Annotated in this window: 57 protein-coding genes (1 of these 57 only partly in view); 12 read left to right on the top strand and 45 right to left on the bottom strand. The window is 67.8% G+C overall.

Annotated features, from left to right (window positions below):
* The 8 genes from hisF to ACZK4S_RS07305 form a co-directional block, all read right to left on the bottom strand.
* A protein-coding gene (gene hisF / locus ACZK4S_RS07340; RefSeq protein WP_463643862.1) for an imidazole glycerol phosphate synthase subunit HisF crosses the window boundary here: on the bottom strand, positions 1–361 show its 5' portion. The gene continues 401 nt to the left of window position 1, outside the view; only the first 361 of its 762 coding nucleotides appear in the window; the start codon lies at positions 359–361; the stop codon falls past the left edge of the window.
* A gap of 63 nt (positions 362–424) precedes the next feature.
* Positions 425–3,181, bottom strand: a complete 2,757-nt coding sequence (locus tag ACZK4S_RS07335; protein ID WP_463643861.1) for a DEAD/DEAH box helicase — start codon at positions 3,179–3,181, stop codon at positions 425–427.
* 59 nt (positions 3,182–3,240) lie between these two features.
* Positions 3,241–4,164, bottom strand: coding sequence for a diacylglycerol/lipid kinase family protein (locus ACZK4S_RS07330; RefSeq protein WP_463643860.1), 924 nt, complete (start codon positions 4,162–4,164; stop codon positions 3,241–3,243).
* Positions 4,161–5,030 carry a twin-arginine translocase subunit TatC gene (gene tatC, locus ACZK4S_RS07325; RefSeq protein ID WP_076058442.1) on the bottom strand — a complete coding sequence of 290 codons (870 nt, stop codon included), beginning with the start codon at positions 5,028–5,030 and terminating at the stop codon, positions 4,161–4,163. Before tatC ends, ACZK4S_RS07330 begins: the two co-directional genes overlap by 4 nt.
* 2 nt (positions 5,031–5,032) lie before the next feature.
* The gene (locus tag ACZK4S_RS07320) at positions 5,033–5,257 is read right to left on the bottom strand and encodes a twin-arginine translocase TatA/TatE family subunit (RefSeq protein WP_255362881.1); all 225 of its coding nucleotides are present in this window, start codon (positions 5,255–5,257) and stop codon (positions 5,033–5,035) included.
* Between the two features lie 68 nt (positions 5,258–5,325).
* Positions 5,326–5,511: a hypothetical protein gene (locus ACZK4S_RS07315; protein WP_076058440.1), complete on the bottom strand. Its 186-nt coding sequence runs from the start codon at positions 5,509–5,511 to the stop codon at positions 5,326–5,328.
* 10 nt (positions 5,512–5,521) lie between these two features.
* The gene (locus ACZK4S_RS07310) at positions 5,522–6,454 is read right to left on the bottom strand and encodes a helix-turn-helix transcriptional regulator (RefSeq protein WP_463643859.1); all 933 of its coding nucleotides are present in this window, start codon (positions 6,452–6,454) and stop codon (positions 5,522–5,524) included.
* On the bottom strand, positions 6,451–7,383 hold the full coding sequence (locus ACZK4S_RS07305; RefSeq protein WP_463643858.1) for a helix-turn-helix transcriptional regulator: 933 nt from the start codon (positions 7,381–7,383) through the stop codon (positions 6,451–6,453). The genes ACZK4S_RS07310 and ACZK4S_RS07305 overlap by 4 nt, the downstream gene beginning before the upstream one ends.
* 42 nt (positions 7,384–7,425) lie before the next feature.
* Between ACZK4S_RS07305 and gluQRS the strand changes: the two genes are divergently transcribed.
* Entirely contained in the window at positions 7,426–8,340 is a 915-nt protein-coding gene (gene gluQRS, locus ACZK4S_RS07300; RefSeq protein ID WP_463643857.1) for a tRNA glutamyl-Q(34) synthetase GluQRS, read from the top strand.
* On the opposite strand, the gene ACZK4S_RS07295 is transcribed toward gluQRS, so the two are convergent.
* Positions 8,337–9,374, bottom strand: a complete 1,038-nt coding sequence (locus tag ACZK4S_RS07295) for an FKBP-type peptidyl-prolyl cis-trans isomerase (protein ID WP_463643856.1) — start codon at positions 9,372–9,374, stop codon at positions 8,337–8,339. The two genes, gluQRS and ACZK4S_RS07295, sit on opposite strands and share 4 nt — an antisense overlap.
* 69 nt (positions 9,375–9,443) lie before the next feature.
* Here ACZK4S_RS07295 and ACZK4S_RS07290 point away from each other — a divergent pair, with 69 nt between their 5' ends.
* Genes ACZK4S_RS07290 through ACZK4S_RS07280 form a run of 3 tightly spaced genes read left to right on the top strand, consistent with a single transcriptional unit; the run spans position 9,444 to position 11,929 of the window.
* Positions 9,444–10,355: an AEC family transporter gene (locus ACZK4S_RS07290; RefSeq protein WP_459397842.1), complete on the top strand. Its 912-nt coding sequence runs from the start codon at positions 9,444–9,446 to the stop codon at positions 10,353–10,355.
* Between the two features lie 48 nt (positions 10,356–10,403).
* Positions 10,404–10,886: a DedA family protein gene (locus tag ACZK4S_RS07285; protein ID WP_233120658.1), complete on the top strand. Its 483-nt coding sequence runs from the start codon at positions 10,404–10,406 to the stop codon at positions 10,884–10,886.
* Between the two features lie 5 nt (positions 10,887–10,891).
* Entirely contained in the window at positions 10,892–11,929 is a 1,038-nt protein-coding gene (locus ACZK4S_RS07280; RefSeq protein ID WP_076058434.1) for a magnesium and cobalt transport protein CorA, read from the top strand.
* Here ACZK4S_RS07280 and ilvD read toward each other — a convergent pair.
* The 7 genes from ilvD to ACZK4S_RS07245 form a co-directional block, all read right to left on the bottom strand.
* The gene (ilvD, locus tag ACZK4S_RS07275) at positions 11,924–13,777 is read right to left on the bottom strand and encodes a dihydroxy-acid dehydratase (protein WP_076058433.1); all 1,854 of its coding nucleotides are present in this window, start codon (positions 13,775–13,777) and stop codon (positions 11,924–11,926) included. The two genes, ACZK4S_RS07280 and ilvD, sit on opposite strands and share 6 nt — an antisense overlap.
* A gap of 165 nt (positions 13,778–13,942) precedes the next feature.
* Positions 13,943–16,150: a 1,3-beta-galactosyl-N-acetylhexosamine phosphorylase gene (gene gnpA, locus ACZK4S_RS07270; protein ID WP_076058432.1), complete on the bottom strand. Its 2,208-nt coding sequence runs from the start codon at positions 16,148–16,150 to the stop codon at positions 13,943–13,945.
* Between the two features lie 115 nt (positions 16,151–16,265).
* Positions 16,266–17,063 (bottom strand): sulfurtransferase, encoded by a 798-nt coding sequence (locus tag ACZK4S_RS07265; RefSeq protein WP_463643855.1) that lies wholly within the window; start codon positions 17,061–17,063, stop codon positions 16,266–16,268.
* Positions 17,060–17,725 (bottom strand): response regulator transcription factor, encoded by a 666-nt coding sequence (locus ACZK4S_RS07260; protein ID WP_076058430.1) that lies wholly within the window; start codon positions 17,723–17,725, stop codon positions 17,060–17,062. The genes ACZK4S_RS07265 and ACZK4S_RS07260 overlap by 4 nt, the downstream gene beginning before the upstream one ends.
* Positions 17,726–17,924: 199 nt before the next feature.
* Positions 17,925–20,759, bottom strand: coding sequence for a vitamin B12-dependent ribonucleotide reductase (locus tag ACZK4S_RS07255; protein WP_463643854.1), 2,835 nt, complete (start codon positions 20,757–20,759; stop codon positions 17,925–17,927).
* Between the two features lie 59 nt (positions 20,760–20,818).
* Positions 20,819–21,337 carry a transcriptional regulator NrdR gene (gene nrdR / locus ACZK4S_RS07250; RefSeq protein WP_076058428.1) on the bottom strand — a complete coding sequence of 173 codons (519 nt, stop codon included), beginning with the start codon at positions 21,335–21,337 and terminating at the stop codon, positions 20,819–20,821.
* 206 nt (positions 21,338–21,543) lie between these two features.
* Positions 21,544–21,882, bottom strand: coding sequence for a hypothetical protein (locus tag ACZK4S_RS07245; RefSeq protein WP_076058427.1), 339 nt, complete (start codon positions 21,880–21,882; stop codon positions 21,544–21,546).
* A 209-nt stretch (positions 21,883–22,091) separates the two neighbouring features.
* Here ACZK4S_RS07245 and lexA point away from each other — a divergent pair, with 209 nt between their 5' ends.
* Positions 22,092–22,829: a transcriptional repressor LexA gene (gene lexA / locus ACZK4S_RS07240; protein ID WP_463643853.1), complete on the top strand. Its 738-nt coding sequence runs from the start codon at positions 22,092–22,094 to the stop codon at positions 22,827–22,829.
* A 12-nt stretch (positions 22,830–22,841) separates the two neighbouring features.
* On the opposite strand, the gene ACZK4S_RS07235 is transcribed toward lexA, so the two are convergent.
* The 4 genes from ACZK4S_RS07235 to miaA form a co-directional block, all read right to left on the bottom strand.
* Positions 22,842–24,761: an ATP-dependent DNA helicase gene (locus tag ACZK4S_RS07235; protein ID WP_463644131.1), complete on the bottom strand. Its 1,920-nt coding sequence runs from the start codon at positions 24,759–24,761 to the stop codon at positions 22,842–22,844.
* A 67-nt stretch (positions 24,762–24,828) separates the two neighbouring features.
* Positions 24,829–26,253, bottom strand: a complete 1,425-nt coding sequence (hflX, locus tag ACZK4S_RS07230; protein ID WP_463643852.1) for a GTPase HflX — start codon at positions 26,251–26,253, stop codon at positions 24,829–24,831.
* A gap of 63 nt (positions 26,254–26,316) precedes the next feature.
* Complete coding sequence (gene dapF / locus ACZK4S_RS07225) at positions 26,317–27,132, bottom strand: diaminopimelate epimerase (protein ID WP_076058424.1); 816 nt, start codon at positions 27,130–27,132, stop codon at positions 26,317–26,319.
* 16 nt (positions 27,133–27,148) lie between these two features.
* A complete protein-coding gene (gene miaA, locus ACZK4S_RS07220; RefSeq protein WP_459397854.1) occupies positions 27,149–28,066 on the bottom strand; it encodes a tRNA (adenosine(37)-N6)-dimethylallyltransferase MiaA in 918 nt (305 codons plus the stop codon).
* Between the two features lie 84 nt (positions 28,067–28,150).
* Here miaA and ACZK4S_RS07215 point away from each other — a divergent pair, with 84 nt between their 5' ends.
* A complete protein-coding gene (locus ACZK4S_RS07215; protein ID WP_076058423.1) occupies positions 28,151–28,375 on the top strand; it encodes an antitoxin in 225 nt (74 codons plus the stop codon).
* On the opposite strand, the gene miaB is transcribed toward ACZK4S_RS07215, so the two are convergent.
* On the bottom strand, positions 28,376–29,869 hold the full coding sequence (gene miaB, locus ACZK4S_RS07210; protein ID WP_076058422.1) for a tRNA (N6-isopentenyl adenosine(37)-C2)-methylthiotransferase MiaB: 1,494 nt from the start codon (positions 29,867–29,869) through the stop codon (positions 28,376–28,378). It lies immediately after the preceding gene.
* A gap of 33 nt (positions 29,870–29,902) precedes the next feature.
* On the opposite strand from miaB, the gene ACZK4S_RS07205 reads away from it, so the two are divergent.
* Positions 29,903–30,787 carry an aldose 1-epimerase family protein gene (locus tag ACZK4S_RS07205; RefSeq protein ID WP_158069021.1) on the top strand — a complete coding sequence of 295 codons (885 nt, stop codon included), beginning with the start codon at positions 29,903–29,905 and terminating at the stop codon, positions 30,785–30,787.
* Here ACZK4S_RS07205 and rny read toward each other — a convergent pair whose 3' ends face one another.
* From rny to ACZK4S_RS07185, 4 genes are all read right to left on the bottom strand, one after another.
* Positions 30,788–32,362: a ribonuclease Y gene (rny, locus tag ACZK4S_RS07200; RefSeq protein ID WP_076058420.1), complete on the bottom strand. Its 1,575-nt coding sequence runs from the start codon at positions 32,360–32,362 to the stop codon at positions 30,788–30,790. It lies immediately after the preceding gene.
* 212 nt (positions 32,363–32,574) lie between these two features.
* A complete protein-coding gene (locus ACZK4S_RS07195) occupies positions 32,575–33,108 on the bottom strand; it encodes a regulatory protein RecX (protein WP_459397858.1) in 534 nt (177 codons plus the stop codon).
* A complete protein-coding gene (gene recA, locus ACZK4S_RS07190; RefSeq protein ID WP_076059417.1) occupies positions 33,098–34,144 on the bottom strand; it encodes a recombinase RecA in 1,047 nt (348 codons plus the stop codon). Before recA ends, ACZK4S_RS07195 begins: the two co-directional genes overlap by 11 nt.
* Before the next feature lie 159 nt (positions 34,145–34,303).
* Positions 34,304–34,498: a DUF3046 domain-containing protein gene (locus ACZK4S_RS07185; protein WP_463643851.1), complete on the bottom strand. Its 195-nt coding sequence runs from the start codon at positions 34,496–34,498 to the stop codon at positions 34,304–34,306.
* Positions 34,499–34,700: 202 nt separating this feature from the next.
* Between ACZK4S_RS07185 and ACZK4S_RS07180 the strand changes: the two genes are divergently transcribed.
* Entirely contained in the window at positions 34,701–35,462 is a 762-nt protein-coding gene (locus ACZK4S_RS07180) for a DeoR/GlpR family DNA-binding transcription regulator (RefSeq protein ID WP_076058418.1), read from the top strand.
* A 4-nt stretch (positions 35,463–35,466) separates the two neighbouring features.
* Here the strand turns inward: ACZK4S_RS07180 and ACZK4S_RS07175 are convergent, their stop codons facing one another.
* From ACZK4S_RS07175 to ACZK4S_RS07080, 20 genes are all read right to left on the bottom strand, one after another.
* Complete coding sequence (locus ACZK4S_RS07175) at positions 35,467–35,742, bottom strand: helix-turn-helix domain-containing protein (RefSeq protein WP_076058417.1); 276 nt, start codon at positions 35,740–35,742, stop codon at positions 35,467–35,469.
* A 105-nt stretch (positions 35,743–35,847) separates the two neighbouring features.
* The gene (locus ACZK4S_RS07170) at positions 35,848–36,327 is read right to left on the bottom strand and encodes a CinA family protein (RefSeq protein WP_076058416.1); all 480 of its coding nucleotides are present in this window, start codon (positions 36,325–36,327) and stop codon (positions 35,848–35,850) included.
* Between the two features lie 18 nt (positions 36,328–36,345).
* Entirely contained in the window at positions 36,346–36,963 is a 618-nt protein-coding gene (gene pgsA, locus ACZK4S_RS07165) for a CDP-diacylglycerol--glycerol-3-phosphate 3-phosphatidyltransferase (protein WP_233120656.1), read from the bottom strand.
* Positions 36,960–38,345: a 30S ribosomal protein S12 methylthiotransferase RimO gene (gene rimO, locus ACZK4S_RS07160; RefSeq protein WP_076058415.1), complete on the bottom strand. Its 1,386-nt coding sequence runs from the start codon at positions 38,343–38,345 to the stop codon at positions 36,960–36,962. The genes pgsA and rimO overlap by 4 nt, the downstream gene beginning before the upstream one ends.
* 21 nt (positions 38,346–38,366) lie before the next feature.
* Positions 38,367–40,658, bottom strand: coding sequence for an FtsK/SpoIIIE family DNA translocase (locus ACZK4S_RS07155; protein WP_463644130.1), 2,292 nt, complete (start codon positions 40,656–40,658; stop codon positions 38,367–38,369).
* A gap of 340 nt (positions 40,659–40,998) precedes the next feature.
* Positions 40,999–41,922, bottom strand: coding sequence for a thiamine-phosphate kinase (locus ACZK4S_RS07150; protein WP_076058414.1), 924 nt, complete (start codon positions 41,920–41,922; stop codon positions 40,999–41,001).
* A complete protein-coding gene (locus ACZK4S_RS07145; protein WP_076058413.1) occupies positions 41,919–43,031 on the bottom strand; it encodes a D-alanine--D-alanine ligase family protein in 1,113 nt (370 codons plus the stop codon). Before ACZK4S_RS07145 ends, ACZK4S_RS07150 begins: the two co-directional genes overlap by 4 nt.
* 8 nt (positions 43,032–43,039) lie before the next feature.
* Positions 43,040–43,843 carry a lysophospholipid acyltransferase family protein gene (locus ACZK4S_RS07140; protein WP_463643850.1) on the bottom strand — a complete coding sequence of 268 codons (804 nt, stop codon included), beginning with the start codon at positions 43,841–43,843 and terminating at the stop codon, positions 43,040–43,042.
* Positions 43,840–44,151 carry a hypothetical protein gene (locus ACZK4S_RS07135; protein WP_463643849.1) on the bottom strand — a complete coding sequence of 104 codons (312 nt, stop codon included), beginning with the start codon at positions 44,149–44,151 and terminating at the stop codon, positions 43,840–43,842. The genes ACZK4S_RS07140 and ACZK4S_RS07135 overlap by 4 nt, the downstream gene beginning before the upstream one ends.
* A 28-nt stretch (positions 44,152–44,179) precedes the next feature.
* Positions 44,180–45,067, bottom strand: coding sequence for an EamA family transporter RarD (gene rarD / locus ACZK4S_RS07130; RefSeq protein ID WP_463643848.1), 888 nt, complete (start codon positions 45,065–45,067; stop codon positions 44,180–44,182).
* Between the two features lie 64 nt (positions 45,068–45,131).
* Positions 45,132–45,962: an alpha/beta fold hydrolase gene (locus ACZK4S_RS07125; RefSeq protein WP_463643847.1), complete on the bottom strand. Its 831-nt coding sequence runs from the start codon at positions 45,960–45,962 to the stop codon at positions 45,132–45,134.
* A gap of 67 nt (positions 45,963–46,029) precedes the next feature.
* A complete protein-coding gene (locus tag ACZK4S_RS07120; protein ID WP_076058409.1) occupies positions 46,030–46,524 on the bottom strand; it encodes a bifunctional nuclease family protein in 495 nt (164 codons plus the stop codon).
* Between the two features lie 58 nt (positions 46,525–46,582).
* Positions 46,583–46,972 carry a metal-sulfur cluster assembly factor gene (locus ACZK4S_RS07115; RefSeq protein WP_076058408.1) on the bottom strand — a complete coding sequence of 130 codons (390 nt, stop codon included), beginning with the start codon at positions 46,970–46,972 and terminating at the stop codon, positions 46,583–46,585.
* Between the two features lie 26 nt (positions 46,973–46,998).
* A complete protein-coding gene (sufU, locus tag ACZK4S_RS07110; RefSeq protein ID WP_459397868.1) occupies positions 46,999–47,433 on the bottom strand; it encodes a Fe-S cluster assembly sulfur transfer protein SufU in 435 nt (144 codons plus the stop codon).
* Between the two features lie 3 nt (positions 47,434–47,436).
* Entirely contained in the window at positions 47,437–48,681 is a 1,245-nt protein-coding gene (locus tag ACZK4S_RS07105) for a cysteine desulfurase (RefSeq protein ID WP_463644129.1), read from the bottom strand.
* A complete protein-coding gene (gene sufC / locus ACZK4S_RS07100) occupies positions 48,678–49,442 on the bottom strand; it encodes a Fe-S cluster assembly ATPase SufC (RefSeq protein ID WP_076058405.1) in 765 nt (254 codons plus the stop codon). The genes ACZK4S_RS07105 and sufC overlap by 4 nt, the downstream gene beginning before the upstream one ends.
* A 61-nt stretch (positions 49,443–49,503) precedes the next feature.
* A complete protein-coding gene (locus tag ACZK4S_RS07095) occupies positions 49,504–49,833 on the bottom strand; it encodes a non-heme iron oxygenase ferredoxin subunit (protein ID WP_463643846.1) in 330 nt (109 codons plus the stop codon).
* On the bottom strand, positions 49,830–51,011 hold the full coding sequence (gene sufD, locus ACZK4S_RS07090; protein WP_076058401.1) for a Fe-S cluster assembly protein SufD: 1,182 nt from the start codon (positions 51,009–51,011) through the stop codon (positions 49,830–49,832). The genes ACZK4S_RS07095 and sufD overlap by 4 nt, the downstream gene beginning before the upstream one ends.
* Positions 51,012–51,055: 44 nt before the next feature.
* A complete protein-coding gene (sufB, locus tag ACZK4S_RS07085; protein ID WP_076058398.1) occupies positions 51,056–52,498 on the bottom strand; it encodes a Fe-S cluster assembly protein SufB in 1,443 nt (480 codons plus the stop codon).
* Between the two features lie 14 nt (positions 52,499–52,512).
* Positions 52,513–53,184 (bottom strand): helix-turn-helix transcriptional regulator, encoded by a 672-nt coding sequence (locus ACZK4S_RS07080; protein ID WP_463644128.1) that lies wholly within the window; start codon positions 53,182–53,184, stop codon positions 52,513–52,515.
* Between the two features lie 165 nt (positions 53,185–53,349).
* Between ACZK4S_RS07080 and ACZK4S_RS07075 the strand changes: the two genes are divergently transcribed.
* The 4 genes from ACZK4S_RS07075 to ACZK4S_RS07060 all read left to right on the top strand — a co-directional run bounded on the left by ACZK4S_RS07075 (position 53,350) and on the right by ACZK4S_RS07060 (position 56,670).
* A complete protein-coding gene (locus ACZK4S_RS07075; RefSeq protein WP_369819249.1) occupies positions 53,350–54,060 on the top strand; it encodes an ABC transporter ATP-binding protein in 711 nt (236 codons plus the stop codon).
* The gene (locus ACZK4S_RS07070) at positions 54,057–54,818 is read left to right on the top strand and encodes an ABC transporter permease (protein WP_463643845.1); all 762 of its coding nucleotides are present in this window, start codon (positions 54,057–54,059) and stop codon (positions 54,816–54,818) included. Before ACZK4S_RS07075 ends, ACZK4S_RS07070 begins: the two co-directional genes overlap by 4 nt.
* Complete coding sequence (locus ACZK4S_RS07065) at positions 54,806–55,693, top strand: COX15/CtaA family protein (protein WP_463643844.1); 888 nt, start codon at positions 54,806–54,808, stop codon at positions 55,691–55,693. The genes ACZK4S_RS07070 and ACZK4S_RS07065 overlap by 13 nt, the downstream gene beginning before the upstream one ends.
* Positions 55,694–55,766: 73 nt before the next feature.
* Positions 55,767–56,670 (top strand): IS5 family transposase gene (locus ACZK4S_RS07060; RefSeq protein ID WP_463643408.1). Its coding sequence is split into 2 segments (ribosomal slippage): positions 55,767–56,089 and positions 56,088–56,670, totalling 906 coding nucleotides; the frame shifts between segments, so codons are not numbered across the junction.

Raw genomic sequence — 56,670 nt, 5'->3', positions numbered from 1 at the left:
AGGTTTTGGCGATCTCGTCGATCACCCCGGGGCGGGCCAGCGCACCGGTGTTGATGCCCACCTTGTCGGCACCTGAGCGCAACAACGCGTCGACGTCGGCGACCGAGCGCACTCCCCCGCCCACCGTCAGCGGGATGAACACCGTCTCGGCGCAGCGGGCGACCATCTCACGGGTGGTCGCCCGGCCCTCGACAGAGGCGGAGATGTCCAGGAAGGTGAGTTCGTCCGCCCCCTGCGCGGAATACTTCGCAGCCAGTTCGACGGGGTCGCCCGCGTCGCGGAGGTTCTGGAAGTTGACCCCCTTGACCACGCGTCCGTCGTGAACGTCGAGGCAGGGAATGACACGCAGGGCTACTGACACGGGGGAATCCTACTGGTCTCTCGATGGACGCACGCTCACTCCGTACCGACGCCGGGGACGCAATCAGTCCTCTGTCAGGTCCGTGGCCACGACGCCGCGGCGCATCGAATCCGCCACGGCGTGGCAGGTACGACGCAGGTCACCGGGACCGACGGCGGTGGCCAGCTGGCCCGCAAGATCCACCACCTGCCGCACCCAGCGCACGAAGTCGCCGGCCGAGAGACTGGTGGTGGCGAGCACCTTCGACAGGTCCTGGCCGGAAGACCAACGCCACGCGGCCTCGGCGAACCCGATGTCGGGCTCCCTGCCCCGGTCACGCTTGTGCTGGCGCTCCAACCTGCCAACCTCACGCCACACGTCACGCAGCGCGGACTGCGCGCGCTCCGACTCTGCGTCCGGCATGCGCGGCAGCACGGCGTCGCGCGTGGGGCGCGACTCGTAGACCAACGTCGACAGCACCGCTGCCAACTGGGGAGGGGTGAGCCCGGCGAAGACGTCGCGGCGGATGCATTCCGCTGCGACGAGATCGAGTTCGTTGTAGATGCGGCGCAGCATCCGTCCGGCATCCGTCAGCGTGTCGTCGTCCAGGTAACCCAGTTCGTCGAGCACCGCCAGCACGCGCTCGAACTGCACGGCCAGAGAATTGGCTCTGCCGGTGATCTGAGACTCGATCCGCTCCGCCTCACGCTCCAGCCGGATGACGCGCGCGGCCTCGACCGCGTGGATCTCCCGGTCAGGGCACTCGTGGCAGGGGTGGGCCTTGAGTTCGCCGCGCAACTGCCGGATCTCGCGCTGCACCTGGTCGTCGGACGGCGGCGCGGTGTCCGGGATCTGGGGGTCTGCGGAAGCGATCTTGCTGCTCATGGCCGACAGCAGCGAACGCCTGTCCGCCCGGTCCCGCACCGAGAAATTACGTGGCACCCGCACCCGGCCGATCGGTTCGATGGGCCCCCGGAGGTCGTGGGCCTGCAGCTTGAGCACCGTGTGGTCGCCGGAGATGATCTGCGCCCAGGGCTCGGCCTGCCGCCCCTGCTGGCCCACACGCAGCACTACGGCCCACCCCTGGCGCGGTACGTGCACGATATCGCCGGGCATCAGCGTGGTCAGGGAGTGCCCGACGAGTTCTGACTGCTCAGCCTTGCGGGCCTTCGAGGACACCGCCTCCAACCTGGAGATCTCGTCGCGCAGCCGCGCATAGCTCATGAAGTCGCCCAGGTGGCACTCCACCGCTTCGCGTGCGACGGCGAGATCGGCGCGCGTCGAGCGGGAGGTGCGGGTGGCCTTCACCACCGACTTGTCAGTCTGGAACTGCGCGAACGACTGGTTGAGCAGGTCGCTGGCCCGCTCGCGGCCCAGCGTGGCCATCAGGTTGACGGCCATGTTGTAGGTGGGGGCGAAGCTGGACACCAGTGGATACGTGCGCCTCGAGGCGAGGCCGGCGACCGCACGGGGATCCATACCTGACTGCCACAGCACGACGGCGTGCCCCTCGACGTCGATGCCGCGTCGGCCGGCACGCCCGGTCAGCTGGGTGTACTCCCCCGGCGTGATGTCGACGTGCGACTCGCCGTTGTACTTGACCAACTTCTCAATGATGACGGTGCGCGCCGGCATGTTGATGCCCAGCGCGAGCGTCTCCGTGGCGAAGACCAGCTTGAGGGCACCCGTGGCGAAACCCTCTTCGACGATCGCCTTGTAGGCGGGCAACTGGCCGGCATGGTGCGCGGCCACCCCCGCCATCAGCGCCTCACGGAACCGGTCGTAGCCCAGCGCGTCGAGATCCGCCCACGACAGCCCCTTGACGTGCTTGTCGGCGATGTCGCCGAGCAGCGCCGCCTCGGACCGGTTCGTCAGCGTGATGCCGGCGTCGTACACCTGGCCGACCGCCGCGTCGCAGCCGACCCTGGAGAAGATGAAGTAGATGGCGGGCAGCAGCTGCGCCCTGTCCAGCACGACGGCGACCTCGCCGCGGCTCGTGCGGTGCTCGCGGAAGCGCTCGTGTGCGGCGCCACCGTACCTGCCGGAACCCTGCGTCACCTCACGCTTGCCGCGCCCGGACCTGCCGCGCGGCCTGCGGGCGTCGTCGCGCACCTTGGTGGCCTCACCCTTCGAGACCCTCAGCAGCTCACGGCTGACCTTCGACGCGCGCGCCTCCGGCAGTTCCTGCGCCGTGGGAGCCACCCCTTCGAACAGGTCCATCAGCTTGCGGCCCACCAACACGTGCTGGAACAGCGGGACCGGCCGGCGCTCGGACACGACGATGGAGAACTCACCGCGCACGGTGCGGAGCCACTCGCCGAAGTCCTCCACGTTGCTCACCGTGGCCGACAGCGCCACGATCTGCACTGAATCCGACAGGCCGAGGATGACCTCTTCCCACACCGCACCGCGGAACCGGTCCGCCAGGTAGTGCACCTCGTCCATCACGACGAAGCCGAGGTTGGCCAAGGTTTGGGAGCCCGCGTAGATCATGTTGCGCAGCACCTCGGTGGTCATCACCACGATCTGCGCCTCGGAGTTGATGGACGTGTCGCCCGTCAGGAGACCCACCCGGTCTGACCCGTAGCGCTCCACCAGGTCGTGGTACTTCTGGTTCGAGAGCGCCTTGATGGGCGTGGTGTAGAAGCACTTGCGGGAGGTCTCCACCGCGAGGAAGACCGCGAACTCGCCCACCACGGTCTTGCCGGCGCCGGTGGGGGCGGCCACGAGCACGCCGCGGCCCTCCGCCAGCTCGCGGCATCCGTCGAGTTGGTAGTCGTCGAGCTGGTACGGGTAGAGCGCACTGAACTCGGAGAGTTGGTCGAGAACGTTGTCCGTCATTTGCGTATCACGCTACCGCACGCGTTTGGCCAGGGTGGGGACCTCGGGGGCGCGGAGCCTCAGCCCGCGTCCCCGACGATGACCTTCAGGCAGCCAGGGACGCAGTTCACGGTAGCGGGCACGTCGCCCATCTCCTCGCCGTCGCCCATCAGGAACAGACCGTCACCGTCCACCTCGACGGTGTGCGCACGGAGGCGCTCCACCACCGGGTCCGTGACGAAACCACCCGTGTAGACCGAGGGCAGGAGGCGCAACAGCTTGCCGCGTGAGGCCTCATGGATGATCGTGACATCGAGCATGCCGTCGGCGACGTCCGCGTCCGGCGCGATCTGCATGCCACCGCCGAACACCGCGGTGTTCGCGACCGCCACCATCATGGCCCGCAGTTCGCGGGGCTGGCCGTCGATGACCAGGCGGTACTCCAGGGGCGCGAAGGAGGCCAGCTCCCGCAGCGCGATCCAGCCGTAGCTCAGCGCCCCGAAGCGCAGCCGGATGTCGTTGGTGGCACGGTTGACCCGCGCGTCGTAGCCGCTGGAGACGACCGCGCCGACGAAACGCGCGCCGGAGTCGTTGGTGAGCTTGCTGAGGTCCATCACGCGGACGACGCCGGCTACCACGGCCTCCACGGACTGCCGGATGGATTTGGGAATGCCCGCGCCGCGGGCGAAATCGTTGCCGGTGCCGGCGGGGATGACCGCGAGCGTCGCATCGGTTTCGGCGCAGGCGTTGAGACCCAGATGGGCCATGCCGTCGCCACCCATGACCGCCACCACGTCGCCGGGACGGGCCTGCAGGGCGAGCGAACGCGTCAGGTCCCGGGCCTGCTCGTAGGACGTGGAGGTGACGATGTGCAGGTCTGCGCCGGTGAGGCCGTCGCGCAACTGGCGGGCGACGCCGGGAAGGGCACGGCCGGCACGACCGCCGCCGGAGGCTTCGTTGCACACGACGCTGACGAGGCGGCGTTTGGCAACCTCACCGGTCACTTGCCGTCTTCCAGGTCGATCGCGTATTCGGCGACCGTTTCCTCGGTGATGCCCTTGCGCTTGTCTGAAATCCGGCAGATCAGCTCCGCGATCAGGAACATGCCGGACACCGGCAGCGCCAGCGACAGCATCGAGAAGGGATCTGTGGTGGGCGTGGCCACGGCCGCGAGCACGACGCTGCCGAACATCACGAACTTGCGGGCTCTCTTGAGCTGGTAGCCCCGCACGACGTTGGCCATGTTCAGCGCCACGACGACCACGGGCAGCAGGAAGCTCAGGCCGAAGACCAGAATGATCTGGATCTCCATCTTGAGGAACTCCGCCATGTCCTGCATGTTGGTGATGCCCATGTCCTGTGGCGTGAAGCTCAACAGCACCTCAATGCCCTTGGGCCAGATGTAGTAACCGAGTGCGCACCCGCCGAGGAACAGCGGAGTGGCAGCGGCGATGAACCCGATCGCGTACTTCTTCTCCTTGGCCACCAGGCCGGGGGCTACGAAGGCCCACAGCTGGTAGACCCAGATGGGGGTGGACAGGATGATGCCGGCCACCACGCACAGCACCACGGCGAAGGTGAAGGAACTGGTCACGCCGTTGTTGACCACCATGAGGCTGGCTCCGGGCCGGGCCTCTTCGAGGGCGGTGCGGGCCCGGTTCCAGGGCGCCATGATCAGCAGTACCAGCTGCTTGTAGAAGATGATCGAGAAGGAACCGGCGAGGACGATCGCGATGGCGGCAATGGTGACCCGGTAGCGGAGTTCCCGCAGGTGGTCCCAGATCGACATCGTCCCGCCGGGGCCACCCTTCGGTGGCCGCAGCCAGGCGAACCGGCCCTCGGTGGCTGGCTCAGCAGTTGCGGCCGACATGATCAGCTTTCGCGCGGCTTCCGGTCGTGATCGATCTCAGGCTGGACGATCTCGGCGTCGACGACCTCGTCGTGACGCGTTGCACCACCCTCGCCCTCGACACCCTTGACCTCTTCCTTGAATTCGCGGATGGAGCGTCCCATGCCCTTACCGACACCGGCAAGACGCGAGCCGCCGAAAAGCAGCAGCGCGACAACGAGAATGATCACCCATTCCCAGCCGCCCATGAACAACAAAGTAGGCATTGGTCCCTTTCTTAGGCGACGGGAGGCGTCACCTGTTCTGCCCTCACAGTCTAGTCGCGCTGTGCAGGGGTTCTCTCAAGCTGACCGAGCAGCGTGCGCAGTTCGGCGCGCCGCTCGTTCAACACGGTGATCTCGGCCTTGACGTCTGCGGCCTTGTGGCCCAGCGACACGGCGTGGATGACCAGCGCCACCACACCTGCAAGGGCGAGCGCGCCGACAACAACAACCCAGATCACGGGCGAAATGCTACCGGACGACCTCGGGATATCCAGCAAGGGCCCTGCCTGCCTTCACCTTGGCCGCCTGGGCGACCCTGTCGTCGGACACGTCCAGCACCGCGCCGCCGAGGCGCAGGATGAGCGAAACGGCCCAGTCGTGCGAGGCGACGGGGAACGTGACGGCCACCCTGTCGCCCAGGTCCTCGACGCCCACGGTCGGGAAGTACTCCGCGATCCAGCGCGCCGAGGGCTGCACCGTCAGCGTGAGCCGGTCCGGCACGTCGTCGAACCAGCCGTCCGGGGGTGCCCCGTGGTCGCCGGCCACCTCGTCGAGCACCTCGACGGCGACGACCCGGTCCAGCCGGTAGCTGCGCCAGGCCTGGCGTGACCTGCTCCACGCGTCGAGATAGGTGTAGCCGTCCACCAGGTTCAGCCTGGCGGGCTCGACCACGGCGGTGGTGGTCCCCTGCCTGCCGGTGGTGCGATACTCCAGCTGCACTGCGCGTCGCTGCTCGACGGCCCGGCTCAGCGCCGCGCGCCGCTGCGGATCGGTCGACTCCACCGCCACGCTGACGTAGGCGTCGGCCTCCCCCACGGCCGCTTCCAGCTTCTTCAGCGCGCTCGCTGCCGCGTCGGACCTGCCCGCGACGTCGACGACGAGCCGCAGTGCGGCCAGCAGGCCCGCGGCCTCCGCCGGGCGCAACCGCAGCGGCCGGGCCAGGACGTCGGCGTTGCGGAAGTCGATGTGTCCCTCCTCGCGCACCACGTCGATGTCGACGTCGAAGAGGTCGTCGAAGTACCCGCCCGGGAGGCCGCAGAACTGCAGCACCTCGAGGTCCCTGATCACCTGGCGTGGCGTCACGCCGAATTCCTCAGCCACCTTCGCCACCTCGATACCGGGGTGGGCGGACAGGTACGGCACCAACCGCAGGAGCCGCGCAAGCTGTTCCTCGGACCTCACGATGCCACCGCCCGCAGTCGCTCGATCACAGCGGCGCGAAGCTCCGGCGGGTCGAGGAGGATCATGTCTGGGCCCGCCGCGGCCACCTCGCCGACGATCGCGTCATCGGTGGAGAGGCTGACCCGGTAGGCGGTGTAACCCTCGGGGACCCCCACGTGGGCCACGGCCTCCGGGTGGGGGAAGTCGTGCGGGGCGCCTTCGCGCACTGCCACGACGGCGGTGCTGGCGCCGGGCGGCGCGAGCCGTTGGGCGCGCTCCCCCACGTCATCAGGCACGCTGTAGGCACCCGCCTTGCCGTGGGCCACGGCCTCGCCGGTGAAGCGCGACAATTTGAAGAAGCGGTCCGCCTGGCGGTCCGGATCGAACCCGAACACGTACCAGTGGCCGCGGCGCTGCAGCATCTTCCAGGGCTGCAGCCGACGCTCCTCCCCGGCATAGCCGAACGTCACCTCGACGCGACGCAGGATGGCGTCGTAGAGCACGTCGAAGCTCGGCTCTGCCACGGCCAGGAGCGGGCGCATCCGGGGCACCAGGGTGGGGTCCGGTGCCGCGCCGCCGGCACGCAGCGCCTCGAAGGCCTGGGCCGTGTGGTCCGCCGCCACCGTGTCCTGCCAGACCTGACCGGCGAGGCCGAGCGCGGAGAGTTCCTCGGGCGTGAAATCCAGCGGCGGGAGTTCGAACTCTGACCGGTTGATCCGGTACCCCTCCTCGTCGTCGAAGAACGGATCGTTGGAGCCGGTTTCGATCAGCACCCCGATGTTGCGCAGTTCTTCCTTGTCACGCTCGAACTGGCGTTCGAAGGCGCTGTCGCTCGCGGAGAGCCGATAGCCCTCGACCGTCTCACGTAGTTCCTGTTTCGTCAGGAACCGACGGGTGCTGAGCAGCGCTATGAGCAGGTTGACAAGCCGCTCCGATTTCCTCGCTGACATGCGGCTCAGGGTACCGGGTGCGGAGGCGGCATCATGGACCCCATGCCACATATCGACCGATACGCGCCGAGCCCCACCTCGGACCTCCACCTGGGGAACCTGCGCACCGCCCTGGCCGGGTGGCTTCTCGCCCGTTCTGCGGGCGGCCGGTGGCTGATGCGCGTCGAGGACCTGGATGCCGAGCGGGTGCGGGCCGCCGACGCCGCGGAGGCGCGGAACCTGGCAGACCTGCTGGCCCTGGGGTTGGAGTGGGACGGCGAGGTGGTGCGCCAGTCTGAGCGGCTGGGCCTGTACCGCGACGCCGTGCGCAGCCTCCCCACCTACGAGTGTTTCTGCAGCCGCCGGGAGATCGCGGAGGCCGCCTCCGCACCACACGACGGGTACCGGGCCTACCCCGGCACCTGCCGGCGGTTGACGGCCTCGGAACGAGCCGAGCGCCGCGCCACCCGGAGGCCCGCCCTGCGGGTGGATTCCGGGGGCGCCACGTTCGCCGTCGAGGATGTGCACGCAGGGCGGGTGGAGGGCGTCGTCGACGACTTCGTGCTGGTGCGCGGTGACGGCGCCTTCGCCTACAACCTAGCGGTGGTGGTCGACGACATCGGGATGGGCGTCACCCACATCACCAGGGGCGACGACCTCCTCAGCTCGGCGCCGCGACAGGCGTGGCTCACCCGGCAACTCGGCGGCACCCCGGCCACGTACGCGCACATCGGGCTGGTGGTCAACGAGGAGGGGCAACGGCTCGCCAAACGCGACGGTGCGGTCACCCTCGCCGACCTCGCCCCGCTCCCACCTGCCGACGTCCTGGCGCAGCTCAGCAGTTCGCTCGGACTGGGCCCGTGCCGGACAACAGAAGAAGCGCTGGCCGCCATGCCGGGCGATCAGCGCTTCTTCTCGGGTGCCGTGTGGCGGTCCTCCGACCGGGCGTTGGTGCCCGGAGAGGTCCCTGCGGACTAGTTCTGCACGTCCAGGATGTCGATCACGTAGACCAGCGTCTGGCCGGCCTCGAGCGGCGGGGTGGCCTCCGGCAGACCGTCGGGGAACGCCAGCGCGGGCGGCACGACGAGCAGCACGCGGGAGCCGGCCGTCTTGCCGACCAGGCCCTGCTTCCAGCCCTCGATGAGGCTGGAGAGCTTGCCCGACTGCGGCGCCCAGGCGTCCTGCCAGATGGTGCCGTCGGCGTAGTTGAACGCGCGGTACTGGACCTGGACGGTCGACTCTGCGGTGATGGCGGCACCCGGGCCCGTGATCAGCGGCTGGGCGCGCAGCTCTGTGGGAGCCGCAACTCCGGCCGGGACGGCGATCTCGGGCTTGCCGTCCTTCATCGTGACGGTGGGCATGCCCTCGGCCGGGGGAACCTCTTCGCCCACGGCCTCGGAGAAGTTCGACGAGATGATGTCGACGAGGAAGACCAACGACGTGCCTGCTTCGATGCCGGCGCCGGGGTTGCCCTCGCCGTAGCCGTCCTCGGGAACCATGCCGATCAGCACGCGGGAGCCGACCTTCTGGCCGGAGAGCCCCTTCTGGAACCCGGGCACGACCTGCTCGAGCGAGAAGGTGGCGGGCTCGCCGCGCTCGTAGGAGCTGTCGAACACCTCACCGGTGGTGCCGTTGACGCCCATGTAGTTGATGGTGACCACTGAGGTGTCGGTGAGCGTCTGCGCGCTCTCACCCTCCTTCAGCACGTCCGCCTGGGTCTTCTCGATGCCCCACGGGGCGGGGATCTTGACCTCCGGCACGTCGCCGTCGACGACCTCGACGGCGCTCAGGTCCGCGGAGGGGGTGATGGTGGGCTGGGGACTCTCTTCGGCGCTCGGTGATGCCTCGACGCTCGGCGACGCCTCCGCACTCGGCTCAGCGGAGACCGACGCCGAGGGCGACACCTCCGGCTCGGTGGTGGGGTCGGCGGAGCCACAGGCGGACAGGGTGATCAGCGAGGCGATACCGACGGCGGCCAGCATGCGACGCAGCGTTTTGGCGGAGAAAGTCACGGGGGAATCGTAGCCGACCCCGACAAGACCGCTGAAACCACGGTGAAGCCTGGGCGTAGTCTTCTGCGCATGTGGGCGGCGCTGCAGGGATTCACGACGATCGGCATCGTCGTCGCCGTCGGATATCTGCTGGCCCGCACCCGGGTCACCGGCCGCTCGGCGCAGAAGGTGCTGGGCGACGTGGCGTTCTACGTGGGCCAGCCCGCCCTGGTGTTGGTGGCCGTGGCGGGGGCGGATCTCGACCTGCTGATCGGCCCCCACGTGCTGGCCTTCGGGCTGGCCTGTGTCCTCACCGGCCTGGCCTTCTCCATCACGATGGTGCGACGGTGGGGCGCCACCCGTGCGGAGGGTGCCGTCGCATATCTGGCCACGAGCTACGTCAACGCCGGCAACCTGGGCATCTCCATCGCCGCCTACGTGCTGGGCGACGCAGCGTGGGCCGCACCCGCGATGCTGCTCCAGGTGCTGATCCTGCAACCCACTGCGGTGGCGGTGCTCGAGTCGACGCCGGCGGGCCGTGGCCGTTCGGTGGTCCGCAGCTTCCTCACCCATCCCCTCGTACTGGGGGGAGTCATCGGCCTGGCGCTGAACCTCAGTGCGTGGCAACCACCCATCGTCCTCTGGGATCCCCTGGTGCTGATGGCTGAGCTGGGTATTCCCGCCATGCTGCTGGCCTTCGGCATGTCGTTCCACTCCACTCCCCTGCCCGCCCTGAACAGGCTGCCCCGGCTGACCGTGGCCGCCATCGCGACGAAGTCTTTCGTGGTGCCGGGAGTGGCACTCGGCCTGTCCCTGCTGTTCGGCCTCACCGGCACGCCGCTACGCGCCGCCGTCGTCCTGGCAGCGCTACCCACGGCCCAGGTCGTCTTCGTGCACGCCATGCGGTACCGCACCGCCCTCCCGCTGGTGCAGGCGACGACCCTGTGGACCACTCTGCTGAGCGTGCCGGTGATCGTGGCCGCCGGTGCCTTCCTCACCTGAACAGATACACTGGCGGAGCCCCATCCCCCTCGCAGCACCAGGAGAGCCGTGTTTGATCCCACCACCTGGGACGCCCCGTTCGCGGTCGTGGTGGTGGCGCTCTTCGGGATCGTGATGCTGCGGGCCAACGCCACCTACTGGTTGGGGCGCGGCATCGCCGCAGGGGCCCGGCGGACGCGGCTCGTCAAGCTGATGGAGTCGCGGCACTACGCCACGGGGGCCCGCTGGCTGAACCGGTGGGGCGCTCCCGCGGTGTCCATCTCGTTCCTCACCATCGGGATCCAGACCATGGTCAACCTGGCCGCGGGTGTCACGCGGATGCCGTTGCGTCGCTACCTGCCCGCCGTCACCCTCGGCTGCATCATGTGGGCCTTCCTGTACGGCACCATCGGCATGATCGGCTTCAAGGCGATCGGGATCCTCTGGACCCGTTCCCCCTGGCTCGTGCTGGCCGTGGCTCTCGTGGCCGCCGCGCTGGTCACCTGGATCGTGCGTCGACGCGACGTGGCCCCCGACGCTGCGACACACTAGGGGCCATGACCCAGCCGCGCCCCACCTCGATCGTCGATGCCGGCTTCTACGTCGACGGGCGGCGGATCGCGTCGCCCACCACGTTCGACCAGAGCTTCAACCTGCTCGACGAGCACGCCCACGGTTTCGTGTGGATCGGCCTGTACCGGCCCACCCACGCTGAGATGGCGCTGTTGGCCGAGGAGTTCAAGCTGAGCCCCCTGCTGGTCGAAGACACCATCACCGCACATCAGCGGCCCAAGTTCGAGCGATACGGCGACACACTGTTCCTCGTGCTCCACGCCGCGAGGTACGTGGACCGCACCGAGACGGTGGACTTCGGCGAGGTGCACGCCATCGCCGGCGACCGCTTCGTCATCACGGTGCGCCACTCGGAGACACCTGACCTCACAGTTGTCCGGCGCGACCTCGAATCGGCGCCGGAGACCCTGGGGATCGGGCCCAGCGTGGTGCTGGAGCAGCTCCTCGACAACATCGTCGACGATTACGGTCCGGTGGTGCTCGGCATCGAGAACGACATCGATGAGATCGAAACCCAGGTGTTCAGCGGGTCGGCCCGGGTGTCGCGGCGCATCTACCAGTTGTCACGCGAGGTGATGGACCTCCAGCGCGCGGTACGCCCCCTGAAACCCATCCTCGACTCCGTGCGCCGCGACAGGGTGTTCCTGATGGCCGGCGAGCACCGCCGGCAGGAACTGCGCGACATCGAGGATCACGCCATCCATATCACCGAGCACGTCGAGGTGCTCCGCGAGACGCTGAAGGGCACCCTGGACCTCAACATATCGCTGCAGACGCAGCGGCAGAACGAGGAGGCCAGGAACATGACCTCGGCCAGCCTGAAGCAGACAGAGGACTCACGACGCATCGCGGCATGGGCCGGTGTGCTGTTCGTGCCCAGCCTGGTGACGGGCACCTACGGGATGAACTTCCACACCATGCCCGAACTGGACTGGCCGTTCGGCTACCCGTTCGCCCTGCTCCTCATGGTGGGCACGGGCGTCGCGATGTACCTGGTCTTCAAGTCCAAGAAGTGGCTATAAGGCCTGGTTGAGCTTGCGCGCTGCGCCCTTGTCGGCCGACTGCGCGAGCATCCCGTAGATCTTCAAGGCCGTCGACACCGCACGCCGGCGCTGTTCCGCCGGCTGCCACCCCTTCGCGTCACGCGCGGCGCGCCGGGCGGCGAGGGTCTCGTCGTCGACCTCGAGGTGCAGCGAGCGGTCCGGGATGGAGATGGTGATCTTGTCGCCGTCCTCGATCAGCCCGATGGCGCCGCCGCTGGCGGCCTCCGGCGACACGTGCCCGATGGAGAGGCCCGAGGATCCGCCGGAGAAGCGGCCGTCGGTGATCAGCGCACACTCCTGGCCGAGGCCGAGCGCCTTGAGGTAGGACGTGGGGTACAGCATCTCCTGCATGCCGGGACCGCCCTTGGGTCCTTCGTAGCGGACGATGACGATGTCGCCGGGCTTGACCACCTTGCCGAGGATGGCCTCCACAGCCGCGTCCTGCGACTCCGTGACCACCGCGGTGCCGGTGAAGTGCCACTGCGATTCCGGCACGCCGGCGGTCTTGACGATGGCACCGTCGGGCGCGAGGTTGCCGGTGAGCACCGCCAGTCCGCCGTCGACCGTGTAGGGGTTGGCGGTGGAGCGGATGCACCCGTTGTCGGAATCGGTGTCCAGGCTCTCCCACCGGTTGGTGCTGGAGAACGCCTCGGTGGTGCGGACCCCGCCGGGAGCCGCGTGGAACAGCTCGATGGCCTCCGGCTTCGTCTTGCCGCTGCGGATGTCCCAGTCGTCGAGCCACTGCTGGAGCGTCGGGCTGTGCACGGAGGTGACCGCTTCGTTGAGCTTGCCGCCGCGGTGCAGTTCGCCCAGGATCGCCGGCACGCCGCCGGCGCGGTGCACGTCCTCCATGTAGTAGCGCTCGGAGTTGGGCGCCACCTTGGCCAGGCACGGGGTGACCCGCGAGATCGCGTCGATGTCGGCCATGGTGAAGTCGACGTCGCCCTCCTGGGCCGCGGCGAGCAGGTGCAGCACGGTGTTGGTGGAGCCGCCCATGGCGACGTCGAGCTTGATGGCGTTCTCGAACGCGGGCTTCTGGGCGATGGACCTGGGCAGCACCGAGTCGTCGTCGTCCCCGTAGTACCGCTGGCACAGGTCGACGATGAGGCGCCCGGCCTCCTGGAACAGGCCCTTGCGCGCCGCCGCGGTGGCCAGCGTGGAGCCGTTGCCCGGCAGCGCCAGGCCGATGGCCTCGAGCAGGCAGTTCATCGAGTTGGCCGTGAACATGCCGGAGCAGGAGCCACATGTGGGGCAGGCGTTCTCTTCGATCCGGCCCAGTTCGGCGTCGCTGACGTTGGGGTCCACCGCAGCGACCATGGCGTTGACCAGGTCCAGCGAGCTCTCGACGGTACCGCCGTCCTTGATGACGGCCTTGCCGGCTTCCATGGGGCCACCGGAGACGAACACTGTGGGGATGTTCAACCGCAGGGCGGCCAGGAACATGCCGGGCGTGATCTTGTCGCAGTTGGAGATGCACACCATGGCGTCGGCGCAGTGCGCATTGACCATGTACTCGACGGAGTCGGCGATCAGCTCGCGGCTCGGCAGCGAGTAGAGCATGCCGTCGTGGCCCATGGCGATGCCGTCGTCGACGGCGATGGTGTTGAACTCGCGGCCCACGCCGCCCGCTTCCGCGATGGACTCGGAGACGAGCTTGCCCATGTCCCGCAGGTGCACGTGGCCCGGCACGAACTGGGTGAACGAGTTGACCACCGCGATGATCGGCTTGCCCCAGTCGTTGTCCGTGACGCCGGTGGCACGCCAGAGCGCGCGGGCGCCTGCCATGTTGCGGCCGTGGGTGGTGGTGCGGGAGCGGAGCGCCGGCATGGTGTGGATACCTCCAAGGGATTTGTGCTCACAACACAATAGCGGCCCGCTCCGCTGGCTCAGCTTGCGGTACGTACCGTGAGCACTTGGATGGGGTCGTCGGGCGACACGCCGAGAAAACGGCTCGGAACCACACGTGACCCCATCCACTTGCTCATGATCCACTCAGGCGAGGTCGATCCAGCGCGACTCCATCGGCTCGAGGTCCAACTGCAGCGCAGTGATGTCGCCGTCGGAGACAAGGCCACCCACGCGGCCGGACACCGCTGTCGACGTCGCGACGGTGAGGTTGTTCATGACGAAGGCCCTGCCGGCGTCGGGGAACACCGCAATCTCGACCCCGGGGTTCGACGGGATCCAGTGGGCGTCGAAGTCGTTCTCGCGGCCGGCGGCCCAGTAGATGGCGCGGTGCAGCAACCGGGCGTTGTCGTGGCTGTAGGGCAGCCCAGCGGCGTAGACGGCCCGGCCGTTGCCGGTCTCCTTGGCCGCCAGGTCGACGGACTTGTCGGTGAGGCGCAGGATCCGGGTGTCGTCGTTCAGGGCAAAGATGTCGCCGGCCCCTTCGCCCACGTCGACCTTGGTGGAGTCGTCGAGGTGGGCCGTGATGAAGTGCTGGGGCTTCTCCACCGGGTAGCGGTCCGTCGACTGGCTGAGCCCCAGTTCCTTGTCGACGCCGAAAACGTCGGACAGTTGGAAGAAGGCCCCGTTGGCCAGCACCGCGGTCGGTTCACCCACTCCGATGAGGCCGCCGCCCTGGTGGACGAACCGGCGCAGCGCCACGGCCAGCGATTCGTCGAGCCATTCGCTGCCGCCCGAGAACGCCGTCTCCGCGGCGCCGACGTTCAGCACCACGTCGAGGTCGGCCAGCTTGCCGTCGCGGGCCTCATCGAAGCTGACGAACTTCAGGTCGAACGGGAGCCCGGCGAGGGCCTCCATGACGCCGAGGTAGGAGTAGATCTGCTTGTACCAGAGCGCGTGCGCCACCATGTGCGTCTGCCAGGTGCGCAGGCTCCCCCAGGCGTTGAGCACGCCGATGCGGATGGGCGCGTTCTCAGGACGCTTGCCCTGGCCCTCGTCGTGGATGGAGCGGAACTCGTCGCAGATCTGTTCGACCCGCGCCATGAAGTCGGGGAACTGCACAGCCAGCGACAGGTAGCCGCCGTACCCGATGCGGTCGAGCGGCGTGCGGGCGATGGCGCGGCGGGCCAGGAGCCAACTCTCGTTCGCCTCGCCGAGGGGGTCGCCGCCGGGGCGGAACACGTCGGGGAAGAAGTATGGGAGGAACCGGCCCTCGGTGAACTTCACGCCGGGGATGTCCGAGATCATGCGGCACGTGACAGAGGATCCGACGGAGCCCACGACACCGTCGATCCCGGTGCCGGCGAACAGTTCACCGTAGGGCTCGGTGCCCATCCAGTTGTCGCCGAGGAACATGAGGGCTTCCTTGCCGTACTCGTGCACGATGTCGACGAGTTCCTTGACGCGGGAGCAGACGAAGCGGGTGGTGAACTCGATCCAATCGCGGAACACCTTCGACGGCACCCGGAAGGATGAGTTGTAGTAGCCCTGATCCACGAAGTCCTCGGCGCGCAACCGGTAGCCGTACTCCTCCTCGAAGGCCTCCATGGCGAGCGGGTTGACGGAGGTGGAGTAGCCGAACCAGTCGACGTACTTCTCCTTGCCGAGGTCGTTGAAGACGAGCGTGAAGTGATAGAAGAACGTGGTGAAACGCACCACGTCGACCTCCGTGCGCTCTTCACACCACTTGCGCAGGGACGACTTCATGAACTCCCACGCGACGGGGTGCCGGGCGTCGTAGCCGACCTCCCGCACGCGTGACTCGTCGTCCCACCAGTTGTTGGTGATGTAGTTGTACATCTGCGTGGAGTCCCAGACCTGCCAGGCCAGGAAGTTCACCGTGTACACGTGGAAGGGCACAGGCTCAGCGACGGTGACGGACACGTCGGCGCCTGAGCCCTCGACCGTCCAGCCCTCCACCGGCACGACCTCGCCGGTGGTGCGGTCGATGACCTCCCACCAGCGCTGCACGTCGCCCTGGTCCGGCTCGACCTGGAGCTCGTAGTAGCCCTTCATGATCTCGATGGACAGCGGGCCCTCGGCGGGAGCGGCCACGCGCTCACTCATCAGATAGAAGCGTGGGCGGGCGTCGAGGTTGGCTTCGGCAAACGCCTGCTGACCGCGCGCCGGGAAATACGTCTCGTAGACCTTCACCCCCAACTGGGGTGTGATTTCAGGCAGCCAGGTCCCGTCCGAGTTGCGCACGGCGTCGGCGCCGAGCCGTGCCAGGATGCCGGGCAACTGGTCGTCCATGCCCTGTTCGATCGGGAGGGTCACTCGGCCCTTTGCGTTCATGCAGAGTCCTTCGCAGGTGTGTTGGTAAAGCGGTGTAGGTCAGAGACGAGTCTGGCACCCACGTGAGCGGTTCCGCACGTTGCGTGCAGACGCGCCGTCCACTCTGCGCGATTGCTCACTCCCCGACGGCGACGGGCCTCTCGGTGCCGCTGTACTGCGACCATGAACCCGGGTAGAGGCGGCCCCGTCCGAGTCCCGCGTACTCCATCGCAATGAGGTTGTGACAGGCGGTGATGCCGGACCCGCAATAGGAGATGGTCTTCGCCGCATCGTCGATCCCGCGGAAGCGTTCGCGCAACTCCACCGGGCTCAGGAAGTGGCCATCCTCCGTGAGGTTGTCCGTGAGCGGAAAGCTACGCGCACCGGGAATGTGTCCGGCCTTCGCGTCGATCGGCTCGGTCTCGCCACGGAAACGCTCAGCGCCACGGGCATCGATGACGATGGACCCGCGCGCGGCCTCCTCGATGGTGGCCAGCGCCTCGTCCGGCCACGGCGTGACGGTGAAGGTGGCAGGAGCCGGGTCAGGGACCACCGTGGTGAGTTCCCCGTCATAGGCGGTCATTCCGCCGTCGAGCAGGGCTGCGTCGCGGCCCAGCATGCGCAGGAGCCACACAAGGCGTCCGGCCATCGAGCCCCCCGCGTCGTCATAGGCCACGACGGTGGAGTCGTCGCCGATCCCGACGGCGGCGAGCCCGTCGGCGAAGCGCTGCGGGGTGGGCAGCGGATGGCGACCAAACTCAGCCGTGGGGGGATCCGCCAGCACCTCGTCCATCGGGACATGGACGGCGCCGGGAAGATGCCCGTGCTCATAGGCCCGGGCGCCGGAGCGACCGTCGAGGTAGTGCCGCACATCCGCGAGCACCACGTGGGGATGGGCCTGGAGCCAGGCCAGGTCGACTACTGGAGGAATCACCCGTCCAGCGTAACGTGGCTGAAGTCTGGCAACATTCCGTTCTCCAGCCCCCACCGCACCGCCTGGGAACGCCGTTCGACGCCGATCTTGCGATAGGCGGAGCGGATGTAGGACTTCACCGAGTTGATGCTCAGGTAGCTGCGGCTCGCGATGTCCTGGTTGGTCAGGCCGCGGGTGATGAGCGCCAGGACCTCCGATTCCCGCGCCGTGAGGCCGAAGTGGGCCCCCGGCCAGGCAAGGTCCTCAGGCGAGGTGAGGGTGTGCCCGTCGTGGTCCGCGGCCGGCTCTGAGATCACCACTTCACCTCGAGCGATGGCCTCGAGCGACTCCACCAGCTGGGCGGCGGACATCGACTTGTCGAGGTACCCCCGGCACCCTCTGGCGACGGCCTGCGCCGCGAGGTCGGGGTGCATGGTCCAGGTGTAGATCACCAACGCCCCCGTCCCCCGCGTGCCGATCAGGGCCTGAATGTCGGGGTCATCTTCGTGGTTCTGGCTGAACGTGTCGTAGAGGGTGACATCCACCGGTTCCTCCACGTGTGCACGGGGACCCATGTCGACGATCTCGACCCGATCCTCGTAGGGCGCGAGCATGCTACGGAGGCCATGCACGACCACTTCATAGTCGTTGAGGATTGCGATACGCAGTCGCTTGTCAGTCACGAGGGTCAATATACGCAGCAGACTGTGCAAAAGGCGGTAAACGCCGAGAAAATCGCGCTGACTACCATTGTAACCTCATCCCAAAGGGTGAAGCGGGGGGTCCGGCTGCCCTCACAGGGACCAGCCTAAGCCCGACCCACACGCGGACAGGGCCGCCCCGGACGTGTCCGGGGCAGCCCTGGGGTCAGCATCGTGTTGGTCAGCTGCAACCGCTGGTGGAGCCGCAGCCCTCGCAGACGTAGCAGCTGCCCGACGGGCGCATCTTGGTGCCGCAGGTCATGCACAGCGGCGCGTCGACGGCGGCGACGCCCATAGCCTCCATCAACTCCGCCGTGGTGTGCGCGTCGATCAGCGAAGGCTGACGGGCGCCGTCCACGTTGAAGTCGTCGAACTCGTCGTTGCGGAGCTGCTCGGCCTCGGGCATCCGGGCCTCGTCCTCCTCCGACAGGTAGCTGCCGGTCTCGACGTAGCGGGCGCGCTCACCGGCGGTGTAGATGCCGAGCTCGGCGCGGTCGTCGAACGTGAGGTAGTCCAGGGCCAGGCGGCGGAAGATGTAGTCCATGAAGGACTGGGCGATCCGGATGTCTGGGTCGTCCGTCATGCCGGCGGGCTCGAACTTCAGGTTGGTGAACTTCTGCACGAAGCTCTCCAGCGGCACGCCGTACTGCAGGCCGATCGACACCGCGATGGAGAACGCGTCCATCACGCCGGACAGCGTGGAGCCCTGCTTGCCGAGCTTGAGGAACACCTCGCCGAGGCGGCCGTCGTCGTAGGCACCCGACGTCATGTAGCCCTCGGCACCGCTCACAGAGAAACTCGTGGTGCGCGAAGCACGCGACTTGGGCAGACGGCGGCGCTTCGGACGGTACTCGATGCGCACCTCGGGCTGCGGGGCTTCCTTCGCCTCGTCGACGGTCTTCTTCTTGCCGTCGGAGAGTGGCTGGCCGACCTTGCAGTTGTCGCGGTAGACCGCGAGCGCCTTGAGACCGAGCTTCCAGCCCTGCAGGTAGACGTCCGCGATCTCCTCAACAGTGGCGTCCTCCGGAAGGTTGACCGTCTTGGAGATGGCGCCGGAGAGGAAGGGCTGTACAGCAGCCATCATGCGCACGTGACCCATGGGCCTGATGGCCCGGGTCCCCATGGCGGTGTCGAAGACCTCGTAGTGCTCGGCGGCCAGACCGGGAGCCCCGATCACGTGACCGTGGGTGCCGATGAACTCGACGATGGCGTCGATGTCCTCCGACTTGTAGCCGAGGCGCTTGAGCGCGCGCGGGACCGTCTGGTTGACGATCTGCATCGAACCGCCGCCGACAAGCTTCTTGAACTTCACGAGCGAGAAGTCCGGCTCGACGCCGGTGGTGTCGCAGTCCATCATGAAGCCGATGGTGCCGGTGGGCGCCAGCACGGAGGCCTGCGCGTTGCGGAAGCCGTTCTTGGCGCCCAACGAGACCACGTGGTCCCACTCACGGGTGGCGACGGCATGCAGCTGGCGGTCGTCTGCCAGCACGCGCAGGTCGTCGTTGGCGGCCTGGTGCTTGCGCATCACGCGCTGGTGGGCCTCCGCGTTGACGGCGTAGCCGTTGTACGGGCCGACGACGGCGGCCAACTCAGCCGAGCGGCGGTACGAGGTGCCCGTCATGACCGACGTGATCGCGGCGGCGGTGGAGCGCCCACCATCCGTGTCATAACCCTTGCCCATGGCCATCAGCAGTGCGCCCAGGTTGGCATAGCCGATGCCCAGCTGGCGGAAGTTGCGGGTGGTCTCGCCGATGGACTCGGTGGGGAAATCCGCGAAACAGATCGAGATGTCCATCGCGGTGATGATCAGCTCGACCGCCTTGACGAACGTCTCCGCGTCGAAGGTGCCGTCGGGCTTGAGGAACTTCAGCAGGTTGAGCGAGGCCAGGTTGCACGACGAGTTGTCGAGGCTCATGTACTCGGAGCAGGGGTTCGACGCCGTGATGGGGCCGGTCACCGGGTTGGTGTGCCAGTCATTGATGGTGTCGTTGTACTGGATCCCGGGATCCGCACACTCCCAGGCCGCCTTCGCCATCTTCTGGAACAGGTCGTTCGCGTCGACCTCCTCGATCACGGACCCGTCGCTGCGGGACCGCAGCCCGAAGGTGCCACCGTCCTCGACGGCGGTCATGAACTCGTCGCTCACGCGGACGGAGTTGTTGGCGTTCTGGTACTGCACCGAGGTGATGTCCTTGCCGCCGAGGTCCATGTCGAACCCGGCGTCACGCAGGGCGCGGATCTTGTCCTCTTCGCGCGCCTTGGTCTCGATGAACTCCACGATGTCCGGGTGGTCCACGTCGAGCACGACCATCTTGGCGGCCCTACGGGTGGCGCCGCCGGACTTGATGGTGCCGGCCGACGCGTCGGCGCCGCGCATGAAGGACACCGGGCCGGAGGCGGTGCCGCCGGAGCTCAGGAGTTCCTTGGACGAACGGATGCGGGAGAGGTTGAGACCGGCGCCGGAGCCGCCCTTGAAGATGAAGCCCTCTTCCCGGTACCAGTTGAGGATGGACTCCATGGAGTCGTCGACCGAGAGGATGAAGCAGGCGCTGACCTGCTGCGGCGAGGGGGTGCCGACGTTGAACCACACGGGCGAGTTGAAGGAGAAGTACTGGTTGAGCAGCATCCACGTGAGTTCGTGGCCGAAGATCTCCGCGTCGGCGTCCGTGGCGAAGTAGCCGTAGTCGGCGCCGGCCTTGACGTAGCTCGTCACCACCCGGTCGATGAGGGTGCGCAGCGAGTCTTCCCGCTCGGGGGTGCCGACGGCGCCACGGAAGTACTTCGTGGTGACGATGGTGGAGGCGTTGACGCTCCAGGACGACGGGAACTCCACGCCGTGCTGCTCGAAGACGGTCTCACCGGTTCGCCAGTTCGTCTGCACCACGTCGCGGCGGTCCCACTCAACTTCGTCGTACGGATGCACGCCCGGCTTGGTGAAGACGCGGTCGATGACGAGACCCTTGGCCTCTGTGTCCGAGGACTTGCGGCGGGAGGCCCGCGCTGCGGTCGCTGTCATGGTCAAAACCCCTCTGATTCTCTTGCTGCGTTTGATTCGATGTGAAGCTGATGTGTTGCTCAGCCGAGGAGCGGCTCTTGGGCGGTGAGCTGCTGGAAGGCAGCTCCGCCCTCGGGTGCCGGCTTCCTGGTGGTTGCGCTGAGGCGCAGGGCGTCGATCTCGCGTTGGAAATCGTCGACCGACTCGTAGTTCTTGTAGACGCTGGCGAAGCGGAGGTAAGCGACGGAGTCGAGTTCCTCCAGTGGGCCGAGGATGGCCACGCCGATCTGTTCCGAAGGGATCTCCGCCTGGCCGGAGGCCCGGAGGGACTCCTCCACACGCTGGGCGAGAGCGGCCAACTGCGCCGGTGTGACGGGACGGCCCTTACAGGCCTTCGATACGCCGCGCATGACCTTCTCGCGGCTGAACGATTCGACGACGCCGGACCGCTTCACCACCGTCAGGATGATCTGTTCGATCGTGGTGAACTTGCGCTCGCACATGGGGCACATGCGACGGCGCCTGATGGCGGAGCCGTCGTCGGTCGCGCGCGAATCCGACACCTTGGTGTCGCAGTGGCGGCAGAACGGGCAGTGCACTGTGCGGGCCTTCCTCGAGCGATGGAGCGAGTGGACAACAGTGCCACACGGGAGCGGTTCCTCACAAGTGGCGAATCACGTTCGAATCACAACTTGTAGGGGAATCACATCAGTGCAACCACTAGATGTAGGGATCACACTAGGCGCGGCCCATCACGAAGGCAAGAGACACGCCGAGGGGAATTCGGCGTGTCCGACAAGAGGATTCAGGGCTGCGTGACGTGGGCCCATGCGGGGTCACCGGCGACGTATGCCACCGCCGGATCCGGCGACACGAAGCCGTCCACCAACTGAGCGGCGGAGACGGCGCCGCCGGCCAGTGCCAACAGCGACACCACCGCGACCTTGACCGCGAGCCACGGGGAACGGCGCTCCGGGCTCACGACGCGGCACGAGGCAGCAGCGCCCGTGCGGCCGGGGCCCACCGGGCGGGCAGGACTGAGGCGGGGCAGATGGAGATCAGGGCGGCCGGCCGGGGACACGGTGACGACCCGACGACCGGGCGTGCCGACGATCTGGAAGCGAACTGCGCTCGACGTGGTCATGGCTGACCTCTTTCATTCCTAGAACAAGTGTTCGATTGAAACGCTACCCCATGTGCGGATCAGATTCAAACATTCGTTCGAAGCGTGGTGTGTGCCACGGAATTTCGTGACGTGAACCACTCAACACGTCCCCTCTGACAAAATTCGTCGACCATCGACACGCCTGCGCATTTCGAACAGGTGTTCCAGCTAATGGCTACCATGGGGCCATGGCTGACAAGACGAACCGCCCGCGCCGTGGCCGCCCGAGCAACGCAGAGATCGAGGCACAGCTCGCAGGCTTCCCCATTCCCGACGGACCGGATTACGGGCTATCCCGCAGGCAACTGGCGCTGGTGCACGTGATCAAGGACGCCATCGAGGACCTGGGCTACCCGCCCAGCATCCGCGAAGTGGCGGACAGGGCCGGGCTGGCGTCGACGTCATCGGTGACCTACCAGTTGCGCATGCTGGAGCAGAAGGGCCTCATCCGCCGCGACCCGAACCGGCCGCGTGCCGTCGTGCTGACCCTGCCGGACGTGCCCAAGCTCCCCGAGGAACTGGATTCGGCGCAGGGATGGGATGCGCGTCCCTCGGCGGTTGCCGCCCCCGTGTTGGGCCGGATCGCGGCCGGAGGGCCGATTCTGGCCGAGGAGCACATCGAGGACGTGTTCGCGCTGCCGAAGCAGATCGTCGGCGACGGCCAGCTCTTCCTCCTGGAGGTCAAGGGCGACTCCATGATCGATGCGGCCATCTGCGACGGTGACTGGGTGGTGGTACGCCAACAGAAGGACGCCACCAACGGCGACATCGTCGCCGCGCTGCTCGACGACGAGGCCACCGTCAAGACCTACAAGCTGCAGCAGGGCAAGGTGTGGCTGCTGCCGCACAACGAGCGCTACTCCCCCATCGACGGAACGCACGCCAGCATCATGGGCAAGGTCGTGGCGCTGCTCCGCAAGGTGTGATTCTGCGGTAGGTCACTCAACGTCGCCGCGGAGGCGGCGGAGTGCCGACACTGCCACATCGCCATCCGTGGTGGCCCAGAAATCCGGTAACGACGCGGTGAGGAAGGATCCGTACCGCGCGGTGGCCAACCGTGGGTCGAGCATGGCCACCACTCCCCTGTCCTCGGAGCGCCGGATCAGCCTCCCGGCCCCCTGGGCCAGGAGCAGTGCGGCATGGGTGGCGGCCACACTCATGAAACCGTTGCCCCCCGCGTCGTCGACCGCCTTCTTCCTGGCCTGCATCAGCGGGTCGTCCGGCCTCGGGAACGGGATCTTGTCGATGATGACGAGCTGGCACGACTCTCCGGGGACGTCGACGCCCTGCCACAGCGACATGGTGCCGAACAGGGCGGTGGTGGGCTCGTCGAGGAAGCGTCTGGTGAGCTCCGACAGTTGGGCGTCGCCCTGCGCCAGGATGGTCAGGTCCGGTAGTTCCCGCCTGCAGTAGTCGGCGGCCTGGTCAGCCGCCCTGCGTGAAGCGAACAGCCCCAGCGCCCTGCCCTCCGCCGCCCAGACCAGCTGCGCGATCTCCGCGAGGGTCTTTTCGTGCATCCCGTCACGGCCCGGCGGCGGCAGCCGGCGGGCCACGTACAGGATGCCCTGTGTGCGGTAGTCGAACGGCGAGCCGACGTCGATGCCGCGCCACGCGAACTCGTTGTCCCCCTCGCCCTCGGCCTCAAGCCGGTCTGCCGCGCGCAGCCCGACGGCGCCCGCAGCGGGTTCGAACGCCCCGCCCAACGTGAGCGTGGCAGAGGTCAGCACGGTTGGCCCTTGGCCGAAGACCTGGTCCCTGAGGAGGCCCGACACGTTGAGCGGCGCCACGTACGCGGCGCGCCCCATGATGTCGGACTCTGTCACCCAGACGACGTCCTGGGGTTTCAGAGCGGCGATGCGCTCCGCGATGTCGAAGATCTCCCTGACCGAGGACGTGGCCTGTTGACGGTCCGGGTCGTCGGTCACCTTGCCGAGCGCGCTCACCACACGACGGGACACGTCGCGCAGCGCTGCCGCAGCGTACGGCAGTGGCGCGGAGGACTCCGTGATGCGGGTGAGTTCTGATTCGTCCAGGGCCTCGCGCAACGTGTCCACCTGGTCGAGGAAATCCACGCCGAGGTCATCGTCGAGCCAGGCGAGTGCCCGCCGGGCGGCGCGATCCACGATGCCGGGGGTCAGCTCATCCGTCGCCGCCGTCGTGATCCGGCTGACCAGTTCGTGGGCCTCATCCACGACGAGCGCTGCGTGTTCCGGCAGCGCTGTGCCGCCGTGCATGGCGTTGATGGCCAGCAGCGCATGGTTCGTGACGATGAGGTCCGCCTCGCGGGCGACTTCACGGGACTTCTCGACGAAGCACTCCGCCCCGAACGGGCAGGCCGACACCCCCAGACACTCCCTCGTGGGGATGGACACCTGCGACCAGCCGCGGGCGGTGTGGGTGGGCGCGTCGTCGCGGTCTGCCAGGCCGCCGCTCTCCGTCTGGCCCTCGATCCACCCGCGCAGCGCCAGCACCTCGGCGCCGAGCCTGCTCACATCGTCGGCCTTCGACTTGGCCGCTGCCTCCGCCATGGCTGAGGCGCCGATCAGGGAATCCTGGTCCAGGTCTGATCCCTGACGGGCCCGGTAGAGGCAGGCGTAGTTGGTGCGGCCCTTCAGGATGGCCGCCTTGGGCCGCTGGCCCGTGACCTCCTCCACGGCGTCGAGCGCCGTGGGGATGTCCTTGGTCGCCAGTTGGGCCTGGAGCGCCAGGGTTGCCGTGGCCACGACGACGACCTCGCCGGTGTTCACGCTCCGGGCGAGCGCGGGTGCGAGATAGCCGAGCGACTTGCCGGTACCTGTCCCCGCCTGCACGAGGAGGTGGGTGTCATCCTCGAACGCCGCCGCCACTGCGTCTGCCATGGCCTGCTGACCGGGGCGCGCCTCGCCCCCGATGTCGCCGACCGCAGCCGCCAGAATGGCTACGTGATCAGTCACGGACGAACTCGGCCAGCTCATCGGCAAGATCAGGGCGCACCCGCGCGCTGATCAGCGTGCCGTCGCCGGTGTGTTCGAGCGAATCGATCACGGCCGTCTTGTGGACCTTGTCCACCAGGTCTCCGCGGTTGTAGGGCACCAGAGCGGTGAGCGCGACCTCCGGACGCGGGAGCCGCTCCTCGAGCGCCTCTCGCAGCGCCTCAAGGCCGCGGCCCGTCCGCGCCGAGATGACGACGGCTTCCGGGTGCTTGGCGCGCAACGCCATGATACTGGCGGCATCCGCGACGTCCGCCTTGTTGAGGACCAGCAGCTCCGGCACCGAGGCTGCGCCGATCTCCGACAACACGGTGCGGACGGCCCTGATCTGCCCCTCGGGATCCGGGTCTGCCGCGTCCACCACGTGGAGCAACAGATCCGCCTGGGCCGACTCCTCCAAGGTGGAGCGGAACGCCTCGACGAGGTCGTGCGGGAGGTGGCGGACGAAGCCGACGGTGTCAGTGAGGGTGAACACGCGGCCGTCGTCGGTCTCCGAGCGACGGGTGGTGGGGTCCAGGGTGGCGAACAATGCGTTCTCCACCAGCACCCCCGCCCCCGTGAGCCGGTTGAGCAACGACGACTTGCCGGCGTTGGTGTACCCGACGATGGCCACCGAAGGCACCTGGTGACGACGCCGCTCCGCCCGCTTGGATTCCCGGGTGGCGTCCATTTCGCGGAGCTTGCGGCGCAACTGCGAGATCCGGGTGTGGATGCGGCGGCGGTCTGTCTCGATGCGGGTCTCACCGGGGCCTCGGCCACCGATACCTGCACCGCCGGCGACGCGGCCACCCGCCTGGCGCGACAGGTTGCCGCCCCAGCCGCGGAGGCGCTGCTTGAGGTACTGCAGCTGGGCCAGTTCGACCTGGGCCTTACCTTCGGCGCTCTTGGCGTGCTGGGCGAAGATGTCGAGGATCAGTGCTGTGCGGTCCACCACCTTGACCTTGATCCGGTCTTCGAGGTTTCGCAGCTGCGCGGGTTCGAGCTCGCCGTCGCAGATGACGGTGTCTGCGCCAGTGGCGCGCACCACCTCAGCGACCTCCAGCACCTTGCCGCGGCCGATGTAGGTTGCCGGGTCCGGGTGGGAGCGACGCTGGACCAGCGCGTCGAGCACCTCTGAGCCGGCGGTCTCCGCCAGCAGCTTGAGCTCGTCCATCGCGTTGTCGGCGTCTTCCTGGGAACCGGTGGTCCAGACGCTGACCAGCACCACGCGCTCCAGCCGCAGTTCGCGGTACTCGACCTCGGTGATGTCCTCGAGTTCGGTGCGCAGGCCGGCGACGCGGCGCAGCGAATGGCGGGCGGCCAGGTCTTCCTGTTCGCCGTCGTAGTCAGGCTCCTGCTCGTCGTCGTCGTAGCCGAGCAGGTCGTCGTCAGAATTAGTCATCGTCTGCTCATTCTTCCAGCCCAGCGCCTGACAACCAAGGGACGGGCACGGGCTGTGGATAAGTCAGATCCAGAATTCCCCGCGCCCGATGATCACCGCAGGCCCGGTCAGGCGGGCCGCGTCGCCGGCGAAATCGACCGTGAGGTCGCCGCCCGGGACCGTCACGTCGACGCTGCCGTCATGCTGGGCGCGCTTGCGATAGGCAGCTGCGGTGGCCACGACTCCGGTGCCGCAGCTCTGTGTCTCCCCCACGCCTCGCTCGAAGACGCGCATGGACAGCTTGCCCGGCTCGTCGACCCGGACGAACTCGACGTTGACGCCCTCGGGGAAGGCGGCGGCGGGTTCCCACGTGGGGGCATCGTGCAGGTTGAGGGAGTCGAGGTCCTCGTTCCGAAGGAACACCACGGCGTGGGGGTTGCCGACATCCACCTTCATCGCCGGCCACTCGCGCCCGCCGAGCCGGACGGTGACGTCCTCGTCGGACACGGTCGCGTCCCCCATGGTGGTGCGGATCAGGCCGTGCCTGGCCACTTCCACCCGACGGAGACCCGCCCGGGTGGCGACGTCGAACTCGCCGTTGTCCACCAGTTGCTCGTTGATCAGGTGGCGGGCGAACACGCGCAACCCGTTGCCGCACATCTCGGCGATGGATCCGTCGGCGTTGTAGTAGTCCATGAACCAGAGCGAGCTGTCGCCCTCCCAGCCGCGGATGCTCGACGCCCGGACCACGCGGATCACGCCGTCGGCGCCGATGCCGCTGTGCCGGTCACAGACCATCTGGATGAAGTCGGGATGCATCTCGTGCATGCCGTAGGAGTCATCCAGGATGATGAAGTCGTTGCGGGTGCCGTGACCCTTGTGGAAACTGAACCGACGCATCACGCCCTCCTGAGTTTCACAAGTCTATCCCTGTGAGCACGCTTTGGACCGCGGCAGGGGAGGTTGCGTCCAGCCACGTGATGCGGGGATCGCGCCGGTACCAACCCAGTTGGCGCCGGAAGAACCGTCTGGTGGCCCGCTGCACCTCGGCGCGGGCCTCCGCTTCGGTGAGTTCGCCGTCGAGGAAGGCGACCACCTGTCGGTAGCCGATCGCACGGATCGCTGTGACGCCGTCGCGCAGGCCGCGCTCCAGGAGGGCCGAGACCTCCTCCACGAGGCCCTGTTCCCACATCTGTTCGACGCGCAGGTCGATCCGCCGGTCCAGCTCCGCCCGGTCCAGGTTCAGCCCGAACTGGTGCACGTCCTCCAGTTCGTAGGTCCATTCGGGGATGACAGGGGCATGGCCCCCCGTCAGTTCGAGAACCTCGAGGGCCCGGACGATGCGGCGGCCGTTGGCGGGCTCGATGGCGGCCGCCGACTCAGGCGCCAGTTCGGCGAGCCGACTGTGCAGCGCGTACGGCCCGACCCGGTCGAGTTCCTGCTCCCAGCGGGCCCGGACGTCCACGTCGGAAGCCGGGAACTCGAAGCGGTCGGTGATCGCACGGGTGTAGAGCGCCGAGCCACCCACCAGGATCGGGATGACCCCCCTGGCGCGGAGGTCGGCGATCGTGGCGCGGGCGAGCCGCTGGAAGTCTGCCACCGACGCCCGTTCGGTGACCTCCGCGATGTCGATGAGGTGATGGGGCACCTCCCGCCGCTCCTCGACGGTGGGTTTGGCCGTGCCGATGTCCATCCCCCGGTAGACGAGCATCGAGTCTGCGTTGACCACTTCGGCGGGATGCCCGCGCTCTGCCAACGCCAGCGCGAGATCGACGGCGAGGCCTGATTTGCCTGTGGCCGTCGGGCCGACGAGAACGATCAAGGGAAGGGACACGCCCCCAGTCTGCCAAAAGCCTGACGCGCGGGTCTCCGGGGTGTGCATGATGGGGACCTCACCCCACCACCCGAAGGACATGACATGGGACTCTTCGACAACCTCGATGACCTGGCCAAGCAGCACGAGACGCAGATCGAGGAGGGCATCGAGCGTGTCGGCGACTTCGTCGACGACAAGACCGACGGCAAGTACGCCGGTCACGTGGACAAGGCGCAGGACTTCGGCAACGACCAGCTCGACAAGCTCACGGGCGACCAGCCCAGGCGCCCGGCCGACCAGCCCAGGCGCCCAGCCGACCAGCCCTGATCAGTTGCAGCCGGTGGCGGCGGGCAGTGGCGCGGGCTTCTCCAACGTGGGCATGCCCAGCCCGACGCCCGCCGGCCTGGCGCCTCCCTGCGCCGCCTCCCACGCGTCCCCTCCGCGGGTACGCCTGAGGTTGGTGGGCAGGAGGTCCGAGTTCAGGTGGTGCGGCGCCGCATGCGTGATCGACACCGTGGCGATGTCGCCCGGCCGGGGCCGCAGCGCCGGGTCCTCCGGGACCGCCACGTGGACCAGGCGGTTGTCCCGCGCCCGGCCGCTCATGCGGTGGGTCTCGGCATCCTTGCGGCCCTCACCGGTGGCGAACATGACCTCGATCTCCTGGCCGGCGAACGTCTTGTTCTCCTCCCAGGCCAGGTCGTTGACCAGGTCGACGAGGCGCAGGTAGCGCTCCTGCACGATCTCCTTCGGCACCTGGTCAGGCATGGTGGCCGCAGGGGTGCCGGGGCGGATGGAGTACTGGAAGGTGAACGCGGCGGAGAACCGCGAGCGACGCACGACGTCCATCGTCGCCTGGAAGTCCTCTTCGGTCTCGCCGGGGAATCCCACGATGATGTCGGTGGTGATGGCGGCGTGCGGCATGGCCGTCCTCACCCGGTCGAGGATGCCCAGGTAGCGCTCCGCCCGGTAGGAGCGGCGCATCGACTTGAGGATCCTGTCCGAGCCGGACTGCAGCGGCATGTGGAGCTGGGGCATCACGTTGTGGGTCTCGGCCATGGCCTCGATCACGTCGTCGGTGAAGTCCTTGGGGTGGGGTGAGGTGAAGCGCACGCGCTCCAGGCCCTCGACGGTGCCGCAGGCCCGCAGCAATTTCGCGAAGGCCTGCCTGTCGCCGAATTCCACGCCGTAGGCATTGACGTTCTGCCCGAGCAGGGTGATCTCCTGGACGCCCTGGCTGACCAGCATCTCGATCTCGCCGAGGATGTCGCCCGGGCGGCGGTCGGTCTCCTTGCCGCGCAGGGCCGGCACGATGCAGAAGGTGCAGGTGTTGTTACAGCCCACGGAGACCGACACCCAGGCCGAGTAGGGCGATTCGCGGCGCGTCGGGAGGTTGCTGGGGAACGTCTCGAGGGCTTCCTTGATCTCGATCTGCGCCTCGCGCTCCACCCGGGCCCGCTCCAGCAGCCTGGGGAGGGAACCGACGTTGTGCGTACCGAAGACGACGTCCACCCACGGCGCCTTCTTCAGGATGGTGTCGCGGTCCTTCTGCGCCATGCAGCCGCCCACGGCGATCTGCAGCCCGGGGTGGACGGCTTTGATGCTGGCCATGTGGCCGAGGTTGCCGTAGAGGCGGTTGTCGGCGTTCTCGCGCACGGCGCACGTGTTGAAGACCACGACGTCGGCACCGGCGCCCAGCGCGTCGTTGCCCGGCGCGGCGCGGTGCATCCCGGCCTCTTCGAGCAGGCCGCTGATGCGTTCGGAGTCGTGGACGTTCATCTGACACCCGTAGGTGATGACGTGATATGTGCGCGGATCAGTCATAGCCCGACCATGTTACCCATTAGGGTTCGAGACATGAACATCCTGCCTACCGGCCAACAATTCCTCATCGAGTCCGGGCCGTACACCGCGGTCGTGACCGAGGTGGGCTCGACGCTGCGCAGCCTCACCCGCGACGGCGTGGAGTTGCTGCACACGTTCCCTGAGGACGGGTCGCCCAGTTCCTCCATGGGACGCCAGCTGGTGCCGTGGCCGAACCGCATCCGCGACGGCCGCTACACGTTCAACGGTGTGGATCAGCAGCTCCCGATCAGCGAGGTGCCGCGGAACAACGCCATCCACGGCCTGGGCTCTGACCACGCGTGGCGGCTCGTGAGCCACGACCCTGACGAGGTGGTGCTGACCACCGTCATCTACCCGCAGACCGGATGGGACGGCGTGCTGGAGGTCGAGATCAGTCACGCGCTGGACGACGGCGGGCTCACCGTCACGGTGACGGCGCGCAATGCGGGGCAGAAGGCGCTCCCCTACGGCTACGGCACCCACCCGTACCTGGCCGTCGACACCACCGCCGTGCTCACCTCGCCGTTCCCCTATGAACTGGCCGTCGACGACCGGCTGCTCCCCGTGGAACTGACCGACGTGACCGCTGAGCACGACTTCCGGGAGCCCCGGGAGATCGGCAGCACGGAGTTCGACAGCGCGTTCCGGATCGACGAGGGCCCGTGGGAACTGACGGTGGCCGACGGCACCCGCACGATTGCCATGTGGGCCGACGCGACGCTTCCGTGGTGCCAGATCTACGTGCCGCCGACGCGCAATGCGATCGCCGTGGAGCCCATGACCTGCGCCGCCGACGCGTTCAACGAAGGCCCCACCCACGAATCGCTCATCGTGTTGCAGCCCGGCGCCGAGACGTCGTCGCGCTGGGGCATCCGGGTGGACGCCGTCGAGAACTAATCAGTGGGCGGTCTCCGTGGCGCGGGACTCCCGCACCACGGTGATCCGGATCTGTCCCGGGTAACTCAGCGTCTTCTCGACCTCTGCGGCGATGTCGCGGGCCAGCGCGTGCGCCCCCGCGTCGTCGATATGGTCCGGTGAGACCATGACGCGAACCTCGCGCCCGGCCTGCATGGCGTAGGCGCGCACCACACCTTCGTGCTTCGTGGCGATGTGCTCGAGGTTCTCCATCCGCTCCACGTACGCTTCGAGCGATTCACGCCGGGCACCCGGGCGGGAGCCGGAGATGGCGTCTGCTGCCTGCGTGAGCACCGCTTCAACGGTGCGCGGCTCGACCTCGTTGTGGTGTGCCTCCACCGCATGAGCGATGTCCTCGTGCTCGCCGTACTTGCGCAGCAACTCCGCCCCGATGATGGCGTGCGGACCCTCCACCTCATGGGTGAGCGCCTTGCCGATGTCGTGCAGGAAGGCGGCCCGCTTGCACACCGTCACGTTGAGGCCCAGCTCCGCTGCCATCACGCCGGCGAGGTGCGCGCACTCGACGAGGTGGCGCAAGACGTTCTGCCCATAGGAGGTGCGGAAGGCCAGTGCCCCGACGATGGGCACCAGGTCCGGGTGCAGGTCCACGATGCCCACCTCCGCCAACGCGTCCTCGCCGGCGCGCAGCACGCGGTCGTTGATGCGGCGCAGGCTGCGCTCGTGCACCTCTTCGATGCGGGCCGGATGGATCCGCCCATCGGCGATGAGGTCGACGAGCGTGAGGCGCGCGGTTTCGCGGCGCACCGGGTCGAAGCTGCTGAGCAGGACGGATTCGGGGGTGTCGTCGATGAGGACGTTGACCCCCGTGATCTGTTCGAAGGCACGGATGTTGCGCCCTTCGCGGCCGATGATGCGGCCCTTCATGTCGTCGCTGGGCAGGTCCACCGTGCTCACCACGGACTCCGACGTCTGTTCTGAGGCGACCCGCTGGATGGCGGTGGTGATGACGCGGCGGGCGATCTGGTCCGCTTCGCGCTTCGCCGTCGCCTCGATGTCGCGGGCGATGGAGGTGGCGGTCAGTTTGGCCTGCTTCTCTGCTGCTGCAAGGACCTCCTTGCGGGCCTCCTCGACCGACAACCGGGCGACGCGTTCGAGTTCGAGGGCCAGCCGCTCCTCCTGCGCCTGGAGTTCCTCCCGCTGCTCACGCAGCTGGATGCGCTGGGCATCGAGCCTCTCCGCGCGGGCGACGAGTCCCTCGGCCTCAGCGGAGAGGCGGTCCTCGCGTTCGTGGAGGCGGGATTCACGACGTTCCTGTGCCGCCCTCGTCTCGCGCAACTCCTGGCGTTGCCCGGCGAGCACGGCTTCCATCTCGCCTCGACGTCGCTCGGCGTCCTCCAAGGCTTCGCGGGCGCGTTCCTCGACGGCGCTGGCCGCCGCCTGGGCGGTGGCCCGCACAGAGGCCACATCATCCTTGGACCGGCGTTCCCAGGTGAGGCGCTCCGCGATGGCTTCGGCCGTCCGGCGCCGCAGGAGGAGGCCCAACACGATGAGCCCGACCAACGCGGCCACTGCAATGATCCAACCGAGCTCGGGCACGGCGCCTCCTCATATCCGGACAGTCCGGCCACAAGCACCGCACAAGGTGGTTGGCAACAATGTCGATAGGGACGACAAGCCCCTGCGGCCAGAAGGCCGCAGCGGCACAGGTGAATGTCTTCTGTCTAGGTGTTGTCAGTGAAGTTTCAGGTTTCAATGCCCCAACCGAAGCCGGGGCGGTTCATGCGGGGCCAAGGGCCTTGCCGACGAGCCTATTGCTCACCTGTGGAAAACTCAACCGGTTCATCGTCCCACCCGTTGCCCAGCACCTCTTCGAGCACGCCGCTGACGATGCCACCCGAGAAACCCCTGCGGGCCAGCACACCGGCCAGCCGGCGGCGCGCGACGTGCCGTTCAAGGCCTGTGAGCGAGCGCACGCGACGGCGGGCCAACGTCAGCGCAGCCTCTCGCTCGTCCTCCGGATCCAGCTGGGCCAGTACCTCGTCGGCGATCTCGCGGTCAATGCCCTTGGCCTGGAGTTCCTGCCGGATGCGGACCCTCCCCCGCAGCCCGAACTCTGCGCGCGTCGAGGTGAGCGACTGAGCGAAGGCCGCGTCGTCGATGAGCCCCACCTCGGTGAACCGCTCGATGATCTCATCTGCGACGTCTGCAGGGACGTTGCGCCGCTTCATGACGGTACGCAACTCCTGCTCCGAGCGTGCCCGCGTGGCCAACTGATCCAGCGCGATCTTGCGAGCCACCTCCACCTGGGTGACCCGCTCCTCCGCGCTGCGATCAGAAGTCAACTTCTCCGGTCTCCGGGTTCACGCCCTCCGGCACGGCCTCCTTGTCGATACCGAGGTGGACGCGGATGCGACGCTCGATGTCGTTGGCGACCTCGGGGTTGTTCTTCAGGAAGGTTCGGGCGTTCTCCTTGCCCTGGCCCAGCTGATCCGACTCGTAGGTGAACCAGGCGCCGGCCTTGCGCACGATGCCGGCGTCCACGCCCATGTCGATCAGCGAGCCCTCGCGGGAGATACCCTGGCCGTAGATGATGTCGAACTCGGCCTGCTTGAAGGGCGGGGCCACCTTGTTCTTGACCACCTTGACGCGGGTGCGGTTGCCCACCATCTCCGTGCCGTCCTTCAGCGTCTCGATGCGGCGCACGTCCAGGCGGACGGAGGAGTAGAACTTCAGCGCGCGGCCACCGGTGGTGGTTTCGGGGCTGCCGAACATCACGCCGATCTTCTCGCGGAGCTGGTTGATGAAGATGGCCGTGGTGTTGGAGGTCTTGAGCGCACCCGTCATCTTGCGCAGCGCCTGCGACATGAGGCGGGCCTGGAGACCGACGTGCGAATCGCCCATCTCGCCCTCGATCTCGGCGCGGGGTGTCAGCGCGGCGACGGAGTCGATGACGACGAGGGAGAGGGCGCCCGAGCGCACCAGCGTGTCGGCGATCTCCAGGGCCTGTTCGCCGTTGTCCGGCTGCGAGACCAGCAGCTCGTCGGTGTCGACCCCGAGCTTCTGGGCGTAATCCGGGTCCAGCGCGTGCTCGGCGTCGATGAAGGCGCAGATCCCGCCGTCGCGCTGGGCGTTGGCGATGGCGTGCAGCGCGACGGTGGTCTTGCCGCTCGACTCCGGGCCGTAGATCTCGACGACGCGACCACGGGGCAGCCCGCCGATGCCGAGCGCCACATCCAGCGCCACGGAGCCCGTGGGGATCACGTCGATGGGCTGACGATTGTCCTCGCCCAGCTTCATGACGGAGCCCTTGCCGTGGGCCTTCTCGATCTGGGCGAGCGCCGCCTCCAGCGCCTTGTTACGGTCCGATGAGGCCATCAGGATTTCCTTCCAGGAACCGGCTGATGCCGGAGGTTTCGATGTCACTGTCACTGTAGGTAGCGGGCCCGACAATTTTCGATGAGCCGGTTCCGCTGTGGACAACCGCCGAATTCAACATAGGCGAACAGACGTTCTAATGCGAACCGACACGCCGCCGATTCAGCGCAGTCTCGTGGGCAGTTCCAGTTGTTTCCACACAGCGCGCCAGATGGTCTTGCACGGGATCCCTGCACCGAGCGCTTCGCGGACCGTGCGACCCCCCAGGTCCTCGAGAACGACGGATTCCGCCCAACTCGCGGCATATCCAGCGGGCAGAGCCTCGTTCATTCGTTCCCAGAGTTCAGCTTCGCGCACGCGCCAACGGTACACGCCGCGCGATGATGGGCATTCGCGCAGATCCTTGTGTCAAAACTGGGCCCCCTGCGCACTGGAAGTGAGCAAGGGCTAGAATCTCGCTCAACATTTGTGCGTATGTTGCACAACAGGCCACTTCGGCGCAAAGGAGTCCCCACGGATGAATGCACCCGGCACACCCTCCCATAAGCGATCGGACCGGATGGTCGCGCTTTTGGCACTCCTGACGGAGCAGGGCCAGTTGCCACTGTCCTATCTGGCGGACCAACTGGGGGCGTCGGCCGCAACGATCCGACGCGATGTCGCACTCCTGGCGGCCCAGGGCCTCCTCGAGCGGACCCATGGAGGAGCCCGCCCCATGAAGGGCAACAGGGAACTTCCGGTGCGGTTGCGCGACGGCCGGAATCAGGACGCCAAGCGCCGGATCGCCCGGACGGTGGCCGGCATCATCCCCGCGGGCAAGCACGCCATCGGCCTGACAGGCGGGACCACGACCGCCGAGGTGCTCCGCGCCCTCAGGCACCGCGATGACCTGACGATCATCACGAACTCACTGAGCATCGGCCTAGAGGCGGCGGAGCAGGGCCAGGCCCGCGTCCTGATCGCCGGGGGCGTGCTGCGCTCGAGCTCGCTGGAACTGGTCGGTTCGCTGGCTGAATCAACCATGAAGCTGGTCAACGTCGGCACGGCGGTGGTGGGCGCCGACGGCGTCAGCGCCACCGGGGGCCTGACGACGCACGATGAGATCGAGGCCCGCACGAACCTGGCCATGATCGAACGGGCCCAGCGGGTCATCGTCGCGATCGATTCGACGAAGATCGGTCACACCACGCTGGCCAAGGTGGCGGACATCAAGGACATTCATGTGCTGGTGACGGACGCCGGGGCCCCGGAGGCTGAACTTCAGCGGATCCGGGACGCCGGCGTCGAGGTGCACGTTGTTGAGGGGCCGCGTCACCGCTGACGGGTCAGGCGGCCACCGCCACCCGGGGCACACGCTGGGCCTCGAGGGTGGCGAGCTTGCCACTGATGGAGATCATCAGATCCGACAGGGACACGTCGAGCGCGGAGGCGATGGCGAAGAGCACTTCGCTGGAGGCTTCCTTGTGACCGCGCTCAATCTCCGAGAGGTAGCCGAGCGAAACCATGCTGGCCATGGAGACCTCTCGCAGGGTCATGCCGGCGCGCATCCGGAGTTCCCGGAGAGTCTCGCCCATCACCTTGCGAATCAGAATCGTCTTCACGGCTGTTTCCTATCTGACGACGGGCCGAGTGCCCGCTGTCGATAGGTCCAACCGCAAAGGGGGGCGGTTTGTTCCCGATCAGCGAAAAAGTTTGTCCAGGTTTCTCTAGAGAACCCGCAACAGCATCTCGAACGCATGCTCGGTGGCCGCGCGCCGGACGGCCTCCCGGTCGCCGTCGAAGGTACGCAGTTCGGTGTACTGCGGCGGGGACGACATCCCGACCCGTGGACCCACCACGGCGAACCAGACGGTGCCGACCTTGGCGCCGTCCGTCTCCGTGGGACCGGCGACCCCGGTGGTGGCGACGGCCCAGTCGGAGTTGCAGCGGCGTTGCGCCCCGAGCGCCATCTGCAGCGCGGTCAGTTCGTTGACCACACCCTCGCGCTCGATCAACTGCTCGTCGACGCCGGCCAGGCTGTGCTTCAGGTCCCGCGCATAGGTGATCAGGCCGCCGCGGTACGCCTGGGAGGCCCCGGGCACTGACGTCAGTTCGGCCCCGATGCCGCCACCGGTCACGGATTCGCACGTGGCCAGGGTGACCGAGCGGTGGGTGAGCTTCTTGATCAGTTCGGCGGCCAGCGTCATGCCCGTAAGGCTACCTGCTCACGCCTGCTGGGCGCGGCCCTTCCGGCGGATGACCCACGCGTGACGCAGGTAGTCAAAGCCGGTGACGACGGTCAGGATGAGCGCCGCCCACATCAGCAGCCAGCCGATGAACTCCACCGGCCCCGGCAGCATGTGGACGCCGAGGCTGAAGATGATCAGCGCGAAGGTCTGGGTGAGCGTCTTCAGCTTCCCGCCCTTGTTCGCGGCCATGATCCCGTACTTGGCGATGGCCGCGCGCACCCAGGTGATGCCCCATTCGCGCACGAGGATGATGATGGTGAAGTACCACGGCAGCTCGCCCAGGATGCTCAGCGAGACGAAGGCCGCGCCTGTCAACGCCTTGTCCGCCACCGGGTCCCAGAGCTTGCCGAAGTCTGTCACCAGGTTGTACTTGCGGGCGATGTGCCCGTCGGCCAGGTCCGTGAGCATCGCCACGACGAACACGACGGTGGCCCAGAGCCGCCAGGTGAAGTCCTGCGGACCGATGAAGAGGAAGGCCACGTACACCGGCACCAGGAGGATCCGGATGACCGTGAGGATGTTCGGGATGTTCCAGTTACTGGCCGCCCCGTCCGACGCCGCACGACGGGGCCGGTCGCTCACACTCTCACTCACAGTGCCTCCGCAATCAGATCGATGCCCTCAGAATCCACGACCCGGGCGCTCACGAGGCTACCGACGGGCGCCTCACGGTCCAAAGTCACCGCACCGTCCGTCTCAGGAGCCTGGTGTTCGGCCCGGCCGGTTGTCTCGCCGTCCTCGTTGCTCTCGACCAGCACGACGACGGTGTCGCCGATGCGGTCTGCCGCACGGGCCTCGGCGACGTCCACCGCCACATCGGCGAGCATGGCACGACGTTCCTCGATGACGTCGTCAGGAAGGTGGTCCGGCAGCGACACGCCCTCGGTCCCCTCCTCGTCGGAGTAGCCGAAGACGCCCAGCACGTCGAGTTGGGCGGCGATGATGAAGTCCCGCAGCGTCTGCACGTCCTCGTCGGTCTCGCCGGGGAAGCCGGCGATGACGTTGCTGCGGATGCCCGCCTCCGGGGCGATCGCGCGGATCCGGCCGATGAGGTCCAGGAAGCTGTCGGGGTCACCGAAGCGGCGCATGCGGCGCAGCACGGTGCGCGACGCGTGTTGGAAGCTCAGGTCGAAGTACGGCACCACCTTGTCGATGCTCAGCATCGACTCCACAAAGCCAGGGCGGATCTCGGCGGGCTGGAGGTAGCTGACGCGGATCCAGTCGAGGCCGTCGACCTGCGAGAGCCTGTCAAGCAACTGCTCGAGCCGCACGTCGGCGCCCATGTCCTTGCCGTAACTGGAGGTGTTCTCGGAGACCAGGAAGAGTTCCTTGGCGCCCTCCTGCACCAGCCAGCGGGCCTCCGCCTCGAGTTCGTCGATGGGGCGGGAGAGGTAGGAGCCGCGGAAGGCTGGAATCGCACAGAAGGCGCAGCGTCGGTCACAGCCGGAGGCGATCTTCAGCGAGGCGCTGGGGCCGCCCATCAGGCGACGGCGGGCCCCGGGCAACCAGACGTGGCCCGGCACCGCGACCTCGGGTGCTGCCGCAGGGCGGGCCGACGGGGTGAGCGGGAGCAGCTTGCGCCGGTCGCGGGGCACGTGCGAGATGGCCTTCTCGCCGTCAAGGATGCCGCGCAGCCGCTCCGCGATGTCGGCATAGGCGTCGAAACCCAGGACGGCGTCCGCCTCGGGCAACTCAGCGGCCAGCTCGACGCCGTAGCGCTCCGCCATGCAGCCCACCGCGACGACAGACTTGACCATGCCGCCGTCCTTGAGGTCTGCGGCGGCGAGCAGCGTGTCGATCGAGTCCTTCTTCGCCTGGGCAACGAAGCCGCAGGTGTTGACCACCACCGTCTCCGCGGTCTCCGGGTCGTCGACGAGGGTGAACCCGCCGTGTTCGAGGCGGGCTGCGAGTTCCTCGGAGTCGACGTCGTTGCGGGCGCAGCCGAGGGAGGCGATGTGGACCGAGTGGGTAGTCATGGTGGGCCTAGTATCCCACCATCAGCTGACGGAGAGGTTGGCGAGGACCTCGTCGAGGTCGTCGGGCTTGACCAGCACCTCGCGGGCCTTGGAACCTTCGGACGGTCCCACCACTCCCCTGCTCTCCAGGATGTCCATCAGTCGGCCGGCCTTCGCGAAGCCGACGCGGAGCTTGCGTTGCAGCATCGACGTGGAGCCCAGCTGCAGTTCCACCACCAAGCGGCAGGCGTCGAGGACGAGGTCCAGGTCGTCGCCGATGTCGTCGACGACCTTCTTGTCGCTCCCTGCCGCGACCGCGACATCCTCGCGGTAGTTGGGCTGGAGCTGCTGGCTGATGAAGGCCACGACGTCGCGGATCTCGGACTCGTTGACCCAGGCGCCCTGCACGCGGATGGGCTTGGAGGAGCCCATCGGCAGGAAAAGCCCGTCGCCCTTGCCGACGAGTTTCTCGGCGCCGGGCTGGTCGAGGATGACGCGGGAATCGGTCATCGACGACGTGGCGAACGCGAGCCTGGAGGGCACGTTGGCCTTGATCAGGCCGGTCACCACATCGGTGGACGGGCGCTGCGTTGCCAGCACCAGGTGGATGCCGGCAGCTCGGGCCAGCTGGGTGATACGCACGACGGAGTCTTCCACGTCACGCGGGGCCACCATCATGAGGTCGGCGAGCTCGTCGACCACGACGAGGAGGTACGGGTACGGCGTGAGCTTGCGCTCCGAACCGTCGGGTACCTTCACCTGCCCGGCGCGGACGGCCTTGTTGAAGTCGTCGACGTGGCGGAACCCGAAGGCGGCCAGGTCGTCGTAGCGCATGTCCATCTCGCGCACCACCCAGGCGAGCGCCTCGGCGGCCTTCTTCGGGCTGGTGATGATGGGGGTGACCAGGTGCGGGATGCCCTCGTACTGGTTGAGTTCCACGCGCTTGGGGTCGACCAGGAGCAGGCGAACCTCGTCCGGTGTGGCGCGCATCATCACGGACGTGATCAGCGAGTTGATGAAGCTGGACTTGCCGGAGCCGGTGGCGCCCGCCACCAGGAGGTGGGGCATCTTCGCCATGTTGGCGACCACGAACCCGCCCTCGACGTCCTTGCCGAGGCCGACCGTCATCGGGTGGTGGTCGTTCTTGGCGCGGTTGGAACGCAGGACGTCGCCCAGCGAGACGACCTCCTTGTCCAGGTTCGGGATCTCGATGCCGATCGCCGACTTGCCGGGGATGGGCGTGAGGATGCGGATCTCGTTGGAGCCGACGGCGTAGGCGATGTTGTCAGCCAGGCCGGTGACCTTGCTCACCTTGATGGCGGAACCCAGCTCGACCTCGTACCGGGTGACAGTCGGGCCGCGCGTGTAGCCGGTGACCCGGGCGTCGATCTCGAACTCGCGCAGCACGGCACCCAGTTGACGCACCACCTTGTCGGACGCCTCCGTGCGCGCCTTGGGCTTGGAGCCCGGCGCGAGCGTCTGGTCGTCCGGGAGTTGGTACATCACGTCGCCGCTCAACTGGAGCTGCTCGGCCGGGCCGGGAGGCGTGGAATGCTGCGGTGGCTCCGGTTCGAGGGCCTTGGCGTTCTTCGGGCGGCCCGGCACCTGCCGCGGCTCCGCCGGCGCAGCCGGGACCGGATCAGGCTCCGCGTAGGAGTCGCCGAGGTAGTCGAAGACCTCGGCATCGTAGGAATCCTCGACCTCGGGATCCTCCACGGGGTCGTCGATGAGGGGGCTGTCGTAGGGCACGGCCACGCCGAGCTTGAGCTTGTCCTTCGGCGTGGGGTCGCCGTCGTGTTCGACGAGCGCGCCGAAGAATCGCGAGACGCCGGCGCCCAGTTCGCGGACGGGGCGGCCGATGACCAGCAGCGCTCCCAGCAGCGTCACCACGATGAGCAGCGGCACGGAGGCCCAGACTGTGAGCAGGTCCGAGGGGATGGAGGAGGAGACATAGCCGAGTACACCGCCGGCCGCGCGCACCGCCTCCATACCGTCGGTGTTGGGGCGCGGCAGGCCGGCCCCGATGTGCACGAGCCCGAGCGAGCCGAGCGTGATGAGGAACCAGCCCAGACCGGTGCGCGGGGCCGCGTCGACGTCGTGCGGATGCCGCAGGACGCGCCACGCGCCATAGAGCAGCACCGCGGGGACGACCACCGACAGCGAGCCGAAGACGGTGCTGACGCCCGTCTGGAGCCACCGGCCGACGGGGCCGTCGAGGTAGAACCAGAAGCGGGCGGCCACCACGGCGCCGAGCATGAGGAGCACCAGCCCCCAGCCGTCGCGGCGGAGCTCGGGGGCCACGTCGTCAGAGTTGCCCCCGACGCTGCGTGCCATCCAGCCGACGCTGCCCGCGATGCCGCGGAAGATCGCGGCGATGCCCTTGCCGATCCCTCCGACGATGGTCACACCGATGCCGGGGCCCTGCTTCTGCGGCTTCGCGGGAGCGGCCTTGGTGGCTGCCGGCCTGCGGGTTTTCGCCGTCGATGTGGTGGCCCGGGTCCGTGTGGAGCCCGAGCTGGAGGTACGTTGCTTGGCACCACCGGAAGAAGACGCACGCGCCTTGGTGGTGCTTCGCGAAGGGGAAGATCCGCGAGTCGCCATGTTCGTCACCCTAGCTGACGGGGCGGACGTCGCCGTTATCCCACTCCCGCGCGCGGCGGGTTTCCCACCGGTCTCAGCCGAAGTGGTCCCAGCCCATGGAGCCCTCGTAGGGCGCCCCGTCGACGGTGATCCCGGTGCCGGCGCTGACCGCGCCCACGCGCACCCAGCCTTCCGGAAGGGTGGTGCCGGACGGGAAGGTCGCCGCGAGCGCGTGGTCCTCTCCCCCTGCCAGGATCATGCCGAGGGCGGGCTTGCCGGTGGCGGCGGCCACGCGGGCCACCGGGTCCGGGATGCTCAGCTGACCGGTCACGACGTCGATCGAGACGCCGGAGCCCTCCGAGATGTGCCCGAGGTCTGCGAGCAGCCCGTCGGAGATGTCGATCATGGCGGTGGCTCCCGCCTCAGCGGCGACCCTGCCCTGACCGTACGGGACGTGGGGTGTCTGGTGCTCCAGGACGGCGTCCTTCGGGGACCCGAAACCGCGCTGCAACGCGATCAGGCCCGCCGCGGAGAGGCCGAGGTTGCCGCGGACGGCGACGATGTCGCCCGGCTGGGCGCCGTTGCGGGTGACGGGAGCACGGCCCATGGTGTCGCCGATGGCCGTGACACAGGCGACGATGTGCTCAGAGCTGGACATGTCGCCACCGATGAGGCTCACCCCGGCGGTGCGGCACTCGGCACGCACGCCTGCCTCGAAGTCGTCGACCCACTTGGGGTCGAGGTCCTTCGGGAACGCGAGGGCCACCACGATGGCCGACGGGCGGCAGCCCATGGCCTCGAGATCCGAGACGTTGACCGCCACGGACTTGCGCCCGACCGCGTGCGCCGGGCTCCACTGCTGCTTGAAATGGACGTTCTCGATGAGGATGTCGGTGCAGACCACGGTGTCGCCCTGGAGGGAGACGACCGCGGCGTCGTCTCCGACGGAGAGTTCGACGTCGGAGTTGACCTCGAGGCCCTGGGTGACGCGGGCGATGAGTTCGAATTCGCCGATCATCGCAACCCCACCGGCCGGGACATCGCCAGGCTGATGAGGCGGTCCACGAGCTCGGGGTACGTCATGCCGCTCTCCTGCCACAGCGTGGGGTACATGGAGATCTCGGTGAAGCCGGGCATCGTGTTGACCTCGTTGATCCAGGCGCCGTCGTCCGTGACGAAGAAGTCTGCGCGGACCAGGCCCTCGGCGTCGACCGCGTGGTAGGCCCGCACGGCGAGGGCGCGGAGCCGGGCGGCGAGGTCGTCGCCGAGCTGGGCCGGCGCGTCGAGAGCGGCGCCGTCCTCGTCGAAGTACTTGGCTTCATAGTCGTAGAAGCCGTCCTCGGCCTGCACGCGGATCTCGCCCACCACGGAGGTGCGGCAGCCGTCCGTGCCGTCGGGGTCGCCGAGGACGGCGACCTCGAGTTCGCGTGCGCCGACGAAGCCCTGCTCCACGACGATCTTCGGATCCCACTTCTGGGCCTCCGCGATGGCGTCGTCGAGCTCGGCGGGATCCGTGATGCGGACGATGCCGATGGAGGAACCGCCACGGGCCGGCTTGATGAACAGAGGGTATTCGAGGCGGTTGATCTCTTCGAGCACGGCCGCTCTGTCGTGGGTGAGGCGGTGCGCAGAGGCGACGACGTAGGGCCAGACGGGTAGCCCTGCGGCCTCGAAGGCGATTTTCATGAAGTGCTTGTCCATGCCCACCGCCGAGGCCGTGACGCCGGAACCGACGTAGCGGATCCCCATCATCTCGAACATGCCCTGGAGCGTGCCGTCCTCACCGAACGGCCCGTGCAGGAGCGCGAAGGCAACGTCGATGCGGTGGATGTCGACGAGCTTCTCGCCGGACCGGGTGGCGACCTCACAGCCGTCCTCCCCCACCATCCACACCGCGTCGTGCTGCGGCTCGGCGACCTGGGGCGCCTGTCCGTCGACGATGCGGTAGGCCTCGATGACCTCGAGCGGCACCTGGGTCCAACGGCCCGTGCGGGAGATGCCGATGCCGTGGACGTCGTAGCGCCCCTTGTCGATGGCCTTCAGTACCGATGCGGCCGTCAGGCACGAAATGCCATGTTCCGACGACTGGCCGCCGAAGATCAGTGCGACCCGGGTGCGTTCACTCACATGTCCTCCTAGTGCGTCGAGGAGTCTACGCGTCTTCCCGCTCGCATGTCCCAACGCCCCTCGGGCGGCGTCTCGCCACGCAGGTCCGCGACCATCGCGGTCAGGACGTCCAGGAAGTGGTCCGTGACCTGGTCGAGGAGTTCCTTCGGGGCCTCCCCGCCGTCGGAGTTCTGAGCGGCGAACCCGCTGAGATCGAGGGGCGCACCCGCCAAGATGTGCACGTCCCTGCGGCCACCGAACATCTTCTTCCATTCGAGGTGCTTGCGACCGAGGATCTGGTCCGCCCCCACCTGGGCGACGGGCATCACGGTGACCCCTGTCTCCAGGGCGAGTTGGGCCGCTCCGCGGCGGCCGGTCATCGGCCACGCGTCGGGATCCGAGGTGATGGTGCCCTCCGGGTAGATGATCACGCACTTGCCGCGTTCGAGCGCGCGGCGCGCATGGATGAGGGAGTCGCGGGCCTGCTCAGTGTTCCGGTAGACGGGGATCTGCTCACACTTGCGGGCGATCCAGCCCAGCACCGGCACCTTCCAGATCTCGGACTTGCCGAGGAAACGGGGCCAGCGGCCGCTGTAGATGAGGTATTCGCCCAACACGATGGGATCGAAGTTGGAGATGTGGTTCGCCACCACGAGCAGGCCGCCGTCCTGGGGGATGTGGTGTTGACCCGCCCAGTGTCGCCTGGCCACCAGCGGGATCACGAACCGGACGAACCTCAACACGAGGTGCCGGTAGACCCACGGACCGTGCTCCTGGTTGACCTGGTTCAGCGGGAGTCGCCACGGCTTGCGGCCGCGCTCGAGCGTGCTCACGGCGTCACTCTGCGCACCGGGACGGCGAGACGCAACGCGGCGGCCATGGACGCGATGAGCGCCGAGGGGAGGAAGTAGACCCAGACGTCGCCGAGGAGGAGCAGCGCTGCGATCACTGTGACGGCGGCGGCGGTGAAGGTCGCCGACATGCCGTCCGGCTGCTTCCACACCACGAGCGCCGCGCCGAGCGCGAAGGCCGGGATGAAAGCGAGCCACGTCGCGCCCTGCCCCACGGCCCAGACGGCCACGCCCATTGCCCCGAGGACAGCGAGCCCGAGAAATGCAGGAGGCAACCAGCGGTGGGACATGCCGCAACTTTAGCCGTGTCGGCGGCGGCTAGGGGCGGGGAGCCCTCCGACGGGTGACCACGACGGCGTCAGTGACGAACAACAGGACAGCGACCCAGATCAGGGCGAAACCCGCCCAGCGGCTGGGTGGCATCGGCTCGCCGAAGTACAGCCAGCCCAGGAGGAACTGCCCGATCGGCGCGATGTACTGCAGGATCGCGATGGTCACCATCGAGACGCGGCGCGCCGCGGCAGCGAAGAGCAGCAGCGGGATCGCCGTCACGATGCCGGTGGTGGTCAAGAGCACGCTGTAGCCACCGGTGGCCGTCGACTGGCCGGTGACGGCGAGATAGATGAGGAAGCCGATGGCGATGGGTGCCACGGCGCCCGTCTCGATGGCGAGGCCGGGCAGGGCCCCGACGGAGCGGCCCGCGAGCTTCTTGACCAGCGAGTAGGTGCCGAAGGAGGCGGCGAGGGTCAGGGCAGCCCACGGCACCTGGCCGTAGGCGACCACCATCACCACGACCGACGCCAGGCCGAAGAACATCGCGGTCCACTGCAGCGGCCTCAGCCGCTCGCCCAGCACGAGGATGCCGAGGGCCGCCACGGCCAGCGGGTTGATGAAGTACCCCAGTGCGGTCTCGAGGGTGTGGCCCGTGAGCACCGCGAAGACGTAGGTGGACCAGTTGACGACGATCAACACGCCGGCGACGGCCAGCGACAGGACGGTGCGACGATCCGCCAACGCCTTCTTCAGGTGGCGCCACTGCCCGAGGACGGTCAGCAACACGGCGCAGAAGACCAGCGACCAAACTGCCCGGTGGGCCACCACCTCCAGCGCCCCTGAGCGCTCGAACAACACGAAGTAGAGCGGGAACAGGCCCCACAAGCCGTAGGCGGCCAGACCATAGCCCAGCCCCTTGTCGGAGTCCGTCATCTCACCTGTCCTTCAACCGGCCGCGTGCGCATCGTCGCACGCCGCCGGCCAAGGAACCGTACCGCTAGTCGAGCGTCTCCAAGAAGTCGAGGACATTCATGTTCCATTCGCGGGCATGCGAATCGTTGAGCCCGTGCGGGCCACCCTCGATGACCGCGAGCTGCGACTGGGGGATGTACTGGTGCATCCGCTCGCTCGACTTGCTGATCGGCACGTTGAGGTCGCCATCTCCATGGATGACGAGGGTGGGGACGTCGATGGCGCGGCAGTCGTCGCGCATGTCTTCCGCCCAGATCAGGATGGTCTCCACCGCCGCGTGGGGATCAGACTGCCTGGCGATCTCCAGAGCGGCCAGCCGGACGTCGTCGCCGACCTGCAGGCCACGTTCATCCGTCGAGTAGAACCAGCCGATGAACTTCTCCAGGAAGCCGTCGCGGTCCTCGCGACACTGGTCCGCCATGCCCCTGAAGCCCTCCATCGGCATGGCGCCGTCCGGGTTGTCGTCAGTGATGCAGAGCGCCGGGGTGACGGAGCCGGAGAAGATGGCACCGGCCACCCTGTCGGAGCCGTACCTGCCCAGGTAGCGGGCGACCTCTCCCCCGCCCATCGAGAAGCCCAGGAGCACGGCACCGTGGAGGTCGAGTTCGTCGAGCAGCGACCGGAGGTCGTCGGCCAGGGTGTCGTAGTCGTAGCCGTCCGCGGGCTTGTCGGACTTGCCGAAGCCGCGTCGGTCGTAGGTGATGACGCGGTGGCCCGCCTCTTCGAAGCGCGGGATGTTGCGGGCGAAGGCCTCCCCGGAGAGGGGCCAGCCGTGGATCAGCACCAGCGGCCGGCCTGCGCCGCCGGTGTCGGTGTAGTTGAGGGTGACGCCGTCGGCAGTGGTGACAGTGGGCATGTCTCGCCTCCTTGGGCTGTGGTGTGTCCTGCCGCCCAGGCTAGTCCGCGAGGGGGTTGCCGGACGGTCAGCCGCGGAAGTCATCCGGGTCGACGGTGTCCAGGAACTCGCTGAACTGCTCGACCTGGGCCTCTTCCTCGGCCTCAGACAGTTCGCCCTCGTGGATGCCGGCCTCGCGCAACACTTCCTCCGCGACGAAGATGGGCGCCCCCACCCGCAGCGCGAGCGCGATGGAATCCGACGGCCTGGCGTCGATCACCTTGGGACCCTCAGCTGTGCCGAGGGTGATCTCCGCGTAGAAGGTGCCCGCCTCGAGCCGCGTGACCGCCACCCTGTCCACCGTGGCCTCCATCGCCTCCAGGAGCCGGGACATCAGGTCGTACGACATGGGCCGGGCCAGGACCGCTCCCTCGAGCGCGACCATGATGGCCGTGGCCTCCTGCCCACCGATCCAGATGGGCAGGAACACCTTGAGGTCTTCGCGGGGCACGCTGGGCTTCAACAGCACCACCGGGAGCCCACGAGCGTCGATAGCCATACTGGTGAGATCGACTTGGATCATGGCGGACCACCTCCGGGATCGGGGTCCCTCCCAAGTCTATCCGGGGCCGGGGGAACCGTTAGAGGTTGTAGCCGATGGCCCGCAACTGCTCGCGGCCGTCCTCGGTGATCATCTCGAGCGTCCACGGCGGCAGCCACACCCAGTTGATCGCCACGGAGTTCGCCAACCCGTCGAGCACGTACTTCGTGTCGTACTCGATCTTGTCGGTCAGCGGGCAGGTGGGCGACGTCAGCGTCATGTCGATGGTGACGTTGGCTTCGTCGTCGACCTGGGCGCCGTACACGAGGCCGAGGTCCACCACGTTGACCATCAGTTCGGGGTCGACGACGTCCTTCATGGCCTCGAGCACCTCGTCGACCGAGGGCACCGCGGTGCCGGTGGCCGGCTTCTCGATGTCGACGTCGGGCAGGGTGTCCTTCACCAGGTCGCTGGGTCGGGGTTCAGTCATATCGGGATCCTTAGTTGAAACGATGATCAGGCCGAGGCCTGGAGGGCAGCGTCGCGCATGGCAGACCAGCCGAGCAGCGCACACTTCACGCGGGCGGGGAACTTGGACACGCCCGCGAAGGCGATGGCGTCTTCGAAGACGTCCTCGTCGGGAACGATGGCACCCTGGCTGTGCATGACCTCCAGGAACTGGTCGTGCATCTCCAGCGCGTGCTCGACGGAGGTGCCGATCAGCAGGTCCGTCATGATCGACACGGACGCCTGCGAGATCGAGCAGCCCTCGGCGTCGTACGAGATGTCGGTCACCTTGCCGTCGTCGATCTGCACGCGGAGCGTCAGTTCGTCGCCGCAGGACGGGTTCACGTGGTGGACCTCCGCCTGGAACGGCTCGCGCAGCCCCGCGTGGTGCTTCTCGCGGTAGTGGTCCAGGATGATCGTCTGGTACAGCTCGTCGATGTTCATGTCTCAGCCCTTCAGCTTCGGGGCGAAGTAGTTACGGGTGAAGACCAGCGCGTCCGCCAACGCGTCGATCTCCGCAGGGGTGGTGTACAGGTACGACGACGCGCGCGTCGAGCTCTGGTGGCCCAGGCGCTTGTGCAACGGGCGGGCGCAGTGGTGGCCTCCCCGGATGGCGACCCCGCGCGAGTCCAGCACCTGCATCACGTCATGCGGATGCACGTTGGCGATGTTGAACGAGATGGCGCTGCCGCGATCCTCTGCGACGGTGGGGCCGAGGATCCTCAGACCCTCGATGGCCGTCAGCTTGGCCAGCGCGTACTTGGTGATCTCGTGCTCATGCTCGGCGATGGCGTCCATGCCGACGCGCGTCAGGTAGTCGACAGCGGCCCCCAGCCCCACGGCCTGTGCGATCGGCGGGGTGCCGGCCTCGAACCGGTGCGGAGGCGCCGCGTAGGTGGAGCGCTCCATCTCGACGATCTCGATCATCTCGCCGCCGCCCAGGAACGGCGGCATGGTGGCGAGCAGCTCGTAGCGGCCCCACAGCACGCCGACACCCGTCGGGCCGAGCATCTTGTGCGCGGTGAAGGCCAACAGGTCTGCGCCCATGGTCGACACGTCGGTGACCTCATGCGGGACCGACTGCGAACCGTCGACCACCAGCAGCGCCCCGACGGCGTGCGCCTTCTCAGCGAGGAGCGTCACCGGATTGTGGGTGCCCAGCACGTTGCTCACGGCCGTGATCGACACGATCCTGGTGCGCTCGTTGATGAGGTTGTCGCGTTCGGCGGCCTCGAGATCGAGGCGGCCCTCCTCCGTGATGTCGAACCAGCGCAGCGTGGCGCCGGAACGCTGGCAGGCCATCTGCCAGGGCACGATGTTGGAGTGGTGCTCCATGACGGAGATGACCACCTCATCGCCGGGCTTGAGCCCGGCGCCCAGCGAGTTGGCCACCAGGTTGAGCGCCTCGGACGCGTTCTTGGTGAAGACGATCTCCTCGCCCCGGGACGCACCGATGAACCGGGCCACCTTCCCCCGCGCATTCTCGAACGCCTCGGTCGCCTCAGCACCCAGGAGGTGCATGGCGCGCGCCACGTTCGCGTTGTGCTGCAGGTAGTGCTCGGCCACGGCGTCGACCACCTGGCGCGGCTTCTGCGAGGTGTTCGCCGAGTCGAGGTAGGCCAACGGGGACTCCCCCACCCTGCGCCGCAGGATGGGGAAGTCGGCCCGGATCAGGTTGGTGTCCAGCATCAGGCGTTGGCAGCTTCCTTGATGTACTTCTCGTAGCCCTCGGCCTCGAGGTTCTCGGCCAGTTCCTTGCCACCCTCGGCCACGATGCGGCCGTCGACGAAGACGTGCACGAACGTGGGCTCGATGTAGCGCAGGATGCGGGTGTAGTGGGTGATGAGGACGACGGCGCGGTCACCCTGCGCCGAGTACTTGTTCACGCCCTCGGAGACGATGCGCAGCGCGTCGATGTCGAGGCCCGAATCGGTCTCGTCGAGGATGGCCGCCTTGGGGTTGAGCAGCTGGAGCTGGGCGATCTCGTGACGCTTCTTCTCACCGCCGGAGAAACCCTCGTTCACGGAGCGGCCGGAGAAGGACTTGTCGAGCTGCAGCTCGGTGAGCGTCTGCTCGACCTCCTTGACCCAGGTGCGGACCTTGGGGGCCTCGCCGTCAATGGCGGTCTTGGCGGTGCGCAGGAAGTTGGCGACGGACACGCCGGGCACCTCGACGGGGTACTGCATGGCGAGGAAGAGACCGGCGCGGGCGCGCTCGTCGACCGACAGAGCGGTGAGGTCCTCACCGTCGAGGGTGACGGTGCCCTGGGTGATCGTGTACTTGGGGTGACCGGCGATGGCGTAGGCCAAGGTCGACTTGCCCGAACCGTTGGGGCCCATGAGGGCGTGGATCTCACCGGGTTTGATGGTGAGGTTGACGCCCTTGAGGATCTGCTTCGGGCCGTCCTCGGTCTGGATGTCGACGTGCAGGTCGGAGATGACGAGGGTTGACATGGTTGCTGTTTCTCCTGAGTGAATCAATTGGGGGGAGGTGCGGGGGCGTACCCCCCGTGTGTCAGTACTGGGTGACGGTGGCGTGGACGTCGATCAGGACGTCGTCGCCTTCGATGTGGCACGCGAACACGCGCACCGGCTCCGTGGCGGGCAGGTTGAGCGGGCGGCCGGTGGCCAGGTCGAAGACCGATCCGTGCAGGTAGCACTCGATCGTGTCATCGACGACGTCTCCCTCGGAGAGAGCCACCTTGCCGTGGCTGCACTCGTCCTCGATCGCGTAGATCTTCCCGCCGTGGTGGACGATGGCAACGGTGAGCTCATCGTCCACCTCCACGGCGAGAGGGACGTCCGTCGTCAGGTCCGTGACCTTGCAGACCGCCTGGGGGCTCACTGCTCGTCGGCCTTCGTGGTGGTCGAGCCGTGCACCAGGTCGAGCTCGCGCTCGATCGTGGTGAGCAGACGCGCCTCGATCTCCGGGATACCGACCCTGCGGATGATGTCGGCGAAGAAGCCGTGCGCCACCAGGCGACGGGCCTCCACCTCCGGGATACCGCGGGCCATCAGGTAGAACAGCTGCTCGTCGTCGAACCTGCCGGTGGACGACGAGTGGCCGGCGCCGGCGATCTCGCCGGTCTCGATCTCCAGGTTGGGGACCGAATCAGCCTGACAGCCGTCCGTCAGGACGAGGTTCTTGTTCGACTCATAGGTGTCGATGCCCTCAGCGATCTTGCGGATCAGCACGTCGCCGATCCACACCGAGTGCGCACCCTTGCCGCGCAGCGCACCGCGGTAGTCCACGTTGGACTTGGTGTGCGGCGCGTTGTGGTCCACGAACAGCCGGTGCTGGATGTGCTGGTTCTCGTCGGCGAAGTAGAGGCCGTAGGCCTCCAGTTCCCCGCCCGGGCCTTTGTAGGTCGAGTTCTCCTGGAGCCGGACGTTACCGCCCAGGGAGGCGGTGACCGTCTTGACGTGGGCGTCGCGGCCGATGGCGACGGTGCGCTGACCGCCGTGCACCGAACCGGTGTCCCAGTCCTGCAGGGTGACGAAGTTCACTTTGGCCCCGTCGCCGACGATGACGTCGGTCTTCTCGGCGTAGTTGGCCGAGCCGACGTACCGGAACACGATGGTGGCGCGGGAATTGGCACCGACGCTGACCACGACGTGGTCGCGGGCCTCGCCGCCGTTGCCCCGGCCGGTGAACACGATGGGCTCGGTGAGCTCCGTGTTGGCCGCGATCCGGATGTGCGTGCGGTGGATGGACTGGAAGGCAGCCAGGGCCGAGATCCGGTCCGTGGGCGCCTCGTTGGCGAGTGCCTGGGCCTGCTCAGCGGTGATCGACTCGACGGTCACGCTCTCGGGGAACTCGCCGCTCCACTCCAGCGAACCCAGACCCTCAGCCACAGGGTTGAGGAGGGTCTTGAACCGCTTGAGCGGGGTGAACCGCCAGATCTCCTCGCGGCCGGTGGGCAGCGGGTGATCCTCGACGTTCCACGACGGGGTGGGGTGGAGGTGCGACTCGACGGTTTCGATGGCTGCGGCCACGTTGGGGGCCTCAGTGATGGTGGTCAATTCTTCTTCCTTCAAATGGTGTGGGCGGGCGGGCTGGGACGGCATCAGCCGACCGCGCCCTCCATCTGCAGCTCGATGAGGCGGTTCAGCTCGAGGGCGTATTCCATGGGCAGCTCACGCGCGATGGGCTCCACGAAGCCGCGCACGATCATCGCCATGGCCTCGATCTCACCCATGCCACGGCTCATGAGGTAGAACAGCTGATCCTCGGAGACCTTCGACACGGTGGCCTCGTGGGCCATCGAGACGTCCTCTTCACGCACGTCGACGTAGGGGTAGGTGTCGGAACGCGAGATGGTGTCCACCAGCAGCGCGTCACACATGACCGACGACGCGGAGTGACGGGCTCCGGGATCGACCTGCACGAGGCCGCGGTACGACGAACGGCCGCCGCCGCGGGCCACCGACTTCGACACGATGGAGCTCTGCGTGTTGGGCGCGCAGTGCACCATCTTCGAACCGGCGTCCTGGTGCTGACCCTCGCCCGCGAAGGCGATCGACAGCGTCTCACCGCGGGCGTGCTCGCCCATCAGGTAGACGGCGGGGTACTTCATGGTGACTTTGGAACCGATGTTGCCGTCGATCCACTCCATCAGGGCGCCCTCTTCGCAGATGGCGCGCTTGGTGACCAGGTTGTAGACGTTGGTCGACCAGTTCTGGATGGTGGTGTAGCGGCAGCGCGCGTTCTTCTTCACGATGATCTCGACGACGGCGCTGTGCAGCGAGTCCGACGAATAGATCGGGGCGGTGCAACCCTCGACGTAGTGCACGGAGGCGCCCTCGTCGACGATGATCAGCGTGCGCTCGAACTGGCCCATGTTCTCCGTGTTGATGCGGAAGTAGGCCTGCAGCGGGATGGTCACCTCGACGCCCTTGGGCACGTAGATGAACGAGCCACCCGACCACACGGCGGTGTTCAGCGAGGCGAACTTGTTGTCGCCCACGGGGATGACCGTGCCGAAGTACTCCTTGAAGAGCTCCGGGTGCTCCTTCAGCGCGGTGTCGGTGTCGAGGAAGATGACGCCCTGGCGCTCGAGTTCCTCGTTGATCTTGTGGTAGACGACCTCAGACTCGTACTGCGCGGCGACGCCGGCCACGAGGCGGGCCTTCTCAGCCTCCGGGATACCGAGGCGGTCATAGGTGTTCTTGATGTCTTCGGGCAGGTCTTCCCAGGTCTGGGCCTGACGCTCGGTGGAGCGCACGAAGTACTTGATGTTGTCGAAGTCGATGCCGGAGAGATCCGCGCCCCACGTGGGCATGGGCTTCTTGTCGAACAACTTGAGCCCCTTGAGGCGGAGGTCGAGCATCCACTCGGGCTCGCTCTTCAGGCCGGAGATGTTGCGGACGACGGCCTCGCTGAGACCGCGCGCGGCGGTGGCGCCGGCGAGGTCCGAGTCGTGCCAGCCGTACTCGTACGTCGAGAGCGCCTCGAGGTGCTCGTCCTGAGTGGCTCCCAGTCCTGGTGCCTTGGGTGCGGTCTGCGTCATATCGATCGTCTCCGTCACTTTCTTTTCGGGATCAGCGGGGTGGGTAGTCGGTGGGGGACGTGCGTGGTGCACACGCCGTCGCCGTGGGCGATGGTGGCGAGCCGTTGGACATGGCTGTCCAGCAGCCGCGAGAACAGCTGGGTCTCGATCTCACAGAGGATGGGGAACTCTGCGGCCACGTGGGCGACCGGGCAGTGGTGCTGGAGGAGCTGGTCACCCGTCCGGAGCGGGCGGGAGGAGGCGGCGTAACCGTCGAGGCCGAGCACCTCGACCAGCGCATCCAGCGGCCTCGCACCCGGGTTCTCCGCGTGCAGTTGCAGGTAGCGCTGCTCGATCTCCGCCACCCGGTCGTTGGCCAGTTCCCGCACCGCGTTAGGCCCCGCGACGGCTTGGAGGCGGCGCAGCGCGGCGATGGCCAGGTCGTCGTAGGCCTGGGTGAACTCGGCCCTGCCCGCGTCGGTCAGAACGAACACCTTCGACGGACGCCCGCGGCCCCTCGGGCCGTAGACGCGCTCCTCGCGGGACTCGAGGATCCCGTCGTCCAGCAGCGAGGCCAGATGGCGGCGCACAGCCGCGGGGGTGAGCGCGAGCCTGTCGGCGAGTTGTTTGGCGGTCTGCGGGCCGTCGGCCAGAATCAGGCCCACCACTCGCTGGCGGGTCGGTGTTTCGACGACTTCTGCTTCCATCACGTCCACCTCCCTGACCCTTCGCTCACGAATTAGCTTACAGATGTGTTTCAAAAGTCAATCCCAATCTCGTTCGGGATTCAAGCAAGGCTTGCCTAACCATCCAGATGATGAGACAGCCGGTCGCAAAGACCGGTCCGGGCACCCTGGCTCCTCTCCTATAGGCTGTCGGACGTGTCCGTCCTGACCGCCCGAGACCTCCGCCTGTCCTTCGGCAAGAAGCAGGCCCTCGCCGGGCTCTCCCTGAACGCCGAGGCCGGCAGGATCACTGCCCTGCTCGGCCCCAACGGCGCAGGAAAAACCACGTTCATCCGCTGCTGCACCGGCCTGGCAGTCCCCGACGGGGGCACGCTGTCACTGTTCGACGGCGCGCCCGGCTCTGCCGAGGTGCTGCCCCGCATCGGCCTCATGCCGCAGACCACCGGAGCCTGGTCCGGCATCACGGCCTCCCGGCTGCTGGGCTACCTGGCGCGCCTGTACGCCAACCCGCAGCCCGTTGACCAGCTCATGGAACTGCTCGGGATCGACGACTACGCCACGACGCCGTACCGTCGGCTTTCCGGCGGCCAACAGCAGGCGGTCAACCTGGCCGGCGCGCTCGTCGGCAGGCCGGATCTCGTGTTCCTGGACGAACCGTCCGCTGGGCTGGACCCCCGGAGTCGCCGTTCGATCTGGGACCTGCTGGCCCGCATCCGCGCAGACGGCGTGGGCATCCTGCTCACCACGCACGACATGCACGAGGCCGAAGCCCTGGCGGACCACGTGTTCATCGTCGACCGTGGCCGGGTCACCGCCGAAGGCACCGTGGCGGAGCTGACTGTGAACGGCTCCCTCGAGGACGCGTTCCTGACCCACACGACCGGAGACCTGCCATGACCGCCCTGAACTTCGCACCCGACGCCGGCGCTGCTCCGTTCGGGAGGCGGGTGTGGGCGCAGGCCACCACCGAGGCGAGCCTCATCCTCCGCAACGGGGAGCAGGCCATCCTCGCCATCGTGATCCCGGTCGCCGTGCTCATCGGCAGCCGGATCTTCGGCGCCGCGTTGGGCCTGGAACTCCAGCAGATGGCCCCCTCGGTCATCGGCCTGGTGATCTGGAGTTCCTGTCTCACCACGCTCGCCATCGCCACCGGCTTCGAGCGTCGCTACAACGTGCTCGAGCGCATCGCCGCCACTCCCCTGGGCAAACCCGGCATCCTGCTGGGCAAGGGGCTCGGCATCACACTGATCACGGTGGGCCAGATCGTCGTCCTGGCGGTGATCGCGCTGGCGGTGGGATGGCGTCCGTCGTTCACCGTCGCGTCGTTCCTGCTCACGGCGCTGGTCGCCCTCCTGTCGATGGGCGCGTTCACGGGGCTGGCGCTGGCCATCTCCGGCGCCCTGCGCCCGGAGGCGACGCTGGCCGTCGCCAACCTGCTCTACCTGGTGGGGATGCCGCTGGGGATCCTCCTGCCGTTGGACCGTTTCCCCGAATGGGCGGCCACCGCCACCGCGTTCCTCCCCACCGGCGCTCTCGGGGAGGCCCTGCGCCAGGGCTCCCAGGGCGTGGTTCCGGGGTGGCCGCTGTTGGTGGCGGCCCTCTGGTGCGCCGCCACCCTGCTGCTGGCACGAAAGGTGTTCACGTGGACCTCGTGAAGAAACTGTTCGACGGTGACCGCGCGCTGCGCACCTGGTTGTGGATCTCGCTGGTCTGCAACATGGGCATCATCGTCACCGGCGCGGTGGTGCGCCTGACCGCCTCCGGGCTGGGCTGCTCCGAGTGGCCCCGGTGCACGCCGGACACCTGGACGAACACGCCTGAGGCCGGTATCCACGGCATCATCGAGTTCGGCAACAGGCTGCTCACGTTCGTGCTCGCCGCCGCAGCCCTCGGCGCGTTCATCGCCGCCTGGCGCAACCGCGGCCGCCTGAGCCGGCTGTGGTGGTTGACCCTCGGAGTGGGCATCGGCATCCCCTTCCAGGGCGTCATCGGCGGCTTCACGGTGTGGAGCGGCCTCAACCCCTTCGTCGTGGCCCTCCACCTGCTGCTGTCGGTTCTCCTGATCGTCCTCTGCGTGTGGGCGCTCGCGCTCGGCTACCGGGTCCACCCCACTCCCCTGGCCCCCGGAGCCAGGTGGCTGGTGGTCGTGACGTTCGCCGCCACCATGGCGTCGATCTGGCTCGGCACGGTGGTCACCGGCTCCGGCCCGCACGCCGGCGACTCCACGGCCCCGCGCACGGGGTTCGACCTCGAGTTCGTCTCGCGCCTCCATGCGCTGTCGGCCTGGCTCGTCGTCGGCCTGGCCATCGTGTGTCTGGTGGTGTTCGCCCGCTCCCGCCTGGAGCAGCCACGCAAGAGCGCCCGCCTGCTGTTGGTCACCGTGGCGCTGCAGGGTGTCATCGGCTACGTCCAGTACTTCTTCGGCCTGCCCATCGGCGTCGTCGCCCTGCACATGGTGGGCCTCACCCTGCTGACCGTCGCTGCCTCCTGGCTGTTGTTCTCCACCCGCCCAGGGCATCCGGCCGCCTAGGGCGTGTCTCCCATATGTTGAGTGAGGCTCGCGGCAGTCTGGTCGGGTGAGGTCGACGGGTTCGCGGTATCGGGTGTTCACGGATGAGCAGTGGGAGCGGATCGAGCCGCTGCTTCCCTCGAATGAGGGGCGCCGCGGTCACCCGTTCGGCGACAACCGTCGGGTCGTGGAGGGGATCGCGTACCGGTTCCGCACGGGGATCCCGTGGCGTGATCTGCCTCGCGACGAGTTCGGTCCGTGGCAGACGGTATGGAAGCGGCACCGTCGTTACGCCGGCGACGGCACCTGGGATCGGGTGCTGACGCGGATCCTCGCTGAGGCGGATGCGGCGGGGAAGATCGACTGGGCGGTGTCGGTGGACGCGACGATCGCGCGTGCGCATCAGCACGCGACGAACACGACCCGCCCGGAGCAGGACACAGGGGGCAGGATCGAATTACAGGAATCTGCCCTGGCAGGAGGTTGAACCGCCGGGGCACGGTATCGGCCGCTCCCGCGGCGGACTGACGACGAAGATCCACCAGGCCGTCGACGGCCACGGGCGGCCGTTGGCGATGATCGTCACCGGCGGTCAGCGCAACGATGGCGCGATGCTTGCCGAGGTGCTCGCGCAGATCCACGTCCCGCGGGCGGGCGCGGGACGCCCGCGCACCCGCCCTGATGCGGTGATCGCAGACCGTGCCTACGCGACCGGCGTGATCCGCAGCGAGCTGCGCCGCCGCGGGATCAAGGCCGTCATTCCCGACAAGCGCGATCAGGCCGCCGCACGGAAACGGCGCGGCAGCAACGGCGGCAGACCGCCCGGGCTCGACGCCGACGCCTACAGGGGCCGCAACGTCGTCGAGCGATTCTTCGCTCTCGCCAAGCAGTGGCGCGGCATCGCGACCCGGTACGACAAACTCGCCATCACCTACCGCGCCGGCGTCACCCTCAGCGCCATCCTGACCTGGCAACGGCTATTGGGAGACACGTCCTAG

Source organism: Tessaracoccus zhenghani (assembly GCF_055326325.1).
This window is presented reverse-complemented; position numbering and strand designations above follow the sequence as displayed.

Coding starts and splice junctions, on each gene's coding strand:
- ACZK4S_RS07150 (WP_076058414.1), bottom strand. CDS start 41,922: ATGATCGGCGAATTCGAACTCATCGCCCGCGTCACCCAGGGCCTCGAG.
- ilvD (WP_076058433.1), bottom strand. CDS start 13,777: ATGCCGGCGCTCCGCTCCCGCACCACCACCCACGGCCGCAACATGGCA.
- ACZK4S_RS07125 (WP_463643847.1), bottom strand. CDS start 45,962: ATGCCCACTGTCACCACTGCCGACGGCGTCACCCTCAACTACACCGAC.
- gnpA (WP_076058432.1), bottom strand. CDS start 16,150: ATGAACGCAAAGGGCCGAGTGACCCTCCCGATCGAACAGGGCATGGAC.
- ACZK4S_RS07235 (WP_463644131.1), bottom strand. CDS start 24,761: ATGGCAGACGCAGTGGCGGCGGCGTTCGAGGATGACACCCACCTCCTC.
- ACZK4S_RS07205 (WP_158069021.1), top strand. CDS start 29,903: ATGAACATCCTGCCTACCGGCCAACAATTCCTCATCGAGTCCGGGCCG.
- ACZK4S_RS07305 (WP_463643858.1), bottom strand. CDS start 7,383: ATGTCAGCGAGGAAATCGGAGCGGCTTGTCAACCTGCTCATAGCGCTG.
- ACZK4S_RS07335 (WP_463643861.1), bottom strand. CDS start 3,181: ATGACGGACAACGTTCTCGACCAACTCTCCGAGTTCAGTGCGCTCTAC.
- ACZK4S_RS07070 (WP_463643845.1), top strand. CDS start 54,057: ATGACCGCCCTGAACTTCGCACCCGACGCCGGCGCTGCTCCGTTCGGG.
- ACZK4S_RS07080 (WP_463644128.1), bottom strand. CDS start 53,184: ATGGAAGCAGAAGTCGTCGAAACACCGACCCGCCAGCGAGTGGTGGGC.
- sufB (WP_076058398.1), bottom strand. CDS start 52,498: ATGACGCAGACCGCACCCAAGGCACCAGGACTGGGAGCCACTCAGGAC.
- miaB (WP_076058422.1), bottom strand. CDS start 29,869: ATGACTGATCCGCGCACATATCACGTCATCACCTACGGGTGTCAGATG.
- sufU (WP_459397868.1), bottom strand. CDS start 47,433: ATGAACATCGACGAGCTGTACCAGACGATCATCCTGGACCACTACCGC.
- ACZK4S_RS07115 (WP_076058408.1), bottom strand. CDS start 46,972: ATGACTGAACCCCGACCCAGCGACCTGGTGAAGGACACCCTGCCCGAC.
- ACZK4S_RS07255 (WP_463643854.1), bottom strand. CDS start 20,759: ATGACAGCGACCGCAGCGCGGGCCTCCCGCCGCAAGTCCTCGGACACA.
- ACZK4S_RS07280 (WP_076058434.1), top strand. CDS start 10,892: ATGACCCAGCCGCGCCCCACCTCGATCGTCGATGCCGGCTTCTACGTC.
- ACZK4S_RS07170 (WP_076058416.1), bottom strand. CDS start 36,327: ATGACGCTGGCCGCCGAACTGATCAAGAAGCTCACCCACCGCTCGGTC.
- tatC (WP_076058442.1), bottom strand. CDS start 5,030: ATGTCGGCCGCAACTGCTGAGCCAGCCACCGAGGGCCGGTTCGCCTGG.
- lexA (WP_463643853.1), top strand. CDS start 22,092: ATGGCTGACAAGACGAACCGCCCGCGCCGTGGCCGCCCGAGCAACGCA.
- dapF (WP_076058424.1), bottom strand. CDS start 27,132: ATGCGTCGGTTCAGTTTCCACAAGGGTCACGGCACCCGCAACGACTTC.
- ACZK4S_RS07120 (WP_076058409.1), bottom strand. CDS start 46,524: ATGATCCAAGTCGATCTCACCAGTATGGCTATCGACGCTCGTGGGCTC.
- ACZK4S_RS07245 (WP_076058427.1), bottom strand. CDS start 21,882: ATGACCACGTCGAGCGCAGTTCGCTTCCAGATCGTCGGCACGCCCGGT.
- ACZK4S_RS07290 (WP_459397842.1), top strand. CDS start 9,444: ATGTGGGCGGCGCTGCAGGGATTCACGACGATCGGCATCGTCGTCGCC.
- ACZK4S_RS07155 (WP_463644130.1), bottom strand. CDS start 40,658: ATGGCACGCAGCGTCGGGGGCAACTCTGACGACGTGGCCCCCGAGCTC.
- ACZK4S_RS07320 (WP_255362881.1), bottom strand. CDS start 5,257: ATGGGCGGCTGGGAATGGGTGATCATTCTCGTTGTCGCGCTGCTGCTT.
- ACZK4S_RS07215 (WP_076058423.1), top strand. CDS start 28,151: ATGGGACTCTTCGACAACCTCGATGACCTGGCCAAGCAGCACGAGACG.
- rarD (WP_463643848.1), bottom strand. CDS start 45,067: ATGACGGACTCCGACAAGGGGCTGGGCTATGGTCTGGCCGCCTACGGC.
- ACZK4S_RS07180 (WP_076058418.1), top strand. CDS start 34,701: ATGGTCGCGCTTTTGGCACTCCTGACGGAGCAGGGCCAGTTGCCACTG.
- rimO (WP_076058415.1), bottom strand. CDS start 38,345: ATGACTACCCACTCGGTCCACATCGCCTCCCTCGGCTGCGCCCGCAAC.
- hflX (WP_463643852.1), bottom strand. CDS start 26,253: ATGACTAATTCTGACGACGACCTGCTCGGCTACGACGACGACGAGCAG.
- sufC (WP_076058405.1), bottom strand. CDS start 49,442: ATGTCAACCCTCGTCATCTCCGACCTGCACGTCGACATCCAGACCGAG.
- ACZK4S_RS07135 (WP_463643849.1), bottom strand. CDS start 44,151: ATGTCCCACCGCTGGTTGCCTCCTGCATTTCTCGGGCTCGCTGTCCTC.
- gluQRS (WP_463643857.1), top strand. CDS start 7,426: ATGCCACATATCGACCGATACGCGCCGAGCCCCACCTCGGACCTCCAC.